Source organism: Methylobacterium tardum (assembly GCF_023546765.1).
GTDB lineage: Bacteria > Pseudomonadota > Alphaproteobacteria > Rhizobiales > Beijerinckiaceae > Methylobacterium > Methylobacterium tardum.
The window spans coordinates 1,686,648-1,744,318 of record NZ_CP097484.1 but is presented as its reverse complement, the minus strand read 5'-3'; the positions used below and the strand labels follow the sequence as shown (position 1 = coordinate 1,744,318).

Sequence of the window (57,671 nt, the reverse complement as noted above, 5' to 3'; positions counted from 1 at the left end):
GGATGTCGTGGTCGGGCCCGAGCCGGTCGGGGAGCGCCCGGTGCCGCGGTGGTCGTAGGTGACGACCCGGAACCGCCCGGTCAGGGCCGCCATCTGCGGCGCGAAGTAGCCCGCCCCGCCGCCGAGCCCCGGCGAGAGCAGGACCGGCCGCCCGTCCGCCGGGCCCGCCACCGCGTGATGGAGCGGGGTCGTCCCGGGACTCATCGGCCGAGATGCGCCACGGAGGCGATCTCCACCAGGGCGTCCGGCTTCACGAGGCCGCACTGGATGCAGTAGCGCGCCGGCTTGTCGCCCGGAAAATACGCCGCGTAGACGGCGTTGATCGCCGCGTAATCGGCCCAGTCCTTCAGGAAGACGTGGTTGAAGGTGACGTCGTCCATCGTGCCGCCCGCGGCCTCGACCACGCCCTTGATGGTCTCCAGCACGTGCCGGGCCTGGGCCGCCGCGTCGCCGACATGGACCACGTTGGCGTCCGCATCCAGCGGCAGCGTTCCCGAGACGTACAGGATCCCATCGGCCAGCGTGCCCGGCACGTAGGGGGCCAGCGGCTTCCCGGTTCCCGGCGGTATCACGACCTGCTTGGGCATGTTTTTCGGACTCTCGCGGTGGGGATGGAGGCGGCGGGGATTCTACCCGGCCGCGGCGCGGGCCTGCGCGTCCAGGGCCGCCTCGAAGGCGGAGACGTCCGAGACCCAGCCGAAGAAGGTCTCGATATTGGCGAGCGCGGAATCCTGCAGGCTCTCCGGCCCGGCCTGACGGGTGGCGTCGGCCAGCACGATGCCGAAATATTCCCGGTGGAACCCGTCCCGCAGGGTCGACTCGACGCAGACGTTGGTGGCGATGCCGGTGAAGACCAGGGTGTTCACCCCCCGGGCGCGCAGGGTGCTGTCGAGGGCGGTGTTGTAGAAGCCGCTGTAGCGCGGCTTGGCCATCACGATGTCGCCGGGCTCCGGCGTCAGGGCGTCGACCAGGGCGTAGTCCCAGGATCCCCTGGCGAGGAGCTGCGCGTTCCGCTCCGGGTTCCGGCGCATGGTCTTGAGCGCGTTGGACTTGTGCCAGTTCGGCGAGCCCGGCCCGCCGGCCTCGACGTAATCCGGGTCCCAGCCGTTCTGGAACCACAGGATCCGGATCCCGGCCCCCCGCGCCGCCGCCACCGCCCGGGCGATCCGGGCGATCACCGGCGCGGTGCCCGACACGTCGAATCCCGCGAGGTCGAGGTAGCCGCCCGCGCTCGCGTAGGCGTTCTGCATGTCCACGACGATCAGGACCGTGGCGGCCGGGTCGAGGGCGATCGGCTCGGGGCGGGCCGGCAGGACGACAGCGCCATGCCGGCCTTGGGCATCGCGGAAGCCGGCGGGCGCGGCCATCAGGCGACCTCCGCCAGCGCCGGCGCGGCGACATGCCGGCGCGCCCGCATCAGCGGCTGGATCCGCGTCCCGAACGCATCGAGACCCTTGAGGAAATCGTCGAACACCAGCAGCACGCCCTCCACCCCGTCGATGGTCATGATCTCGTCGAGCATCGCGGCCACCTGGGCGTAGCTGCCCACCAGGGTGCCCATGTTGAGGTTCACCGCCGAGGTCGGGTCGGCGAGCTGGCGCACGTTGGTGTCGCCGCCCGACTTGGTGTCGGCCGCGCCCTGCACGCCAAGCCACGCGATCGCCTCGGAATCTGCGCCCGCCTTGTAGTGCGCCCAGGTGGCCAGGGCGGCATCCTCGGTCTCGTCGGCGATGATCATGAACAGGGCGTAGCAGGTCACGCGACGCCCGCTCTGCGCGCAGGCCTCCGCGAGCTTCTCCACGACCGGCGCGAAGGCGGTCGGCGTGTTCAGCCCCTTGCCCAGGCAGAAATTGTAGTCGGCATAGCGCGCCGTGAAGGCCAGCCCGGCGCCGCTCTGGCCGGCGCAGATGATCTTCACCGGCGCCTGCGGCCGCGGGCTCAGGCGGCAATCGTTCATCTGGAAGAACGTGCCCTTGAGGTCGCTGGACCCGGTCTCCCACAGCTCGCGCAAAACCTGAGTGTACTCGGCCAAGTACTCGTAACGCTTGGCGAAATATGCGTCGCCCGGCCACAAGCCCATCTGGTCGTATTCCGGCTTCTGCCAACCGGTGATGAGGTTCACGCCGAAGCGCCCGTCGGAGATCGAGTCGATCGTCGCGGCCATGCGGGCAACGATCGCGGGCGGCAGGCACAGGGTCGCCGCGGTGGCGAACAGCTTGATCCGGGTGGTGACGGCGGCGAGCCCCGCCATCAGCGTGAAGGATTCGAGATTGTGGTCCCAGAACTCGGTCTTGCCGCCGAAGCCGCGCAGCTTGATCATCGACAGGGCGAAATCGAGCCCGTAGCCCTCGGCCTTCAGGGTGACCGCCTTGTTGAGCGCGAAGCTCGGGCGGTATTGCGGGGCGTTCTCCGACAGGAGCCAGCCGTTGTTGCCGATCGGGATGAACACCCCGACGCTCATGGGGCGGGCGTCTCGGGCAGCGGCGTCGTCCGCGTGGATCTCCGTCATCGTCCTGCGCTCCGCCTGGCCGGTTCCCCCCGGAATCGAGTCGGCCCGCGGAGGCTTGCAAAACCCGGGCAGAGGGTCAAACCCGCGGCACGGATTCGGCGCGAAAATGCCCATCATTCCAGCGGCTTGCACAAACGGAACGCGGGCCGTGCCCAACCGGTGCGCGCGGCCGAGCTGCAGAATTGGCCCAGTCGAGACGCGTTTTCGTGCGGTCCCTCTGCCCGGGAGGTCGCAGGCCGATTGTCCTCGCCGGACCGGGGACCATTTCCAGGGCACGATGATAGAATTCGGATCCGTCCAGCCGGAGTGACCGTCGATGCGCGCGTGGCCCGCCCTCCTCCTCCTCGTCCTCGCGGGACCGGCGGCGGCCGATGACAGCGCCCGCGCGGCCGCCCGGGCAGTCATCGCCCGGCAGGAGCAGGCGCTGAGCCGCGACGACGCGCAGACTGCCTACGACCAGGCCGCCCCGGCGATCCGCGCGCTGTTCCCGAACGCCGACCTGTTCATCGGCATGGTCCGGAACCAGTACCGCCCGGTCTACCGCCACCGCAGCTTCGTGTTTGGCGATGCGCGGGACACAGAGGCGGCGGGCGTGGTCCAGTTGGTGGCGATCCAGGACGAGTACGGCGTCGACTGGACCGCCGAGTACAGCCTCGTCCGGGACGCGGACGGCCAGTGGCGGATCACCGGCTGCCGCCTGATCAAGGCGCCGGGTACGAGCGCCTGAAGGCCCGCCGCCTGCCCGGCGGCGGGCCCGGCCTCACCGGGGCTCCGACTTCAGCGTCGTTAGCTTGTCGAGCATCTGCAGGGTGATGTCGGCGCAGGCCTTCGTCGGGTCGTCGTCGGCGCATTTCACGTCGATGCGGGCATCGCCGCGCTCAAGGATGAAATGCGCGCCCTTCGGCGGCGGGGGAGGCGGCGGGCCATCGGGGCCGCGCTGCGGACCTCCGGGTGGCGGGGGCGGCGCGTCGGCATCCGGGCCGCGGCGGGGGCCGCCCGGGGGAGGCGGCGGGGGCGGTGCGCCGGCCTCGGGGCCGGGCCGCGGACCGCCGGGGGCGGAGGCGGCGTCTGCGCGAAGGCGACGGTGCCGGACAGCAGCGCCGCGACGCCGGCGAGGGCGATGATTCGGGTCATGTCGGCTCTCCTGAGGCTCGATCCACCCCGCCGGCTCGGGTGCCGTGGGGCCGGTCAGGCTCTACGGCGCACCCGCGAAACCGGCCCTGAACCGGCCCGTTCAGCCCCGGTTAAAGGCCCGGCCCGCTGCCCGCGCAGATCGGTCGCGCGGCCCGGGCTTTCGACAGGACCGCCGGCATCGTGTAGAGGGGGCGCCTTCCCCTCGGAGGACCCTGTGCTCCACGTCTCGACTCGCGGCGAGGCCGCGCCGCTCTCGTTCTCGGATGCGCTCCTGGCGGGCCTCGCCCGCGACGGCGGGCTCTACGTGCCGCAGACCTGGCCGCAGATCGGCCGTCCGGAGATCGCCGCCCTGGCGGGCCGGCCCTACGCGGAGGCCGCCAAGCGGGTGCTGCGCCCGCTGATCGACGGCGACATCGCCGGCCCGGACCTCGACCGGATGATCGACGGGGCCTACGCGACGTTCCGCCACCCGGCGGTCTGCCCGCTGACCCAGCTCGACGACAACCTGTTCCTGCTGGAACTCTTCCACGGGCCGACGCTCGCCTTCAAGGACGTGGCGATGCAGCTGCTCGGGCGGCTGATGGACCATGTCCTGACCCAGCGCGGCGCCCGCGCCACCATCGTGGGCGCGACGTCGGGCGATACCGGCTCGGCGGCGGTCGAGGCCTTCGGCGGTCTCGACCGGGTCGACGTGTTCATCCTCTACCCGCACGGGCGGGTCTCGGAGGTGCAGCGGCGGCAGATGACCTCGGTGCCGGCGCAGAACGTCCACGCGCTCGCGATCGACGGCACCTTCGACGATTGCCAGAACCTGGTCAAAGCCCTGTTCCAGCACGCCGATTTCGCCGACGCGGTGCGGCTCTCGGGCGTCAACTCGATCAACTGGGCCCGGGTCGCGGCGCAGGCGGTCTACTACTTCACCAGCGCGGTGGCGTTGGGCTCCCCCCACCGCCCGGTCTCCTTCGCGGTGCCGACCGGCAATTTCGGCGACGTGCTCGCCGGCTGGGTCGCCAAGCAGATGGGCCTGCCGGTCCAGAGGCTGATGATTGGCACCAATGCCAACGACATCCTGGTGCGCACCCTGGAGCACGGCGCCTACGAGCTGCGCGGCGTGGTGCCCACCACCTCGCCCTCCATGGACATCCAGATCTCGTCGAACTTCGAGCGGCTCCTGTTCGAGGCCCTGGGGCGCGATGCCTCGTCCCTGTCGCGGCTGATGGCCGGGCTGAAGCAGTCCGGCGGGTTCTCGCTGAGCCCCGAGGTGCTGGCGGCGGTGCGCTCGGAATTCGACGCCGTGGCGGTGCCGGAGCCCGACGTCATGGCGGAGATCGCCCTGACCCAGGCCGCCACCGGCGTGGTGCTCGATCCACACAGCGCCATCGGCGTGCGGGCCGGGCGGCGGCTGCTGGAGCAGGATCCGACGACCCCGGTGGTGGCGCTCGCCACCGCGCATCCGGCGAAGTTCCCGGATGCGGTCGCCAAGGCCACGGGCGGCCTGCGCCCGCCCCTGCCCCCACACCTCGCCGACCTGATGGACCGGCCCGAGCGCCTGACCCGGGTGACCAACGACCAGGCCACCGTGGAGGCGCTGATTCGCGAGCGCGCCCGCATCACGAGGGGTGCGTGAGCCCGCGATGAACCAGCACTTCTCCACGCACGCGGCCTCGCCTTCCTTACGCACGACGCAGCTGCCGAACGGCGTCACGGTGGTGACCGAGCCGATGCCGGGCGTGGCCACCGCCAGCCTCGGCGTCTGGGTCGGCGCCGGCTCGCGCAACGAGCGCGCCGACGAGGTGGGCCTGTCCCACCTCATCGAGCACATGGCGTTCAAGGGGACGCGGACGCGCTCGGCGCAGAAGATCGCCGAGGAGATCGAGAATGTCGGCGGCGAGATCAACGCCGCCACCTCCACGGAAGGCACGAGCTACACCGCCCGCGTGCTCGGCGAGGATGCCGGCCTCGCCCTCGACGTGATCGGCGACATCCTCACCGACTCGGTGTTCGACGCGGGCGAGCTTGCCCGGGAGAAGGGCGTCATCCTGCAGGAATACGCTGCCGTCGAGGACACCCCCGACGACGTGGTCTACGACGCCTTCACGGAGGCCGCCTTCCCGGACCAGCCGGTCGGCCGGCCGATCCTGGGGAGGCCCGAGACGATCCGGAGCTTCGGCGAGGCCGGCATCCGCGCCTATCTTGACCGGGAATACACGCCGGACCGCATCGTCGTGGCCGGGGCCGGCGCCGTGGCCCACGAGGCGATCGTGGCGGCGGCCGAGCGCCATTTCGGCGCCCTCCCCGCCAAGGCCGCGCCTGCGGCGGTGCCGGGGGTCTACGGCGGCGGCGAGCGGCGGATGCCGCGCAAGCTCGAGCAGGCCAACGTGGTGATCGGCCTGCCGGGCCTGTCGTTCCGGGACGAGGGCTACTACGCCCTCCACATGTTCGCGCAGGTTCTGGGCGGCGGCCTGACCTCGCGGCTCTGGCAGGAGGTGCGCGAGACCCGCGGCCTCGCCTACGAGATCCAGGCCTTCCACTGGCCGTTCTCCGATTGCGGCCTGTTCGGCATCGGCGCCGGCACCGCGGGGGCGGACCTGCCCGAACTCGTCGACGTGACGCTCGCCGCCACCGCCCGGGCGGCCCGCGACCTCGACGCCATCGAGATCGCCCGGGCCAAAGCGCAGCTGAAGGTGTCGCTGCTCTCGGCGCTGGAGACGCCGGGCGGGCGGATCGAGCGCAACGCCCGCCAGATCCTGGCCTGGGGCCGGGTGATTCCCGCCGGGGAGGTGATCGACAAGGTCGACGCCGTCACGGTCGAGGACGTCCGCGCCGCGGCGGCCGCGATGCTGCGGGGGACGCCGACGCTGGCGGCGATCGGCCCGATCCGCAAGCTGCCGAGCCTCGACAGAGTCGCGGGCGCGCTCCGGGCGGCCTGAGACGGCCGCGCCGACTTCGCTGCCCTCGCGATGACCGAGAGGGCGGTGGAATGGCTGCCCCTGCCCCACCCAACTTGATTTGGCCGCAAAGGGGCGCGATCCGCGGGCGGTGGACCGGCCCCGGAGCGCGCTTGCCCCGGGTCGGGCCCACGCCTATCGATCGAGGCCGCACGGGCGGCCGATGCCGCTTCTCGTACGGCCGGAAGTCACGATACCCTTGCGCATCCTCGCCCTCCTCCTGACCCTGGTCGGCGGCCTCGTCGGTTCCCTCGCGCTGGGTGGGCCGGCCCGGGCCGTAGAGGCGGTGCGCGTCACCCTCGACGCGCCGGTGATCGATCTGACCACCGCGATCGAACGCTACCGCTCGGACGGCGACCTGATCCAGATCTCCACGGCGCCCGGCAAGGACGGCATCGTCCGCCGCATCGTCGTCAAGGCGCGCGACGCCGGCGCCCGGCCCGACTGGATCGTGTTCGCGCTCACCAACGACACCGATGAGCAGATCGACCGTATCCTGGTCGCGCCGCATTTCCGGCTGGTCGATTCCGGGGTGATCTGGCCCGATCTCGGCGGCTCGCGCATCGCCGCCATCACGGCGAGCCAGGGCATCCGCCCGGAACGCGACGAGAACCCGGAAGCCGACCAGTTCACCATCACGCTCGATCCCGGCACGACGGTCACCTACGTGGCCGAGCTGCGCGGCTCCAACGTCCCCCAGCTCCATCTCTGGGACCAGGACGCCTACCGGCGGAAGGCCGCCGGCCTGACCCTCTACAAGGGCATCATCATCGGCATCAGCGGCCTGCTGGCGCTGTTCCTGACCATCGTGTTCGTGGTCAAGGGCGCGATCATCTTCCCCGCCGCCGCGGCGCTGGCGTGGTCGGTGCTCGCCTATGCCTGCATCGATTTCGGCTTCCTGCAGCGGGTCTTCCCGGTCACGGAACTGGCCGAGCGGGTCTACCGCGCCTCCGCCGAGGCGGTGCTCGGGGCGACGCTGTTGGTCTTCCTGTTCGCCTATCTCAACCTCGCCCGCTGGCATGTACGCTACAGCCACGTGGCGTTCTTCTGGCTCGCCTTCCTGGCGGGCCTCGTGGGGCTCGCGGTGTTCGACCCGCCGGTTGCGGCGGGTGTGGCGCGGATCTCAATCGCCGCGGTGGCTGGGATCGGCCTGCTGCTGATCCTCTACCTCGCCGCCCATAACGGCTACGACCGCGCGATCCTGCTGGTGCCAACCTGGCTGCTGCTGGTGGTCTGGGTGACGGCGGCGGGCTTCGCGGTCACCGGCCAGATCGGCAGCGACCTCGTGCAGCCGGCGCTGATCGGCGGCCTCGTGCTGATCGTGATGCTGATCGGCTTCACGGTGCTCCAGCACGCCTTCGCGGGGGGCGGCCTCAGTCACGCCCTGGTCTCCGACACGGAGCGGCGGGCGCTGGCGCTCACCGGCGCGGGCGACGTGGTGTTCGACTGGGACGTGCCGGCCGACCGGGTCTTCGTCGGTCCGGAGATCGAGGGCCAGCTCGGCCTCGCCCGCGGGACCCTGGAGGGGCCGGCGACCAACTGGCTCGGGGCGCTGCACCCGTTCGACGTGGAGCGCTACTCGGCGGCCCTCGACACGGTGATCGAGGAGCGGCGCGGCCGCATCGTCCACGATTTCCGCCTGCGCTCGGCCGCCGGCAGCTTCTTCTGGTACCGGCTGAAGGCGCGGCCGGTGATCGGCGCCGACGGCGAGGTGATCCGGGTGGTCGGCACCATCGCGGACGTCACCGAGATCAAGACCGCGGAGGAGCGCCTGCTCCACGACGCCGTCCACGACAGCCTCACCGGCCTGCCCAACCGGGAATTGTTCGGCGACCGTCTCGACGCGGCTCTGGCCTTCGCCGGCCAGGACCCGCGCCTCAAGCCCACCGTGATCGCGCTCGACGTCGACCGGTTCAAGGGCATCAACGACGCGATCGGCCTGTCGGCGGGCGATTCGATCCTGCTGACCCTCTCGCGCCGGCTCGGCCGCCTGCTGCGGCCGCAGGATACCCTCGCCCGGGTCGCCGGCGACGAGTTCGCCGTCATCCTGCTCTCCGAGCGCGACCCCGACCGGATCCTGGCCTTCGCCGAGATGATCCGCCGGGCGATCGCGACCCCGATCACCTACGCGGACCGGGAGATCTTCCTCACCGTCTCGATCGGCCTCGCCCTCCACGAGGCGGGGGCCAACCTCAAGCGCGACGAGGTGTTCAAGAGCGCCGAGATCGCCATGATCCAGGCCAAGCGCAACGGCGGCGACCGGATCGAGGTGTTCCGGGCCCATATGCGCACCGACCGCTCGGACCGGATGATGCTGGAGAGCGACCTGCGCAAGGCGATCGAGCGCAACGAGATGCGCGTCCTGTTCCTGCCGGTGGTGCGGCTCGAGGACCGCACCGTGGCGGGCTTCGAGACGGTGCTGCGCTGGGACCACCCGAAGCTCGGGCGCATCCCCGCCTCGACCTTCCTGCCGCTTGCCGAGGAGAGCGGCTTCATCGTCAATCTCGGCATCTTCGCCCTGGAGCGCACCGCCCTCGAACTCGCGGCGTGGCAGCGCTCCCTGGAGGTCGAGCCGCCGATCTTCGCGGCCTGCAACCTGTCCTCGCGCCAGCTCCTGCGCCACGACCTCCTGCACGACGTGAAGACCGTGCTGGCCCGTTCCGGGGCCCTGCCCGGCTCGCTCAAGCTGGAATTCAGCGAGAGCCTCGTGATGGAGAACCCGGAATACGCGGCCCAGATGCTGGCGCGGATCCACGACCTCGGCGCCGGCCTGTGCCTGTCGGATTTCGGCACCGGCTACTCGGCGCTCTCCTATCTCCAGCGCTTCCCGTTCGACACGATCAAGGTCGACGCGACCTTCGTGCGCCAGATCGGCACCGGCCAGACCGCGATCCTGCGCTCGATCGTCCGCATGGCGAGCGAATTGAACCTCGCCATCGTGGCGGAGGGCTGCGAATCGGAAGCCGACGCCCAGGCGCTGGCCGGGCTCGGCTGCGAATACGCGCTGGGTCCCGCCTTCGGCGAGCCCATGACCCTGCTGCAGGCCCGGCAGATCGTCGGAGCGGCCCCGGAAGCGGCCTGAGGTTCGTTCCGGACCGGAGAATCAGGTATACTGCCGACCAAAGATTAACCCGGCGGCAGGGGATGCGATGACGCCCGAACAGATCAAGCGCGTGCAGGACAGCTTCGCGAAGGTGCGGCCGATCGCCGGGACGGCGGCCGATCTGTTCTACGGGCGCCTGTTCGAGATCGCCCCACAGGTCCGCGCGCTCTTCCCCGAGGACATGGCCGAGCAGAAGCAGAAGCTGATGGCCATGCTGGGACTGGCGGTGGCGAATCTCGCCCATCCGGGGACCGTGGTCCCGGCGCTCCAGGACCTCGGGCGCAAGCACGTGGCCTACGGCACGCAGGCGGCCCATTACGAGCCGGTGGGCGCCGCCCTGCTGTGGACCCTGGAGCAGGGCCTGGGCCCGGATTTCACCCCGGAGGTGCGGGAGGCCTGGACCGAGACCTACGCGCTCGTCGCCCGGGTGATGCAGCAGGCAGCCGCGGAAGCGGCGTGAGACGCGATCGGTTTAAGGCCCCCTTAACCATGTCCGATCAAGCTCCTGTTGACGGATGGGCCTTTCAGCGCCCGCGCAGGGGATGGGTCGGATGGCCGAGGCGGCACGGCGTTATCAGCAGGCAGGCAGCTCTGACCTCGTGCGCCGCCTGATGGCCCGGCCGGTGCGGCTAGAGCAGCAGGCCCGGACCCGGCTGCCCTTGCCCGGCCGCGGGGCGCGCCCCTCCGACGAGGCCGTCGAGGATTATGCCGACGACCTCTTGGCCGACGCCGACGCGGCCGACGAGATCGCCCGGCTCGAGACCGAGCTGCAGGTGATGAAGGCCGTGCTCCGCGCCCAGCGGCAGGAGGTCGAGGCGCTGCGGGCGCAGCGCCAGCTCCTCACGGATTCCGCCCCGACCGACGATGTCCGCGCGACCCGGGAGCGCTGGGCGGCCCTCGTCGACACGCTCCTGATCCGCGCCCGCTGATCCGTCACCAGGGCATGCGGGGGAGAGCCATGGGGGCGCGCTGCTCGCTCGTCGTCAACGGCCGGTCGGTGCGCGTCTCGACCGGCGATACGCCGCTGGAGGCGGCGCTCGCCGAGGGCATGATCGCGCCGCTCCCGCCGCTGCACGGCACGCTGCTCGCCGGCCAGGGGGCCGTGGCGCCCTCCGGCCGCCGGCCGCCCGCCCGCCGCGCCCGTGCCGAAGCCCTGCGGCCCGCCCTGCCCGGCGCCCCGATCCCGGGCCAGGAGGAGGCTGCGGCGGCGCCCGTCACCCTCCGCAGGGGCACGGTCACCGAGATCCGCCGGCTCAGCCCCGGCATCGTCGAGGTCGTGGCGACCCTGACCAAGCGCCCGACCGGCGAGCCCGGCCACCAGGCCCTCGTGACCTTCGCGGGCATGCCCGCCATGACCCTGTCCCCGACCCTGCGGGTCGACGGTGCGGCCGAGATCAACGAGGCGGTGTTCCACATCCCCCGCGACCCTGAGGGCGACCCAGTCGACGCGATCCGGCTCGACCAGCCCGTACGGCTGAAGGGTCCCGTGGGCCGGGGGCAGTACCGCCCCGGGGGCGGACGCCTCGTGCTGGTGGCGGCCGGCGCCGGCTTCGGCCCGATCTGGGCGATCGCCCGGGCGGCCCGCTACGTCGAGCCCGCCCGCGAGGTGGCGCTGGCGGTCGGCGCCCGCGACGCCCTCGACCTCTACATGCGCGAGAGCCTGGACTGGCTGCGCCGCACCGGCGTCGCCCGGATCGTGCTCTGCGCCGATCGCGGGCGCCAGCGGCCGCCGGACGTGCGCTCCGGCCCGCTCACCGCCCACCTGCCGAGCCTGCGCGCCACCGACGTCGTCCACGTGGCCGGTGACGTCTCGACAGTGGGCGCCGTGCAGGTGCTCGCCGCCTCGGTGGGGGCGCGCTGCTACCCGATCGTGCTCGACTGACGGTCACGACGGCGCACGGCCTGCCGGCAGTTCCGCCTCGACGCGGGCGGGATCGGCTGATACCCGCGCCCGGACATCCACCCCGACCGTGAGCCGAGCGGATCCCGCGTCCCGATGTTCCGCGTTCTCTGTCTCGGCTACAGCGTCACGGAACTGCCGGGCTATGTCGAGCGGGCCAATGCCCTGGCCGAAGCCGAGGGGCGGCCGGTCACGTACCTGCGCTGCGGCTGGGGCGGCCACTCGCTGCCCACCCTCGCCTGCCTGATCGACGAGATCCTGGACGCGACGCCCTGCGACCACGTCCTCCTCGAACTGTTCACCGGCAACGTCCGCTACTTCGACGGCGCGACGATGCGGGCCTATCTCGACGACATCCTCGCGGCGACCGCCCGGCGCGGCCTGCCCGTCGCCTTCCTCAATCTCCACCAGGGCGGCGTCGATTACCGGGCCGAGCCCGTCGCCGGCCTGCTCGCGGAGTACCGCGCCCTCTACGGGATCCCGTCCCTCGACATCGCCGCCCCGGTGGCGGCGGCGGGGGCGGGGGACATCACCTATCTCCTGAAGGACGGCACACACGTCACGCCGGCCGGGGCCGAGCTCTACGGCACCCTGGTCTACAGCTTCCTGCGCGCACCGCCCCCGGGCCGCGCCTATATCGACCGGTTCCGCTGGCTGCCCGGCCGGTTCGAAGCCCTGCCCCTGCGCACCCTCCCCGGCCTGACCTGCGGGTTCGAATTGCGGCGCAACGGCATCCCGCTGCACTTCCTGGAGGTTCCGGAGGAGGGCCGCGCGGAGATCCCGCTCGGGCGCCCCCGGGACGTGATCGGCCTGCTCGTGACCTACGGGCCGCAGATGGGCACGCTGACGGTCGAGGATCCGGCGACCGGACGGGCGCGCGCGATCCTCGCCTACGACGCGTTCTCCTATTACACGCGCTCGGTCTTCCGCAGCGTCAGGTTCCCGGCGGCCCGGTCCCTCCGGGTCGCGCAGTCGGCGGACCTGCCGGACATCGCCCTGCGCAAGGGCGAGCCCGACCGGGGGCCGCGGCTCGGGCGCGTGTCGCACGTGTTCTGCCGGCGCAGGCTCGGGCTCGCCGCGCGCGCCGCGCTCCTGCGCCACCGGCTCCGGCGCGCTCTGCGCCGCGCGGGGCTGCGGCTCAGGGGGCGCTGACGGGGGCGGGCCCCCGCGCGCCCCGGGACGCTCAGCCCAGCCGGACCCGCCAGATCTCCTCGGCGTATTCGCGCATCGCCCGGTCGGAGGAGAACCACGCCATCCGGGCGGTGTTGCGGATCGCCTTCGCCCACCAGCCGCGCGGATCGCGCCACGCGGCGTCGATCGACCGCTGGACCCGCCAGTAATCGCCGAAATCGGCGGTCAGCAGGTACTGGTCGTGCTGGCGCAGGTCGTCGGTGAGCGGCCGGAACCGGCCCGGCTCCTCCGGCGAGAACCGCCCCGAGGCGATCATGTCGAGGGCCGCGGCGAGACGCGGGGAGGCCTGGATCGCCTTGGCCGCGTAGTCGGGCTCGGCCGGCGGGCGCGGACCCCATCGGCCTCGAGTCCGAAGATGAAGATGTTGTCCGCCCCGACATGGTCGCGGATCTCGATGTTGGCGCCGTCGAGGGTGCCCACCGTGAGCGCGCCGTTGAGGGCGAACTTCATGTTGCCGGTGCCCGAGGCCTCCATGCCGGCGGTGGAGATCTGCTCGGACAGGTCCGCGGCCGGGATGATCGCCTCGGCGAGGCTCACCGAGTAGTTCGGCAGGAACACCACCTTCAGCCGGCCCGCGACCTCGGGATCGTCGTTGACCGCCTTGGCGACGTCGCAGGCGAGCTTGATGATCAGCTTGGCCCGGACGTAGCTCGGTGCCGCCTTGCCGGCGAAGATCTTCACCCGGGGCGTCCAGTCCCGGTGCGGCTCGGCCTTGATCGCCTGGTAGAGCGCCACGGTCTCGATCACGTTGAGGAGCTGGCGCTTGTACTCGTGGATGCGCTTGACCTGGACGTCGAACAGCGCGTCCGGATCGACATCGATGCCGGTGCGCTCGGCGATGAGGGCGGCGAGCGCCTCCTTGCGCTCCCGGCGCACCGCCGCGTAGCACGCTACGAAGGCCGGATCCTGCGCGTGGGCCTCGAGGCCCCGGAGCAGCTCGGGATCGTCGAGCACGCCCGCCCCCACCGTCTCCACGGCGAGCCGGGTGAGGCCGGGATTGGCGTTGTGGAACCAGCGGCGGAAGGTGATGCCGTTGGTCTTGTTGACGATCTTGTCGGGATCCAGCGCGTGCAGGTCGGAGAAGACCGTGGAGCGCATCAGGTCGGTGTGCAGGGCCGAGACGCCGTTGACCCGGCGCGCGCCGTGGAAGGCGAGATGCCCCATCCGCACCCGCCGTCCGTGTGACTCGTCGATCAGCGAGATCGAGGCCAGGTAGGCGGCGTCCTGACGGCCGTGCTTGGCCTGCTCCTCCAGGTGCATCCAGTTGATCAGGTAGATGATCTGCATGTGGCGCGGCAGCAGCCGCTCCATCAGCTCCACCGGCCAGGTCTCCAGCGCCTCGGGCAGGAGGGTGTGGTTCGTGTAGTGCAGGGTGTGGGTGGCGACGTGCCACGCATCCTCCCAGGAGAGGCCGTAGACGTCCAGCAGGACGCGCATCAACTCCGGCACCGCGATCGCCGGATGCGTGTCGTTGAGCTGGATCGCCGCGTGGTCGGGCAGGGACCGGACGTCGCCGCGCTCGGCCACGTGGCGGGCCACCAGATCCTGGATGGAGGCCGCGGTGAAGAAGTATTCCTGGCGCAGGCGTAGCTCCTGGCCCTCGGCCGAGGAATCGCTCGGATAGAGCACCCGCGAGATCGCCTCGGCGCGCATCCGCGCCGCGACCGCCCCGACATGGTCGCCGCCGTTGAAGCGGGCGAGGTCGATCGGCTCGCCGGCCTCGGCCTTCCACAGGCGCAGGCCGTTGACGTGGCGCCCGCGCCAGCCGACCACCGGCACGTCGTGGGCCACCGCCCGCACGGTCTCGGCCGGCTGCCAGTGGCGCCGGATCACCCCCTCCTCCGGCGAGGACAGCGTGACGGTGCCGCCGAAGCCGATCGTATAGGTCGCCTCGGGCCGGGCGAATTCCCAGGGGTTGCCCTCGGCCAGCCAAGTCTCCGGCGCCTCGCGCTGCCAGCCGTCCTCGAAGGACTGGCGGAACAGGCCGTGGTCGTAGCGGATGCCGTAGCCCATGGCCGGGATGCCGATGCTGGCCATGCTCTCCATGAAGCAGGCGGCGAGCCGCCCGAGGCCGCCATTGCCGAGCGCCGCGTCGGGTTCGGCATCCTGCACCGCGTCGAGATCGACGCCGAGTTCCCGCAGCGCCGCCCGAGTGGTCTCGGTGAGGCCGAGATTGTTCAGCGCGTCCGACATCAGCCGGCCGATCAGGAATTCCAGCGACAGGTAGTAGACGCGCTTGTTCGGCACGCCGCGCTCCGAGGCCAGCGCCGCCGCCACGACACGCTCGCGCAGGGCCAGCGCGGTCGCGGCGAACCAGTCGCGCGGGCGGGCGGTCTCGGGCGTGCGGCCCAGCGCGAAGGTGAGCTTGGCGCGGATCGCCTCGCGCAGATCGACCACGGCATCGCCGCTTGCGGAGAGCGCCGGGACGGTCCAAGGAGCAGGCGCCGGCGCCTCCGAAGCGCGCTCGTCGCGCGAGGCGTCCTGTGGCGCGGGTCGGATCAGAACATCGTTCAACACGTGCGGGTCCCCCAAAAGTCAGTCCCCGGATTCTGGCGCCGGGGGGATCGTGGGCGGATTATCTCTCTTGATGGATTGCCGCCGCATGAACGGCCGGCGATCCGTGCCCCGAAGCGTCCGACTGTGCGGTCGGCTTCCGGCGAAGTCGTGGCAGCGCCGCCCCGGCGGAGCGCACGGGCACGCAGCCGCACATATGGCGCGCCGTCGTGACATTCCAGTCACACGCGCCGGATAGGCCCGGGCCGCATCTGCCGCCGGTCGCGGGCGCGCGGCTCTGCCGTTAACTCTGGGCCGACAACGCGAGAGGCGCAGCATGACCGACACCGTCTGGTGGAAGCGCGGGACCGTCTACCAAGTCTACCCCCGTTCCTTTCAGGACACGAATGGCGACGGTGTCGGCGATCTGCCGGGGATCACGGCGCGCCTGGATTACCTGGCCTGGCTCGGGGTCGACGCCGTGTGGATCTCGCCGGTCTACCCCTCGCCCATGGCGGATTTCGGCTACGACGTGGCCGATTACTGCGGGATCGACCCGCTGTTCGGCACGCTGGCCGATTTCGACGCGCTGATCGCCGAGGCTCACCGGCGCAAGCTGAAGGTGATCCTCGACTTCGTGCCGAACCATTCCTCGATCGCGCATCCGTGGTTCGCGGAGAGCCGGTCGTCGCGCACGAGCCCGAAGCGGGACTGGTACATCTGGCGCGATCCCGGCCCCGATGGCGGTCCGCCCAACAACTGGCTGTCGAATTTCGGCGGCCCGGCCTGGACCTTCGACGCGACCACCGGCCAGTACTACTACCACGCCTTCCTGGCCGAGCAGCCGGACCTGAACTGGCGCAACCCTGCGGTGCGGGCGGCCATGCACGACGTGCTCCGCTTCTGGCTGGAGCGCGGGGTCGACGGGTTCCGGGTCGACGTGATCTGGCACCTGATGAAGGATGCGGGTTTCCGCGACAACCCGGCCAATCCCGACTACGTGCCGGGCGCGCCCGAGATCAACCGCTTCACCCAGGTCTACTCCGCCGACCGCCCGGAGGTGTTCGACGTGATCGCCGGGATGCGGGATGTGCTGCGCGGTTACGGCGAGCGGGTGCTGATCGGCGAGATCTACCTGCCGGTGGAGCGGCTGGTCGCCTATTACGGTCCGGACCTGACGGGTGCCGACCTGCCGTTCAATTTCCAGCTGATCCAGACCCCGTGGCGGGCCGAGACCGTGGCCGACCTCGTGGCGCAGTACGAGGCGGCCCTGCCCGAGGGCGGCTGGCCGAACTGGGTGCTCGGCAACCACGACCAGCCGCGCATCGCCGCCCGCGTCGGGGCCGATCAGGCCCGCATCGCCGCGATGCTGCTCCTGACCCTGCGGGGCACGCCAACCCTCTATTACGGCGACGAGATCGGGCTCGGCCACGTGCCGATCCCGCCGGAGCGCGCCCGCGACCCGTGGGAGCACAACGAGCCCGGGCACGGCCGCGATCCGGAGCGCACGCCGATGCAGTGGGACGACAGCCCGCAGGCGGGCTTCTCCACGGCCGAGCCCTGGCTGCCGCTGGCGGAGGACTGGGCGACCCGCAACGTCGAGAGCCAGCGCTCGGACCCGGGCTCGATGCTCACCCTGCACCGGCGGCTGCTCGGCCTGCGCCGCGGCCACCCGGCGCTCGCCGTGGGCGGCTATCGGGCGGTGCCGCTGGGGATCGCCGAGGTGTTCGCCTACGAGCGCTTCGCCGACGGGGCCGTCCTGCGCGTGCTCCTGAATTTCGGCGCGGCGTCGCAGGATCTGCCGCTTCCCGAGGGCGGCTGGACCGTGCTGCTCTCGACCCGTGCCGGGCGCGGGGGCGAGACGGCCGGCCTGGCCCTGGCGCTGGGCGCCGCCGAGGGGGTGATCCTGCGCCGCGACGGGTGAGCGGAGCCCGCTCCCGGCTTCAGCACCCGTCAGACCGGACACCGAATCAGTGTCCGGTGCGCGCCGCCCATCTGCCGGGAATCGGCGGTCAGGCCCCGTCCGGCGTGTCCGGTGGGCGACTTCCCCGGCTGAAGAGGCGCCTTCAAGAGCCGAATACCGCCGCTCCGTCGCGATTTTCTGCTGCGATGCGACATAGGTAAGTGACGCTTAATGCCCACGGTGGCGTATTTTGTGCGTCGCAGCGGAACCGTCGCGGCAGAGGAGCATTAGCCGTGGTTGAGATCGCGACAGCCGTGCCTGGCCGATCGTCTGCCAGACCGGGGCATTCCGCCCGGCCAGGATCAATGCTGATGCTCGATGCGCGCCGTGGTGGTTCCTTCGCCGATTGGTCGTCCGGCGAAGAGGACGGCGGCGTTCCCGTATCGGTTCCGGCCCGTCCCGCCTCCCTGCGCCGCCGCATCCTCTACGCAACGCCCGAGATGGCGGATTTCGTGAAGACCGGCGGTCTCGGCGAGGTCTCGGCCGCCCTGCCCCGGGCCCTGGTACCGCATTACGACATCCGCGTGCTGATCCCCGGTTACCGGCAGGTCCGCGCGGCGTTCCCCGAGATCCCGGTCATCGCCCGCCTTGAGGGCTTCGCGGGCGTCCCGGCCTGCGACCTCGGCCTCGCCGAGACGGTTGACGGCCTGCGGATCTATGTCCTGCTCAGCCCCGACCTCTACGAGCGCGACGGCACGCCCTACGGCGACCAGCAGGGTGATTTCGGCGACAACGACCTGCGCTTCGCCCGCCTCAGCCTCGCGGCGGCCGAACTCACCGCCGGCATCGATCCCGACTGGGCGGCCGACCTCCTGCACCTCAACGACTGGCAGGCGGCCCTGGCCCCGGCTTACCTCGCCTGGCGCGGCCGGCGGGTTCCGAGCGTGCTGACGATTCACAACCTCGCCTATCAGGGCCTGTTTCCCCGAGATGCCCTGCCCCGCCTCGGCGTGCCGGAATCGGCCTTCCAGGTCGACGGCGCCGAGTTCTACGGGCAGCTCTCCTTCCTGAAGGCCGGCATCTTCTACGCCTCGCAGGTCACCACGGTGAGCGAGACCTACGCACGGGAGATCCAGACCGCCGAGATGGGCTGCGGCCTCGACGGGCTGCTGCGGACCCGCGCCGGCCAGGGCCGGCTCGCCGGCATCCTCAACGGCATCGACGAGACCTGGGACCCGAGCACCGACCCGCACCTCGCCACGCGCTTCGAGATCGGCGACTGGAAGGGCAAGCGCGCCAATGCCGAGGCGGTGCGCCAGCAATTCGGGCTGGCCGTCTCCCGCGGGCCGCTCTTCGCCATCGTGTCGCGGCTCGTCCACCAGAAGGGCATCGACCTGAGCCTGCAGGCGGCCGAGGCCATCGTGGCCGAGGGCGGCCAGCTCGTGGTGATCGGCCAGGGCGAGGGCCGGTTCGAGCAGGCGCTCCGCGGCCTCGCCAAGCGCCATCCGGAGGCGGTCGGGGTCCATGTCGGCTTCGAGGAGGCGCAGGCCCGGCGGATGTTCGCCGGCAGCGACTTCCTGCTGATGCCCTCGCGCTTCGAGCCCTGCGGGCTGGCCCAGATGTACGCGCAGCGCTTCGGCTCCCTGCCGATCGTGCGCCGGACCGGGGGCCTGGCCGACACGGTCGAGGACGGGGTGACGGGTTTCACCTTCGGGGAGGCCTCGGCAGCGTCCTTCGGCGGGGCGGTCCGCCGGGCGCTGGAAGCCTTCGGCCAGAAGAAGCGCCTCAACGCCATGCGGCGGCGCGCCATGTCGGCCCGGTTCGGCTGGGACCAGGCCGCCGACAATTATGCCGGCCTCTACGGACGGGCGATCGGCAACAGCATCGCGCTGCGCTGGCGGGCCGCGTAGGAATTTTTCGCGGCCTTCCCCTCTGCGGGGCGGGTAAGCCCGTTCGGGTTCAGATCGTCTCTGCCAACGGCGCGGGAGCTTCCTCTCGCGCCGCTTCACTGCGCGCCGTCGTTCCGGGGCGCCGCAGGCGAGCCCGGACCCGCCGTCGGTGCAGACCTTGACGTGTCGGCGGGTCTGGATCCCGGGCTCCGCTGCGCGGCCCCGGGATGACGCGGTGACGCCTGGGCGGAGGCGAAAGTCTCCTCACCCCTCCAGCAGGAAGATCATCGTGGCGAGCGGCGGCAGGGTCAGCGACAGGCTCTGCTTCTGGCCGTGGCTCGCCTGATCGTCGGTATGGCGGCCCCCCTGGTTGCCCAGGTTGGACCCACCATACACCCCGGCATCCGAGTTGAACGCCTCGCGATAAAAACCCGCCTGCGGCACGCCGATCCGGTAGCCCTCGCGCGGCACCGGCGTGAAGTTCGACACCACGATGGCGACCTCGCCGGGCTTCGCGCCCTTGCGGGCCCAGGCGATCACGCTGTTGTCCTGGTCGTCCGCCACCAGCCACTGGAAGCCGGTATGCTCGACGTCGCGGCTGTAGAGGGCCGGCGTCGAGACGTAGAGCCGGTTCAGGTCGCGCACCACGCTCTGCACGCCCTTGTGCAGCGGGTCGTCGAGGTGGTGCCAATCCAGGCTGTGGTCGTGGTTCCACTCCCGCTCCTGACCGAACTCGCCGCCCATGAACAGCAGCTTCTTGCCGGGATGCCCCCACATGAAGCCGTAATAGGCCCGGAGATTCGCGAATTTCTGCCAGCGGTCGCCCGGCATCTTGCCGAGCAGCGAGCCCTTCCCGTGCACGACCTCGTCGTGGGAGAGCGGCAGGATGAAATTCTCCGAGAAGGCGTAGAGCAGCCCGAAGGTCAGGTTGTGGTGGTGGTAGCGGCGGTGGATCGGATCCTCCTGCATGAAATGCAGGGTGTCGTGCATCCAGCCCATGTTCCACTTGAAGCCGAAGCCCAGGCCGCCCGTGTAGGTCGGGTGCGAGACGCCCGGCCAGGAGGTCGATTCCTCCGCCACCGTGATCGTCCCCGGGGCGTGGCTGTAGGTCGCCTCGTTGGTCTTGCGCAGGAAGTCGATGGCGTCGAGGTTCTCGTTGCCGCCGTAGCGGTTCGGGATCCACTCGCCCTGGCGGCGGGAATAGTCGAGGTAGAGCATCGACGCCACGGCATCCACCCGCAGGCCGTCGAGGTGGTAGTGCTCCAGCCAGAACCGGGCGTTGGCGGCCAGGAAGGTCGCGACCTCGGTCCGCCCGAAATTGTAGATGTAGGTGCCCCAGTCCTGGTGGAAGCCCTGGCGCGGGTCGGCGTGCTCGTAGAGGTGCGTGCCGTCGAACAGGCCGAGCCCGTGGGCGTCGAGCGGGAAGTGGCCCGGCACCCAGTCGAGCAGCACGCCGATGCCGGCCTCGTGGGCGGCGTCCACGAAGGCGGCGAAGTCCTCCGGCGTGCCGAAGCGGCTGGTCGGCGCGAACAGCGAGACCGGCTGGTAGCCCCAGGACCCGTCGAACGGGAACTCGGTGATCGGCAGCATCTCGATATGGGTGAAGCCCATATCCTTGACGTAGGGGATCAGCCGCTCGGCGAGCTCCCGGTAGGTGAGATAGCGGTTGCCCTCCTCGGGCACCCGCGCCCAGGAGCCGAGATGAACCTCGTAGACCGAGATCGCCGCGTGGCGCGGATCCTTGGCGCCGCGGGTGCTCATCCAGCCGGAATCGCGCCAGTCGAACTCGCCCGACCCGTGGGTGACCGAGGCGGTCTCCGGCGGGTGCTGGGCCGCGAAGGCGACCGGGTCGGCCTTGAGCGGGACCAGGGACCCGTCGGGGCCGCGGATCTCGAACTTGTAGCGCACGCCGGCCTTGAGGCCCGGCACGAACAATTCCCAGATGCCGCCGTCCTGCCAGAGGCGCATCGGGTGGCGGCGCCCGTCCCAGTCGTTGAAGTCGCCGACCACGCTGACCTTGCGGGCGTTCGGGGCCCAGACCGCGAAGCGGAAGCCGTCGATGCCGTCGAGCTGCCCCGACTGGGCGCCGAGCATCCGGTAGACCAGGTTGGTGCCGACCTCGCGCAGGGAGGCGACGTCGTACTGCTCGATCGACGAGCCGAAGCCGTAGGGGTCGTAGCGGCGGCGCTTGGTGCCGTCCCAGGACTCGACCTCGATCTCGTAGAGCGGCCGGTGCTCGCCCGCGATCCGGGCGACGTAGAAGCCGTCCGGGTGACGCTTCTCGAACGGCACGGTGCGCCCGTCCATCACCAGGGCGGCGGCCCGGGCCTCGGGCAGCACGGCGCGCACCTCCCAGGCATTCGGCCCGACCCGATGGGGCCCGAGCACCGCGAACGGATCGCCGTGGTTGGCGGCCATCAGCGCGGCGATCGCGTCCGGGTGGACGCTCGGCGGCTGCCCGGCGGTGCCGGAGCCCGGGACATCCGCATGCCGCGCCGTCCCCGCTTCCGGTTCGGCCCGCGTTGCGAAGGTCTCGTCGATCGCCGTCATGCAGTTGCTCCGGGCTCGTGTCCGTCCGTGTCCAGAATGGTGAGAACCCCATGGGCAGGGATTTCGATCCAGTCCGGTCGGTTATTGGCCTCGTAATCGACTTCGTAGAGGGCCTTGGTCAGCAGGCAGAGGCGCAGCAGCCGTGCCCGCGTGTCCGGGTCGGTCACGGCCGCCCGGGACCCGTCCACGGCCGACTGGTAGCCGGTCAGGAACGCCGCCTCGATCATGCGCCGCCACGCGGCGGCGGCGCCCCGCGCCCGCTCCTCGCTGTCGCCGAACCGGGCGGCGATCTCGCGGGTCACCGTCTCGGCCCCGTACGCGAAGGAGCGCATCAGCCCGGCCACGTCGCGCAGCGGCATCGACTTGGCCCGGCGCTCGTCGGCCGGACGCGAGGGCTCGCCCTCGAAGTCGGCGATGATCAGGTCGCTCTCGGCGACCAGCACCTGTCCGAGGTGGTAGTCGCCGTGGATGCGGGTCTTGTGGGCGCCGACCGGCGGCTCGGCGGTCAGCGCCGCGATCAAGGCCTCGACCTCGCTCGCGCGCCCCGCCAGCGCCGCGCAGGCCGGCTTGCCGGCATCGAGGCCGCGCTCGGCCAGGCCCTTCAACGCCCGGAAGGCGCGCTCGGCCTGGTAGCGGGCGTCGCGCGCCAGCACCGCGAGATCGTCCGCGGTGAAGGGCTCGGCCGCGAAGGCCGGATCGTCGGTCTCGATGGCGAGGGCCGCGTGCAGCTCGGCGGTGCGCCGCCCGAGCAGGTCGGCCCAGGGCCCGTGGGCCTGGAACGCCTCCGCGGGGGTCGCGGCCTCGCTCTCGGGGGTGAGCACCACGGTCTCGAAGTCCCGGCGCAGGCCCTCCAGCATCAGCGTCCAGGCGTCGCCCTGGTTCATGACGAACTTCTGCAGCACCGCCAGCGCCGTGCGGGTGCCGTCCTCGGCCACGTGCTCCAGCGTGCCGAGCAGGGCCGGGGTGTTGGCGAAGCCCGCCTGCTCGGTGAGGAAGCGCCCGACCTCGATCTCGGGATGGATGCCCGGCTGCAGGCGGCGCAGCAGCTTGAGCATCATCTTCGAGCCGACAGCGATCGAGGTGTTGCTCTGCTCGGCCGAGAGCCGGCGGATATCGGCCACGTCGACCGTGACCTCCGGGTCGAAGGCCGAGGTGGTGGCAAAGACTAGCCGCCCGCTCTCCGTGGGCAGCTCGGTGCCCCGCCGCATGTCCTCGATCAGGCTGGCCGCGAAGCTGTTGGAACCGGCCGCGCCGTAGAGCAGGCCGGTGCGCGGGCCGCGCCGGACCCGGGCGACCGCGAAGGGCAGGAGCGCCTCGTCCTCGCGGCCCTCCTCGACGCCGACCGGCACGAAGTAGTCCTGGGTCTCGCCGTTGGCGAGCTGAACCTGCAGCCTCGGCAGCAGGAAGCGCGCGCTCCCGTCCCCGTCCTTCAGGGCGGCGCAGTCGATGACCTTCACGGCCCGGATCCGCGAGCCCTTGGCGCCGAACCAGCGCCGGCTCATCAGGAACGACGGCACCACGGTGCGCTCGAAGGCGACGCGCTCGCGGCCCGACATCAGGCTCTCGATGCCGCCGGTGAGCACCAGGGTGAACAGCTCCGGCGGCTCCTGTTGCGGGCCGACCACGCCGGAGCGCGCGGCGCTCAAGCTGAACCAGTAGAAGCCGTAGGACGGCAGGGTCAGCAGGTAGGGCAGGTCGCCGATCGGCGGGAATTCGGTGCCGCCGGTCAATTCGATCGGCACCGCGGTGCGCAATTCCGACAGGTCGAGCTGCACCGCCTGGGGCGCGCGCGACAGGTTCGCGACGCACAGGATCCGCTCGTCCTCGTGCTCGCGGATCCAGGCCAGGACCTTGCGGTTCGAGGGATACAGGAACTGGATCGTGCCGCGGCCGAGGGCGACGCTGTTGTTGCGGATCGCGATCATGCGCCGCGTCCAGTTGAGCAGGCTGGTCTGCGCCTGGGTCTGCGCCTCGACGTTGATCGCGTCGAAGCCATAGATCGGGTCCTGGATCGCCGGCAGGAACAGCTTCTGGGGATTGGCCCGGGAGAAGCCGCCGTTGCGGTCGGGCGTCCATTGCATCGGCGTGCGCACGCCGTCGCGGTCGCCGAGATAGATGTTGTCGCCCATCCCGATCTCGTCGCCGTAATAGAGCACCGGCGTGCCGGGCATCGACAGGACGAGGGACTTCATCAGCTCGATCTTGCGCCGGTCGTTCTCGAGCAGCGGCGCGAGGCGGCGGCGGATGCCGAGATTGATCCGGGCCCGCCGCTCAGCGGCGTAGAACGACCAGAGGTAGTCACGCTCCTCGGCCGTGACCATCTCGAGCGTCAGCTCGTCGTGGTTGCGCAGGAAGATCGCCCACTGGCAGCCTTCCGGGATCTCCGGGGTCTGGCGCATGATGTCGGTGATCGGGTGCCGGTCCTCCCGGGCGATCGCCATGTACATCCGCGGCATCAGCGGGAAGTGGAACGCCATGTGGCATTCGTCGCCGTCGCCGAAATACTGCGCGGTCTCCTCCGGCCACTGGTTGGCCTCGGCCAGCAGCATCCGGTCGGGGTAGCTGGCATCCAGCGCGGCGCGGATCTTCTTGATGACGTCGTGCGTCTCCTGAAGGTTCTCGCAATTCGTGCCGTCGCGCTCGATCAGGTAGGGGATCGCGTCGAGCCGCAGCCCGTCGACGCCCATGTCGAGCCAGTAGCGCATGGTCGCGATGACCGCTTCCAGCACCTTCGGGTTGTCGAAGTTCAGGTCCGGCTGGTGGCTGTAGAACCGGTGCCAGAAATACTGCTTGGCGACCGGGTCCCAGGTCCAGTTCGAGGCCTCGGTGTCGAGGAAGATGATCCGCGTGTCCCGGTACGGCTCGTCGGTATCCGACCAGACGTAGAAGTCGCGCTCGGGCGAGCCGGGGGGTGCCTCCCGGGCGGCCTGGAACCAGGGGTGCTGGTCCGAGGTGTGGTTGATCACGAGTTCGGTGATCACCCGCAGGCCGCGCTCGTGCGCCGCCGCCACGAAGGCCTTGAAATCCTCCATGGTCCCGTAGGACGGGTTGATGCCCTCGTAATCGGCGATGTCGTAGCCGTCGTCGCGGAGCGGCGAGGGGTAGAACGGCATCAGCCAGATCGCCGTGACGCCGAGGTCGCGCACGTAGTCGAGGCGCTGGGTCAGGCCCTCGAAATCGCCGATCCCGTCGTTGTTCGAATCGAAGAACGACTTGACGTGGATCTGGTAGATGATGGCGTCACGGTACCATTGCGGGTCGCTGCGATCGATCATCGCGTCGCTGCCTCATCGGTCGAAGGGACTGGGACCGGCGGTCGGGACCGGCCGGGGCGCGGGCGGTCGGCCGCGCGGGGCAATGGTCGGCGACGGGCGGGCCCGTCGCCGGGGTCAGGAGTCATGGTCGAGTGCCACGGGCGGCCTCAGCCCGCAACCCGCCGCGGCGCCCGCAGGCGCCAGATGACGCAGGATCGCTCGGCCGGATCGAGGGCGATGCGGTGGGACTTGCCCCGCAGCTCGAACCGGTAGCCCTGGAGCAGATCCTCGACCTCCACGGCGCCGTCGTCGGGCAGGCCCAGCAGCCAGAGCGGCACCTCGTAGGTGCATTCCTGGCGGTTCTTCGGGTCGAGGTTGACCATGATGAAGACGCAGTTGTCCAGCTCCGGCGTCGTCTTCGCGTAGGCGATGATGTTGTCGTTCCAGGCGCCCGTGAAGGTGACGTTGCGGAAATCCCAGAGGGCGGGATTCTCGCGCCGGATCGCGTTGAGCTTGACGATGTGCTCGCGGATGTTGCCGGGCCGGTCGTAGTCCCAGGCCTTCAGCTCGTATTTCTCGGAGTTCAGGTACTCCTCCTTGCCGGGATACGGCGCGGCCTCGCACAGCTCGAAGCCATTGTAGATGCCGTAGACCGACGACAGCGTCGCGGCGAGCGTGCCGCGGATGACGAAGCCCGCGCGGCCGCTGGTCTGGAGGAAGTACGGGTTGATGTCGGGCGTATTGGCGAAGAAGTTCGGGCGGTAGTACTCGCCCATCTCGCCGGCCAGCTCGAGGGCGTAGTCGGTGAGTTCCTGCTTGGTGTTGCGCCACGTGAAGTAGGTGTAGCTCTGCTGGTAGCCGGCCTTGGCGAGCTTCTTCATCATCTTCGGCCGGGTGAAGGCCTCGGCGAGGAAGATCGCGTCCGGGTAGCGGCCGTTGACCTCGCCGATCACCCATTCCCAGAACGGGATCGGCTTGGTGTGCGGGTTGTCGACCCGGAAGATGCGCACGCCCCGCGCGCACCAGCCGAGCAGGATGTCGCGCAGCTCGATCCAGAGCGAGGGCAGGGCGCCGCCGTAGAAGTGGACGTTCGAGATGTCCTCGTACTTCTTCGGCGGGTTCTCGGCGAATTTCAGCGTGCCGTCGGGGCGCCACTCGAACCATTCCGGGTGGTTCTTGATCCAGGGATGGTCCGGCGAGCACTGGATCGCGAAGTCGAGGGCGATCTCCATCCCGTAGGCGTGGCTCGCCGCGACCAGCCGCTCGAAATCCGCGAGCGTGCCGAGGTCGGGATGCACGGCCTCGTGGCCGCCCTCCTCCGCGCCGACCGCGTAGACCGAGCCGACGTCGCCGGGCTCCGCCTTGAGGGTGTTGTTCTTCCCCTTGCGGTTGGTGCGGCCCACGGGGTGGATCGGCGTGAAGTAGAGGACGTCGAAGCCGAGCTCGCGGATCTCGGGCAGGCGCCGGATCACGTCGCCGAAGGTGCCGTGGCGGTTGACATCCATCGACTGGGAGCGCGGGAAGATCTCGTACCAGGCGGAGAACCGGGCCGCGAGGCGGTCGGCGATCACCGGCAGGGTCACCGGATAGCGGGTCAGGTTCACCCGCTCGGCGTTCCGGCGCACGAGGCTCGCCGCGTCGGGCGCGAGGATCCGGTCGAGCTGGGCGGCCGAGCCGGTCTCCTCGGCGGCGAGCGCCGCCACCAGCGCGGCGAGCCGGTCGGCGTCGCGGCCGCCGCGGGTCCGGGCGAGGGAGGCGGCGGTCCCGACCAGAGCCACGCCCTCGATCGTCTCCAGGCGGACGTCGACGCCGGCGGCGCGCTTCTTCAGGGTGTCGCGCACCCAGGACGAGAACGCGTCGCGCCACGCGATCAGGGTGAACTCGTAGCGGGCGTTCCGCTCCAGGGGGAAGTGCCCGGCCCAGCGGTCGTTGTCGGCGAAGACCATCGGGTCCTCGCGCCACGCCTCGGTGCCGGCGACCCGCGACAGGATCGCGGCGTCGATGATCTCGTGGCCGTCGGAGAAGATGTCGGCCTCGACCCGCAGGGACTCGCCGACGATCCGCTTCACCGGCGAGCGGCCGCCGTCGATCTCAGGGCTGACCGCCTCGATCACCACCCGCCCCTCCCCGTCCGGGGTGCCGCGCGCGGGAAGCCGGGCGACCTGCTGGGCGCTGGCCGCGAGGATGCGGAGCTCGCCCGGCATCAGGTCGATGGCGCTGCCGGGATGGAACGCGATCGGCTCGGCCTCCGGGGTCCGGTCGACGAAGGCGCCGAGCATCCCGCCGGTGCGGGTGATGAGCGCGCCGGCCTCCACCGGCACCGGTCTTTCGGTCGGGTTGTAGAGCACGATCAGCCCGTGCTGCGCCGAGGCCGGGTGCCCGGTGTCGAAGCGGGCGAGCGCCACCAGATCGCTGTCGGGCGACGAGATCCGGATCTGCGCACCCTCGACATTGGCGGCCGGCAGCTCCGCCCGCAGGGCGTTGATCGCCCGCACGAAGCCCGAGATGTCGATGCCGGTCTCGTTCTCGCGGTCGCACGGCGTGGTCTCGACCACGTGCAGCGCCCGGCGATAGCCCCACTCGTAGCCGATCGGCATCAGGACGCCGGCCGAGAAGAATGCGGCGAGCGCGTAGCGCGTGCGCAGATGCTGCGTCACCGCCTCCGGGCCGCCGCCGATCTCCGCGGCGAGGCGCTTCATGTCGTGGTTTTCCGGGAAGGCGATGGACGGCGCCAGCACCCGCAGGCGCTCGTACTGCTCGAGTGCCCAGGGCTTCTTCAGGTCCCACCACGCGAAGGAGTTGAACAGGTAGTCGAAGCCGGCGCCGGCCGTGGCCCGGGCCTCCTCGAAGGTGCAGCCGAGGGTCTCGGCGGCGAACAGGCAGGCGGGATCGCGCCCCTTGGCCTCCCCGATCAGGACGCGCCAGGTCTCCGGCGGCACCTTGTAGGCGGCGTCACAGCGGAAGCCCGCGACGCCGAGCCCCTGCAGATGCGCCACATAGGCGCCCCAGATCCGGGTCAGCTCGTCCCGGGCGGCGGGGGTGTGGTAGTCGAGTTCGGCCAGATCGCCCCAGACGGTGCGGATCGACGGGTCGTCCGGATCGACGGCGGCCGGGTGCATGATCGAGCCGTCGGGCTCCTTCATGAACAGGTCGGGCCGCTCGGTGGCGAGCCGCGCGTTGTCGGCGGTGTGGTTGATCACGAGGTCGGTCATCACCGACAGGCCCAAAGCCTCGGCGGCGGCGCAGAAGCGGCGGATCTGCTCGTCGTCGGGCGTGCCGTCAGGATCGCGGAACCGCTCGTCGAGGCGCTCGGGATCGGCGACCGCGTAGAGGCTCCGCGAGCCGCCGGTCTGGTGGAACGGGTTCAGGTAGATCCAGTCGAAGCCGAGCGCGGCGATCCGCGGCAGCTCGGCGGTCCAGTCCGCGACGCGCCCGACCAGGAGCGGGAACAGGTTGTAGATCCGCGGCCCCGCGGCACGGGGCGCCAGCGTGGCCGGCAGGACGGCCTCGGCCCCGGACGTCGCAGCGGCTTTGGTCGGTGCGTTCATGCTGGCTTCTGGCTCCCGTTCCTGTGTCGTAACGCCCGAACCGCGCGGGTGTGCCGCGTGATCCGGCCTGTCTTGTCTCAGCAGACTTGCGTGACAGGGCTGCGGAGGCGGCACGCGAAGAAGCGCTCGGACTGCCGTCGTCCTTGCGAGCGGAGCGAAGCCATCCAGCAGCGCCACGCTGATCCAGGGCGTGCGGCCCTGGGTCGCTTCGCTGCGCGCGCAATGACGGCGCGGTCACGGCTCCCGCCGTAGCACCGCGTAGGGCAGGTCGCGCAGGAGATCGCCGAGATCGGCCCCCTCCCCGCCACTCTCGACGATTCGCCCCGAGACGAGGTGCCGCCAGCGGGTCCCCGTCCCGAGATCGACCCGGGTGCCCGCGAAGGCTTCGCCGGACCAGCCCGCCTCGCCGACCAGACCCGCGAAGAGACGCGGCACTGCGACGAACAGGTCGCCGCCCTCCTGGCTGGGATCGGTCCGCCGGTAGGCGATGACGTGGTCGGCCCGGGAACCCGTCGCGTCCACGGGCTCGTAGGCGGCGCTGGCGTAGAAGTCCGGCCGCTCGGCCCGCTCGGCGAGCAGCCGCGTCAGCGTCGCCTGCTTGACCCGCCCGTCCGGCCAGTGGCCCAGCAGCTCCGCGGGCGCCCCGCCCTCTTCCAGCATCCGCTCCAGGGCCGGGTAATCCACCGGGCGGCGGTTGTCGGGATCGGCGAAGGAGAAATCCCAGATCTCCGTGCCCTGGTAGGTGTCGGGCAGGCCCGGCAGGGTGCATTTCAGGACCGTCCGGCCGAGGCTCGCCAGCATGCCGAGATGGGCGAGCCGCCGGGCGAAGGGCCGGAGTTCGCTTAAGAAATCCGAGCCCAGGGCGATCAGCGCCGTGAACAGCTTCTTGACCGCGCCCTCGTAGACCTCGTCGACGTTGACCCAGCTCGACCGGCGCTTGCCCTCCCGCATGGCCTTCTCGCCGTAGGCGATCAGCCGGTTGCGGAAATCCTCGATCGCCCCGGCCTCGTCCCGCTCCAGAAGCTCCAGCGGCCAGGCGCCCAGGATCGCCTGGAAGAACATCCACTGGTCGTTGGCGTCCGGGGCCGGCTCGCCGTCGATTCGGGCGAGGTGCGGGCCGGCGACCCGCTGCCACAGGTCCCAGGCCTTGGCCCATTCCTCGGGGATCTCCGAGAGGGCGAGCAGCCGCGTGCGGGCATCCTCGCCCCGCTTGGTGTCGTGGGTCGCGGTGGTGATCATGGCGCTCGGCCAGTCCCGGGCGCGGGCGATCTGCAGGTCGTGGAAGTGCTCCGCGTCGATCCCGTACTCGCCCGGATCGCCGCCGACCTCGTTGAGGCCGAGGAGACAGGCGTAGCGGTAGAACAGCGTGTCCTCCAGGCTCTTGGCCATGACCGGGCCGGTGAGCTGCTGGAACCGGCGGCGGAAGCGCAGCACCACCCGCGGATCCGGTCGACCCGGCCCCGCCGTCTCGACCCGCCCGAGCAGGACGTCGGCGGCGAAGTCGTGGACCGAGCGGTCGGGCAGGCTCGACCAGCGCTTGGCCTTGGCGACGGCGCCCTCGATCAGGCGGGCATCCTCGGGCTCGACCTCGCCCTCCTCCAGATCCGACGGCAGGTAGCTCCGGTAGGTCGGGAAGCGCGCGATGATCTCGATCAGCGCCCGGCGCAGCGCGTTGACGGTGAAGTCGCGGGTGCGCCGGTCGGCGTCGGCGACCTCCTTCAGATCGGTGGTCAGCACCTCCAGCTCGCTCGCGAAGCTGATCTCGAGGATCTCGGCCTTGGCGGCGCGGAGCTGGAAGCCGTAGGGCTCGTCGAACCCCGTGGCCCAGGTGTAGAGCCGCTCGATTTTCCCGCGCCGGGACTTGTCGACCAGGATCCCGTCGAGCTGGTTGAGCACGTCGTAGCCTGTGGTCCCGGCCACCGGCCAGGGCCGCAGCCGCTCGCCCGGCTCCAGGATCTTCTCGGCGACGACGTAGAAGCCCGGTCCGACAGCCGCCTGGAGCGCCCTTGCGTAGCCCAGCGGGTCGGCGAGGCCGTCGATATGGTCGATGCGCAACCCGTCGATCCGGCCCTCGCGGACATGCCGGAACACGGTCTCGTGGGAGCGGTGGAAGATGTCCGACAGCTCGACCCGCAGGCCGGCGAGCGAGTTCACGTCGAAGAAGCGGCGGTAGTTGATGTCGCTCGACGCCACCCGCCAGTGGGCCAGCCGGTAGGCCTGCGACTCCAGCAGCCGGTGCAACGGCCCGAAGCTGTCCGGGCGGCCCTTGAAGCCGTTGAGCAGCGCCAGCGTGCTGGCGGTGGCCTCCTGGATCAGCGGCGACACGCCGTAGATCTCGGCGAGCCGGCGCTTCAGCCCCTCGGCCTCCTCGGGGAAGCTCTTTCTGCGGGTCTCGTCGGTGTCGATCGCCATGGCCCGCAGCCGCTCGGAGATGGCGAGCAGTTCCGCGGTGGTGTCGTCGTCCACCGCCCCGATCGCGGCGATCACCCGGTTGAGGATGGTCGGGTAGCTCAAGGGCCGGATCGGCAGCTGGTGCTCGTAGTGCCAGACGCTGAAGGCGCCCTTGTCGGGGTCGAATTTCAGCTCCAGCGTGCCCTTCTCCAGGGCCTCGCCGTAGCGGTCGCCGAGGAATGGGATCACGAGGTTGCGCCCGGCCCCGAGCCGCTGCCAGTCGATGTCGAAGGCGTCGGCGAAGGGCGACAGGGAGCCCCACTCGAGCACCGAGAGCCACCACGGATTGTCGGAGCCGCCGACGCCCATGTGGTTCGGAACGATGTCGAGCAGCAGTTTCATCCCGTGGGCATGGAGCGTCTCGGAGAGCGCGATGAAGCCCTCCTCGCCGCCGAGCTCCGGGTTGATCGCGCCGTGATCGGCGATGTCGTAGCCGTGGGTCGAGCCGGGCCGCGCCTTCTGGAGCGGCGAGGCGTAGACGTGGCTGATCCCGAGCCGGTGCAGGTAGGGGACGATCCGGCCCGCATCCGCGAAGGTGAAGTCCTTGTGGAACTGCAGCCTGTAGGTCGAGCGCGGCGGCGGCGCGGCGAGCCGCGCGGCGCCCGAGCGCGGGCCCCGCGCCTCGGCCGAGAGGGACGCCGCGAGCTTCGCCAGCGGCCCGCCGGGTGCGGCGATGTCCACCAGGTCCCGGTCGAGCTTGCGCCGCCAGTTCGGGTAGCCCTCGGTCGAGCCCGGCACGTTGGCCTGGGCGAGTTCCGAGACCACGTCCTCGTACTGGACGGCCGTGAGCATCGAGGGCGCGCGGGCGAGGTAGCGGGCGGCGGCCTCGAAGGGCGCGGAATCCGGCGGCTCGGCGGAGGGCAGCAGCTGCTCGGCCGCCAGCGCCTCGGCGAGGCGGCGGCGCTCGGCGACGCGCTCGCCCCGCTCGGTCTCGGCCCGCTCCTGGTCGTAGAGGCCGAGCGACTGGCGGGTGTCGGTGTCGACCCCGCGCCACCAGCCGACGAAGGTCGGCAGGTCGTGGGTGGTGATGGCGGTGAGCGCGTCCCGCGGGTAGGCCGAGGGCGGCTTGAACCGGCCGTCGGCCTCGCGCTCAAAGGCGAGGATCCGATAGCTCAGCACCCCGGCCCGCATCAGCGCGTCGGAGAAGCCCTCGGGCGCGGTGCCGAGGTCTTCCGCGATCACCAGGCACTTGTTGCGGTGGCTCTCCAGCCGCAGCACCGCCAGCATCGGCTCGAACGGCATGGCCACGTAGGCGCCGGCCTGGGCCCCCGCGCCCAGCGGGATCAGGAACAGGCGGGCGAGCTGGAAGGCGTGGTCGATCCGGATCGCGCCGGCGTGGCGCATGTTGGCCTGGACCAGGGCGCGGAAGGCCGCGAGCCCGTCGCGCTCCATTTCCAGCGGGTCGAAGGCCGGCAGGCCCCAGTTCTGGCCCTTCGGCGCCAGCAGGTCCGGCGGCGCGCCGATCGACACCTTGTCGGCGAAGCGCTCGGGATGGGACCAGATCTCGGAGCCGCCCCGGTCGGCGCCGACCGCGAGGTCGCGGTAGAGCCCGACCCGCATGCCGGCGCCAAGCGCCGCCGCGGAGGCCTCGGCGAGCTGCCGGTCGGCGAGGTATTGCAGCCACGCGTGGTAGCCGACCAGCTCGGCATTCTCCGCCGCGAAGGCGCGCACCGCCTCCGTGCCGGCGCGGCGATAATCCTCCGGCCAGTCGCCCAGCCAGTGGGCGCCCTGCTGCCGGAAATGCTCGGACAGCGCCTCGAACACGGCGTGCGACTCGAGATCCTCGCCGCCCTCCTGGCGGAAGCGCTCGAACCCCGCATCGGTGCCGGCCCGGGCCGGCGACTCCGCCCAGAGCGCCCGGAGCACCGGATCGAGCACGTCATGCACGCCCTGGTGATCGGCGAGGGCGGCCTCGCGCAGTGCCCGGATCGCGTCTTCGCGCTCGGCGAGCAGCGCCTCGGCCCGGGATCCGGCAAGCCCCGGCAGGCTGCGCGGGGCGATGAACAGGGTTTCCAGGAACAGGCGCGAGGAGGGCGAGTAGGGCGAGATCTTGGTCCGGTCTGATCCGAACAAAGCGTGGACCGGGCTGAGCCCCAGGAACGCCGCGCCGCGCAGGGCGGCCTCGCGGGCGGCCTCGCCGGCATCCGCGTAGGTGCCGATGCCGATATTGCTGCCCGAGCGCAGGCCGTAGAGCTGGGCGGCCATGCCCCAGTCCGAAGCCCCCTCCTCCGTGTAGGGGCGCGGGCGCCAGCAGCGCTGGGGCGCGGCGATCACCCAGGCTTCGGTGCGGGTCTGCCCGGCCTGGACGGTCAGGCGATGGTAGCCCGGGGTCAGGGGCGGCAGCTCGAAGCCCGGCTCGGACCCGTGCGGGTTGGCCCTGCCCTCCCGGGCCGTGCCGCGCTCGTCCACGAGGCGCCAGACCAGGGTATGGGGCGCGCCATCCTGCGGGCGCACCGGGATGCGGGCCGCCCGGCGGGCCTCCACGGGCAGGAGCGGCGGGATCAGGCCGCGGCGCAGGCGCTCGACCTCGGCGAGGCTTCCGGCGATCGCCGCCTCGTCCTCGACCGCGAAGCCCAGGGAAGCGAGCAGGCCGCGGCGCACCTCCAGCGGCGTCTCGACGGGCTTGCCGAAGGCATCGGTGTAGCCGGCGGCGACGCCGACGAGGTCGGCGAGTTTTTCGAGGGGGCTCACGCGCGAGGCTCCGTCAGGAAGACGCCGGTCCACGACGGCAACTCACGTCCGGCCCCGTCCGGGGCGTTGGTCCAGACCACGCGGCCGCCGCCCGGATCCAGCGCGAAGGGGGCGTCGCCGACATTGGCGACGAAGCGCAGGGTGCCGGTGCCGAAGCGCCACGTGCAGTCGACCACATCGGCCCGCGGCAGGGTGGCGGCGGCGCCGTCGTAGCCGGACTTCGCCAGGGGCACGACCACGTTGCGGCGCAGCCCCAGGAGCCGGGTCGTGTCGGCCAGAACCTCGCGGTGGGGCGAGCGTTCCCGCTCGGACCAGTCGAGCTTCGAGGCCTCGAAGGTCTCCCGTTCCGTGGGATCGGGGATCTTCGAGGTGTCGTCCGCGAACGCCGCGAAGCTCTTGAATTCCCGGCGGCGGCCATCGCGCACCGCCTTGTTCAGCTCCTCGTCCGGCGCGAAGTCGACGAAGAACAGGAACGGCGCCGAGGCCGACCATTCCTCGCCCATCCAGAGCATCGGGATCTGCGGCGCCAGCAGGAAGCCGGCCCGGGCGAGGTCTAGCTTCTTCGGATCGGCCAGATGGTTGAGGCGCTCGCCCAAGGCGCGGTTGCCGACCTGATCGTGGTTCTGCAGGAAGGTCACGAAGGCCGAGGGCGGCAGGTGCCCGGAGGGCTCGCCGCGCGGGTGGTTGTCGAGCGTGGCAAAGGGCTCGCCCTGATAGGCAAAGCCCTCCGCGAGGCAGCGGGCGAGGTGTTCGACCGGGTTGTCGGCAAAGCTCTTATAGTAGCCGGCATCCTCGCCGGTGAGCAGGACGTGCCAGCAATGGTGCAGGTCGTCGGCCCACTGGGCGTCGTGCATCTTCGGGCGCCCGGCGGCGTCCCGTTCCAGCCAGCGGGCCTGATTGGCCTCGTTCTCCAGCATCAGGTGGATCTGCCGGTCCGGGAAGGTCTTGCGGACCGTCTCGCCGAGTTCGGCCAGGAAGTGGCGCGGCGAATCGTCGAGGATGGCGTGGACAGCGTCGAAGCGCAGGCCGTCGAAATGGTACTCTTCCAGCCAGTACAGGGCGTTCTGGATGAAGAACTGCCGCACCGTGGCGCCGCTCTCCTTGCCATCGAAGTTGATGCCCGCGCCCCACGGCGTCTGGTGCCGCTCGGTGAAGAAGGTCTTGGCGTAGGCGTGCAGGTAATTCCCGGCCGGGCCGAAATGGTTGTAGACGGCGTCGAGATAGACCATCAGGCCGAGCCCGTGGGCGGCGTCGATCAGGCGCTTGAGGTCGTCCGGGCGGCCGTAGGCGCCGTCCGGCGCGTAGGGCTGGACGCCGTCATAGCCCCAGTTGCGCGAGCCCTTGAAGTCGGCGAGCGGCAGCAGCTCGAGGGCGGTGACGCCGAGCGCCTTGAGGTCGGGCAGCCGGGCCTGCAGGCCGGCATAGGTGCCCTCCGGCGTCGCGGTGCCGACATGGCACTCGTAGATCACCGCCTCCTCGAAGGGCCGCCCGGTCCAGCCCTCGTCGGACCATTCGAAGCTCCGCGGGTCGATCACCTCGCTGAGGCCCGAGACGTCGTCGGGCTGGAAGCGGGAGGCGGGATCGGGCGCCACGAGGTCGCCGTCGATGCGGAAGCCGTAGCGGGCGCCGGGCTTCACGCCGGGCAGGGCGGTGCGCCGCCAGCCGCCGCCGGATTCGGGCAGCGGGTGGTCGATGCCGTCGGCGACGAGGTCGACGCTCTGGGCGGTGGGCGCCCAGAGGGCGAAGCGCACCCCGCCCCCGACCATCTCGGCCCCGAATTCCATGCTGTGGGCGCGCCGCATCGGGCCACATTCCTCGTCGTTGGTCGCGCGCCGGGGCACAAGCGCAGCAGGGTCATCTGTCGTGGGAGAAGGCCCCGGGCCCGATCCGGTTCCCGCAGCGCAGCTATGGCAGGCGCGGGGTGTGGCAATGGGGGGACGGATGTCCGTGCGTCTCCCGCCCCCGCACAGGGGGATGGAGAGATGCGGGAGGCCGCTCGCGCTCAATCGTCAATGGAGACGTGTGAGGCCGGTAGCCTGCGAGGAAGGGCAGACCGGGATCCGGCCGTCACCCTCATCCGTGAACGATCGTCGACGTCGTCAGCCGTCCTTGTGCCGGACGTTCAAGCTCGCGCTCTGGATCCACAGATCGCCGCAAACCGCGAAAAAAATTACGCATTCGGCCTCGGACGCCAAGGGTGCGGTCGGAGCCGATCCCGGTCTGGTCGCTCCTGTGTCAGGACGGCGCCAGCATCGAGACCATCAGGCCATGGCGCGACAGATGCACGATCCGAAAACGAGCGCCCGCCCTACCGCTCCGACACCCACCCGGTCCGGCTCCCGTTCTCCGTCCCCGCGGCGGTGAGCACCAGGACCGTGCGGCCCGGCAGCGGCACGGCGGCCCCCGCTTCGTAGGCCGGGGCGTCCGGCGGCAGCGCGCCGTCCGGCTCGCCCGCGTCGAAGACCGGCCTCCAGGGACCGCCGATCACCGGGGCGAGGTGGAACGTGAGAGGCCCTTCCCCGGCGTTGAACAGCATCAGGAGGCGGTCCCCCGGGCCGCCATCGTTGCCGATCTGCATGCCGAACACCTGGAGCCCGTCATCGGACCAGTGGCGCCCCTCCATCTCGGTGCCCTCGGGGGCAAGCCAGTGCACGTCGCGCAGGGGCTCGTCCGGGTCGATCAGCGCGCCGGTGAAGAAGCGCTTTCGCCGCAGGGCCGGCTGGGCGTGGCGCAGGGCCAGGAGGTTGGCGACGAAATCCGTGAGCCTGGGATCCGGATCGGTGCTCCAGTCCATCCAGCTCGTCGGGTTGTCCTGGGCGTAGGCGTTGTTGTTGCCGCCCTGGCTGCGGGAGCGCTCGTCGCCCATCAGCAGCATCGGCACACCCTGGGCCAGCATCACGGTGGTCAGCATGTTGCGCTTCTGGCGGGCGCGCAGGGCCAGGATCGCGGGATCGTCGGTGTCGCCCTCGACGCCGTAGTTGCGGCTGACGTTGTGGTTATGGCCGTCGCGGTTGTCCTCGCCGTTGGCTTCGTTGTGCTTCTCCTCGTACGCCACCGTGTCGGCCAGCGTGTAGCCGTCGTGGCTGGCGATGAAGTTGACGCTGGCGAGCGGCGAGCGCCCCGACGGCGCGAACACCTCGCGCGAGCCGGTCAGGCCCTGCGTGACCTTGGCGAGCGTGCCGGGATCACCCTTCCAGAAGCCCCGCGTGGCGTCGCGGAACTTATCGTTCCACTCGCTCCAGCCGCGCGGGTAGCCGCCGAGCTGGTAGCCGCCCTCCCCGATGTCCCAGGGCTCGGCCACCATCTTGACCCGGGCCAGGACCGGGTCCTGCGCCACCGCCTGGAAGAAGGCCGCCTGCGGGGTGAAGGCGAACGGGGCGCGCCCGAGGCTCGAGGCGAGGTCGAAGCGGAAGCCCGCGATGCCGTAGGCGGTGACCCAGTGGCGCAGGGAATCGAGCACCAGCTGCATCACCCGCGGGTGGCTCGCGTCGAAGGTGTTGCCGCAGCCGGTGCAATCGAGATTGCGGCGCGGATCGGCGGGGTCCAGCTTGTAGTAGCTGGCATTGTCGATGCCGCGGAACGACAGGGTCGGGCCGGTGTGGTCGCCCTCGGCGGTGTGGTTGTAGACCACGTCGAGCCATGTCTCGATCCCGGCGGCGTTCAGCTCCCGGATCGCCGCCTTCAGGCCGCCGAGGCCGCCCTCCCCCAGGTAGCGCGGGTCCGGCGCGAAGTAGCCGACGGGCTGATACCCCCAGAAATTGACCAGCCCCTTCTCGACCAGGAAGCGGTCATCCGCGAAGGCCTGGATCGGCAGCAGTTCCAGGGCGGTGACGCCGAGCTTCACGAGATGCGCGATGATCGCCGGGTGGGCGAGCGCCGCGTAGGTGCCGCGCTCCGCCTCGGGGATGTCGGGATGGGTGCGGGTCAGCGCCTTGACGTGCGCCTCGTACACCACCGTCTCGGCGAGCGGCCGGCGCACCGGAGCCAGCGCGAGGTCGGGCACCTCCGGGGCGGTGACCACGCATTTGGGCATGTAGACCGCGCTGTCGCGCCGGTCGATGCGGTCTTCCCGGCCCCGGCGGTGCCCGTAGAGCGCGTCGTGCCAGCGGATCCGGCCGCGGATCTCCCGCGCATGGGGGTCGAGCACCAGCTTCGAGGCGTTGAACCGGTGCCCGTTCGCCGGATCCCAGGGCCCGTGCACCCGGTAACCGTAGAGCTGGCCCGGCAGCACCCCGCGCAGGTAGCCGTGCCAGACGTCGTCGGTCCGGCAGGGCAGCCGGACCGTGCGGGTCTCGTGCCGCTCCCCCGGCTCGAACAGGCAGATGTCGACCGCGGTGGCGTGCTCGGAGAACAGGGCGAAGTTGACGCCGCGCCCGTCGAAATGCGCGCCGAGCGGCGCCGGCACCCCGTCGCCGACGGCGATCATGCGCAGCGTCCGGTCACACGGAGGGCGGCGGGCGGAAGCAGCGGGCGGCGCCGGCTATTCGGCGGCCGCGGCGGCGGCGGGGGGCTCGCGCTCCACCGTGCGGAAATTCTCGAGTTCCGCCAGGAAATTGCGCGCCCACCAGTCGACATCCTCGCGGGTCATGCGCTCGACCATCGGCTTCCAGCGCGCCAGCCGCTCCGCCTTCGGCATGTAGAGCGCGGCCCGGATCGCCTCGGCGACCTCGAACCGGTCGTAGGGGTTGATCAGCAGGGCCTCGGGCAATTGCCGGGCGGCACCGGCGAATTTCGACAGGACCAGCACGCCCGGATCGTCCTCGGACTGGGCGACGACGTATTCCTTGGCGACGAGGTTCATGCCGTCGCGCATCGGCGTGACGAGGCCGACCCGGGCCGCCCGGTAGAGGCCCGCGAGCACGGGCCGTGGATAGGCCTTGGTGATGTACTGGATCGGCGTCCAGGCCGGGTCGCCGAGCGAGCCGTTGATCTCGCCGACCTTCTCGTTCACGTCGCGGGCGAGTTGCTCGTATTCCGGCACCTCGCTGCGGGATTTCGGCGTGATCTGGATGTAGGTGACGTTGCCGCGCTGGTCGGGATTCGAGGCGAAGAAGCTCTCTACCGCCTCCATCCGCTCGGGCACGCCCTTGGAATAATCGAGCCGGTCGACGCCGATCAGCAGCTTGCGGGTGCGCAGGCCCGCGATGGTCTCGCGCACGACCTTGTTGGCGCTGGCCTTCTCGGCGGCCTCCTTGAAGCCCGCGACGTCGATTCCGATCGGGAAGGCGCGGATCCGGGTGCGGCGGCCGTCGACCATCAGCGAGCCGCCGCCGAGCGGGATCGCCCGCTGGGTGTCGGCGAGGTTGCGCTGCAGGTTCTGGACGTCCGCCTCGGTCTGCAGGCCGATCAGGTCGTAATCGGCGATGGCGCGCAGCAACTCGCCGCTCGCCGGCAGCGAGTTGAACACGTCGGCGGCCGGCCAGGGGATGTGGTGGAAATAGCCGATCGGGTTGTCGAGCCCGAGGCCGCGCAGCTCGGCCGCGAGCGGCAGCAGGTGGTAATCGTGCACCCAGATGATGTCGTCGGGCTCGACCAGCTTGGCGAGCGCGCGCGCGAAGGTCCGATTCACGCGGCTGTAGCCGGCGTAGTCCGAGCGCGAGAACGCGCCGAGCCCGAGCCGGTAATGCATGATCGGCCACAGGGCCCGGTTCGCGAAGCCGGCGTAATATTCCAGGTGGTCCTGCGGCGAGAGATCGACCACCGCGTACTGGACGCGGCCCCGGTCGATCAGGGTCGGCTCCTCGGAGGGCTCGTCCGTGATCGTGCCGCTCCAGCCGAACCACAGCCCCTCATAGGCCGTGAAGGCCTCCTTGACCGCGACGGCGAGGCCGCCCGCCGCCACCGCCTTGCCGCCCTCTTCCGGGACGGCGACGCGGTTCGATACGATCACAAGGCGTGCCACGCGGGTCGGCTCCGGATCAGGGGCGCGGGTCAGATCGAGGATCTCGCCGCGCCTGCATCGGGACTTCAACTATATGTCAGAACGCGCGGAGGCTCTGCGCGATCCTTTGTTGTGTCTTGGGGCGACCCAAGCTGGGGCGACCCAAGCCGGGGCGACCCAGGCCGGGGCGACCCAGGCCGAGGCAACCCAAGCGTGAAGCCGGGCGCGGGTCAAGTCGAGGTCGTGCCGTTCCCCGACAGGGCGACCGCTCCGTCCCGAACCGGACCGGCTCGCGCAAGCGTGACGGTTCTGCCGGACGCTGCCTGAACGCAGACTGAGCGGTGCTGCGGACCGCCGGTGCGCGATGCGGTTCGGAGCGTCGCGTCCACCGGAACCGGTGTCACCCCAATCGGTTACTCAGCCATCGCGGGGGCCGCGGTCGCCGCGAGCGGCGCCGACCCTGCGTCGCGAGGAGTGTTTTCGAGATGGCCGGCAACGAGTTCCCGCAGGATACGCCCAAGGACACGCTCGCGGATCCGCTCCGCGAGACGTCGCACGCGACGGCGCATGAGGCGCCGCACGGGTCGGCGGATGAGCGCGCGCAGTGGCGCGCCCTGCAGGGCGATGTCGAGGGGCTGGCCGACGTGGCGGCGGAGCGCGGGCGCGGGCTCCTCGACGCGGCACGGCTGCAGGCGCAGTCCTATGTCGAGCAGCGCAAGAGCGACGCGGCACAGTCGGTCCACGATCTCGCCCAGACGATCCGCAATTCCGGCCGCGACCTCGGCGACAAGCCGAACGTGCGCGCCTTCTTCGACAGCGCCGCCGACGGTCTGGAGCAGCTCGGCTCCTCGATCGAGCGGCGCAGCCTGGGCGACTTCTACAACGAGGCTGAATCCTTCGCCCGGCGTGCGCCGGTGGCGGTCGCGGTGGGCACCTTCGTGGCCGGCCTGATCGCCGCCCGCTTCATCAAGTCGTCGAGCCTGCCGCCGGAGGCGCCGGAAGGCGATGCCCGCGACAGCTTCCGGGCCTGACGTCATGGCCCAGGGTTCCGATCCGCGCCAAGCCGGCCCCTCTGCCGGCGCCTCCAGCATCCAGAGCCTGATCGGCGACGCCCTGCGGGAGACCAACGAACTCGCCCGCAAGGAGATCGCGCTGTTCCGCGCCGAGATGGCGGGCAACATCCGCCAGCTCATCGTGGGCCTCGCCTGCATGGTCGGCTCGGCGGTGTTCGCCGTGGTCGCCCTGCTGGTCCTGATCGGCGCCCTCGTGAAGTGGCTTGCCACGGTCGTGGGCTCCGAGTGGCTCTCGGCCCTGATCGTCGGCGGCGTGCTGCTGGTCGTCGCCGTCGGGATGGCCCTGTGGGCGCGCAGCGTTCTCTCCCTCTCGACCCTGGCCCCGACGCGCACCACGCGCCAAGTTCGCCAGGATGCCCAGGCTTTGTCGGAGCGCGTGTCCGGATGAGTACGATGAACGACCTCGAGAAGGAGATCGAGGAGAGCCGTGCCCGGCTCGACGACACGATCGACCGCATCCAGGGGCGGCTCTCGGTGCCGAACCTCGTGGACGAGATGCTGGGCAATGCCCGGCGCGTGCCGGCCCTGAACAGCACCTACGATTCGGCCCTGGAGGCGGTGCGCCGCAATCCCGTGCCGGTGCTGCTGATCGCGGCCGGTGTCGGCCTGCTGTTCAACCGGATGGCGCGCGACGCGCAGCGCCGGCGCACGGAGGTCTCGGCCGAGCGCGTGCCGACCCTGAACACCGGTGCGGCCCGCGGTTACGACCCCGATCTCCCGACGGTTCGCCCGGCCCGCGATCCGCTGGACAGGACCGAGATCTGACGCCCGGGCGAGACCCGGGACAAGACCCACGCGCCCGGCCGGACGGCCGGGCAATCCGGCGCCGAGCACGGACCGCCGAGACCGATATCTGAGGACAGCGCCATGACCGACAAGCCGGGCATCCCAACCACGCCCTCCAGCATTCCCGAGCAGCTCGCCGCCGAGGCCGCGATGCCGCATGGCTCCGGTGACAAGGGCCTACGGCCGGATCCGGCCGGGCTCGGCGATCCGGGCGCGCCCGGCACCGCGGCGGGCGACTTCACCCTGCGGCCGGACCCGCACGGCCGGCACGACCCGCTTCCCCAGGGCGCCACCCCCTCTCGGCGGGCGGCACGTCCGGCACGGCATCCGGCGGCTCGTCCTCGGCAGCGGATGCCGCGTCCGCCGCGAAGGACAGCGTCCGGGCGGCGAGCGACCGCGCCGCCGACCTCGCCGGGCAGGCGCGTCGGACCGTGTCGGACTTCGCCAACGACATCAACGACCGCCTCGGCGGTGCGGCCGATCAGGCCCGCGACCGCGCATCCGCGGCCTACGACGACGCCCGGAAACGGGCCGGCCTCCTCCACCGCCGCAACATGCGGGCGCTGGACGACCTGACGAGCCAGGGGATCGAGGGGATTCAGCGCGGCCGTACTACCGTCGAGCGGTTCGTGGACGACAACCCGCTGCTCGTCGGCGTGGTCGGCGTCGCCGCCGGCCTGCTGCTCGGCGCGCTGCTGCCGCGCACCCGCCAGGAGGACCGGAGCATCGGTCCCTGGGCCGACGAAGTGCGCGACCAGGGCCTACGCTACGCCCGCGAGGTGACCAATATCGGTCGCGAGTTCGTCCAGACCGCCCTCGATCCGGACAACCTCAACGCCGCCGCCCGCAAGGTGGCGGATCCGGACGGCCACAAGCCGCCGGAGGACGAGCGGACGCAGCACAACCTCTGATCCGCGGGCTGGAGCTTCGCTCGGTCGCGGCTCCCGGCACGGTCCTCACGCGGGAAGCGAAGTGACCCCGCGTTGCGCGACGTCGAGAGGCGTCGCGTGGCCCGGGTTGCTTCGCTCCGCGCGCAAGGACGGCGTGGCCGGATCGAAGCGTTAGTCCCGGTACAGCCCCGCATGCGCCTCGCGGAGCAGGTTCTTCTGGACCTTGCCCATTGTGTTGCGCGGCAGCTCGTCCACGAACAGGACGCGCTTGGGACACTTGAACCGGGCGAGCCGGCCCTCCAGGGCGGCCTGCACGCCGGCCTCGTCGGGGCATCCGGCACCGCCCACCACCACGGCGGTGACGGCCTCACCGAAATCCGGATGCGCCAAGCCGATCACCGCGGATTCGACCACGCCCGGCAGCGCGTCGATCTCGGTCTCGACCTCCTTCGGGTAGACGTTGAAGCCGCCTGAGATGATCAGGTCCTTGCCGCGCCCGACGATGTGGACGTAGCCCCGGGTGTCGACCTTGCCGAGATCGCCGGTGATGAAGAACCCGTCGGCCCGGAACTCGGCCGCGGTCTTCTCGGGCATGCGCCAGTAGCCCTGGAACACGTTCGGTCCCTTCACCTCGATCATGCCGACCGAGTCCGGGCCGAGCACGCGGCCGCCCTCGGGATCGACCACCCGCAGCGACACGCCCGGCAGCGGGAAGCCGACCGTGCCGGCGACCCGGTCCCCGTCATAGGGGTTCGAGGTGCTCATGTTGGTCTCGGTCATGCCGTAGCGCTCGAGGATGGCGTGACCGGTCCGGGCCTGCCACTCGCGATGCGTCTCCGCCAGAAGCGGCGCCGAGCCCGACACGAACAGCCGCATGCCCCGGGCCGCCTCGGGCGTGAGGCCCGGCTCCTTGAGGAGGCGGGTGTAGAAGGTCGGCACGCCCATCAGGACGCTGGCCCGCGGCATCAGGCTCAGGATCAGCTTCGGGTCGAGCCGGGGCAGGAACAGCATGGAGCCGCCGCTCGCCAGCACCGTGTTGGTCGCCACGAACAGGCCGTGGGTGTGGAACACCGGCAGGGCGTGGACCAGCACGTCGTCGGCCGTGAACCGCCAGAATTCGACCAGGGTCCGGGCATTTGACGCCAGATTGTCGTGGGTCAGCATGGCGCCCTTGGAGCGCCCGGTCGTGCCCGAGGTGTAGAGGATCGCCGCGAGATCCTCAGGGCCCCGGGGCACGTCGTCGAAGGCGTCGTCCTGCCGGTCCGCGGCCTCGGCGGCGCTGCCGCCGCCCGCGGCGTCGAGGGTCCAGATCTGGCGGACCTTCGCGGCGGCCTCCGCCAGCGCGTCGCGCTTGCCGGGATCGCAGACGAACACGCTGGGCTCGGCGTCACCCAGAAAGTAGCCGATCTCCGCCGGCGTGTAGGCGGTGTTGAGCGGCAGGAACACCGCCCCGGCCCGGACCGCGCCGAGATACAGGAAGATTACCTCGGGGCTCTTCTCGACCTGCACGGCCACCCGGTCGCCGGGCTGGACGCCCGCCGCCCGCAGGGAAGCCGCGTAGGCGCCGGAGCGGGCGATCAGGTCCGCGTAGCTGTATCGGCGGCCCTCTGGCGTCTCGATCACAGTCTTGGCGAGATCGGGAACGCCGTCCCGCACCAGGGAGAAGAGATGGTTCGTCATCGTGAGGCTGAGCTATCACGGGCTGCGTGTCTCGCGCACCCATAGCCGCCTGAAGGGCCTTTGGGCGAGCCCTTTCAGGCGGCCAGCCGCTGCCGCGACGACAGGAAGGCGCCGTCCGGGGTCCGCTCGGGGGCGAACAGCCCGAGACCGGTGGGCGCGGGCATGCCGACATAGATCGCCTCCATGCCGCGCCGCCCGTAGGCCTCGTGCCAGAACCCGGAGCCCTTGGAGTCCCGGGAGAAGTCCCGCCACCACGTGCGGTGCGGCTCCGACCGGGTGAAGGTCTCCAGGCTCTCCAGATCGCGCCAGTACTGGCGCATGCCGACATGCGTCAGCCCGAAGAACAGGTTCTCGTGCGCCAGCAGCCCGTCCGGTTGGCTCCGCACCGAGGCGGCGATGCCGCGGCTGAGGCCCATCAGCGCGAGCAGGCCGCGCCAGCGGGCGACCCGGAAGCCGAGATACACGACCACAAGGTCGGGATAGCCGGAGAGATCCACGGACCGGCGGACGGGCGCGCCTTGCATGCCTCAGCCTCCTGGGCTTGTATGCAGTGTAAACATGCGGCGGTCTGCGTACAGTGTCAACATCGATTTCGGACAGGACCTATCACCATGGCGACCTGCGCGCGGCGCTGGTCGCGGCGGCCCTGGATCTCCTGGAGACGGCGGGCGAGGCAGCGTTGTCGCTGCGCGCAGCGGCCCGGGCCTGCGGCGTCTCGGCCATGGCGCCCTACCGTCACTTCGCCGACAAGGAGGATCTTCTCGAGGCCGTCGCGGCCCGCGGGTTCGAGGATCTCGCCGCCTGTCTGGAGGCCGCCGACAGCGCCGCGACGGGGGCCCAGGCGCTGGCCGCGCAGGGGGCGGCCTACGTGGCCTTCGCCTGCCGGCGCCCGGCCCTGTTCCGGCTGATGTTCATGAGGCCCTGCCGGACGCCGGGCAAATCGCGGGCCTACGGGATCCTGGAGGAGCGGGCGGCGGCCCTGGCGGGCCCGGGGATGTCCGCCGAGGACCTGACGCTCGCCGCCTGGTCGCTGGTCCACGGGCTCGCCGCGCTGATCCTCGACCGCCGGGTGCCCCTGGAGGGCGCGGCCGCCGAGGCCGCCGCCCGGCGGATCACCCTGTCCTTCTCCCGGCTGACGGCGCGCGGCTGAATCAGGCCTCGGCGAGCACCACGGCCCGCGGCGGCGGCAGCTTGGCGCGCAGCTCCCGGGTCACCGCGGGGGCCGCGACCACGGTTCCGAGATTGGCGTAGGTCTCGTGGTTCCGCTCGATGGCGGCGAGGTCGTAGAGGTAGTTGACCATCAGGCCGTGCGACTGCGCGAGGCCCTTCCTGGAAGTGTCGCCCAGGAAGTTGATCCGGTCGAGGCGCGCGCCGTTGCCGAGATGGAACCGGGCCACCGGGTCGAGGGGGCGCCCGCGCTCGTTCTTGGCGCGCAGGAAATAGGCCGCCGCCGCGGGGATCAGCGCCCGGCGCACCGTCTCGGCCCGGGCCTTGTCGGCCGCCCAGTCCGGATCGTCCAGCGCCCGCAGGGTCTCGACATCCTCCGGCAGCAGGCCTTGCGGGCTGTCGGCGCGGCGCTCCCGCGCCAGCCACGCGGCGAAGCCCGGCACCGGCGACAGCGTCACGAAGGTCTTGAGCGTGGGGATCTCGCGGGTGAGATCCTCGACCACCTGCTTGATCAGGAAGTTGCCGAAGGTGACGCCGGCGAGCCCCTTCTGGCAGTTCGAGATCGAGTAGAACACCGCCGTGTTGGCCGCCTGCGGCTGCAGCGGCTTGCGCGCCTGCGACAGGATCGGGGCGATCGCCGAGGCGATCTCTCCGGTGAGCGCCACCTCCACGAAGATCAGCGGCTCGTCGGCCAGAGCCGGGTGGAAGAACGCGAAGCAGCGCCGGTCCGGCGGCTCGATCCGGGCGCGCAGGTCGTCCCAATCCGCGATGGCGTGGACCGCCTCGTACCGGATGATCTTCTCCAGGATGTGCGCCGGCGTGGTCCAGTCGATGTGGCGCAGCACCAGGAAGCCGCGGTTGAACCACGAGGCGAACAGGTGCTCGAAATCGCAATCGAGGCTGTCGACCGCATCCATCAGGGCCGGGTCGGCCTCGTCGCCGGCGCGCAGCGCCCGGCGCAGGTCGAACAGGTCCTCGCGCATCCGCACGAGGCTGAGCGTCCCACCGCGGGCGAGGTTGAGGCGGCGGATCAGCTCCTGGCTGCGCGGCTCGGCGGCCTCGTGCAGGCTGCCGAGGCGCGCACGCGACGGGGCGGCCCGGTAGGCGGCGATCGCCGCGTCGACGGCGGCGTGGTCCGCGTCGAAATCGAGGGCGATGGCTCGCAGGAAGGCGTGGCGCTCGGCCTGGCCGAAACTGGCGTAGCGGTCGAGGATCAGGCGGGCCAGGGCTACGCCGGAGGCCTCGCCGCGCCGGGAGATCAGGTCCTCGCACAGCTTGACGAGGTCGCCGGCGCTCGCCCGGGACGCGATGTCGCCGCGCCCGATGCCGATCAGGTCGCGGCCGCGCTCGCTGATGGTCTGAAGCAGGTCGCCGAAGAAGGAGATCGCCGCCATGACCCTTGCACTGACCCCCGCCGGTTCGGACCTGAAGCGCCTCCGGCCCCGCGACACCGGCTCGCCGATCGGAGGCGTGCGGAACCGGGTCCGTGAACCGCCGGCCCTCCGCGAGGAGGCCGGATCAGCCCCCGATCCTGGACGACACTCTACGGCGGCGCGCCGTCCGCGACCAGAGCTTGAGCGTCGCGGACGGCGGAAGCCCCATCCTGTCGGGACGGGATGAAGGTCCTGTGACGGGCTGTGGCTCAGAGCCGCTCGGCCACGGTGGCGAGGTCGGCCCGTTCCCGCCAGTCGCCGACGCCGTGCTGACGGGCGAAGCGGAGCTCGGCGGCGCGGCGGGCGCGCTCGGGATCGCGCGCCCGTGTGATCTCGACCGAGCCGATCGTGAACGGCACCCCGAGGATCTCCTTGGCGAAGTCGACGCGGTAGTTCGGCATCCCGTACTCCCTGCTGCGGCGGTCCCGGATCCGTCCGCACGGAACGAAACCGCCCTCTCGCTCGTCATCCGTTGCGGAACCCGGATCGGCTCGACGCCCTGGACGTGACCTGCGGCGACCGCTCGCATGCGGACGGCATCAGCCGCATCGATGGCATATGGTGCGGTGCCGCCCCGGGTGAAGGGCCTGCGGCGCGATGGAGCGTGCCGGCAGGGATGCGCCGCCGCGGCTTGCCGGGCGGCGCGCTCTGCCCGTATCGCTCGCGCCCTGCCCCATTCTCCCTGCCAGCTTCTTCCGGACACGGACCCAACCATGGCCTACCCGCGGCGGCGCGCCTGCCTGTTCCCGATCCAGCCGTGACAACGTTCCTCGACGCGAAGGCCCGGCTCGGCCTGACGCTGATCGCCGGCGGCGCCGTCGCCAACATCTACTACAACCAGCCGCTGCTCGGCCTGATCGTGGCCGAGTTCGGCGACCGCGCCGCCCTGTGGGTGCCGACCACGGCGCTGGTCGGCTACGGCCTCGGCATCGTCGGGCTCGTGCCGCTCGGCGACGCGCTGCCGCGCCGCGCCCTGATCGTGTGGCAGTGCCTCGGCCTCGCCTTGGCGCTGCTGGCCGTGGGCCTCGCCCCGAACCTCGCGAGCCTCGCGCTGGCGCACCTCGTGGTCGGCGTGCTGGCCAGCGCGGCCCAGCAGGCGGTGCCGTTCGCGGCCGAGCTCGCCCCGGATGCGAGCCGCGGCCGGGTCGTCGGCCAGGTGATGACCGGGCTGCTCACCGGCATCCTGCTCGCCCGAACGGCGAGCGGCTTCCTGGGCGCGCATCTCGGTTGGCGGCCGGTCTTCCTCGTCGCCTCTCTGCTGGCGCTCGCCATGGCGGGCATCGCGCGGGCGACCCTGCCGCACACGGTCCAGACGCACCCGCTGCGCTACCGCGCCCTGATGCTGTCGATCCTCCATCTCGCCCGTACCCAGCCGGTCCTGCGCACCGCGAGCCTGTCGCAGGCGCTGCTGTTCGCCGCCTTCAACGCCTTCTGGGCGACGCTGGCCCTGCTGGTGGAGGGGCCGCCCTTCGGGCTCTCCGCCGCCGGGGCGGGGCTGTTCGGGGTGATCGGCGTCTGCGGCGCCTTCGTGGCGCCGATCTCGGGCCGCTTCACCGACCGGCGGGGGGCGAAGCCCGTGGTGCTCGGCGGCAGCCTGCTGGTCGCCCTCTCCTTCCTGGTGCTCTGGGCCGGGGGCACGTGGTCGCTGATCGCGGTGGCGCTCGGCGTGCTGCTCATCGATATCGGCATGAACGGCGCGCTCATCGCCAACCAGACCCGGGCCTACGCGCTGGTCCCCGGCGCGCGGGGGCGCATCAACACCGTCCTGTTCACCACCCTGTTCGTGTTCGGGGCGCTCGGCGCCTATGCCGGCTCGCAGGCTTTCCTGCTGTTCGGCTGGGCGGGGGTCTGCGCGGTCGGCCTCGCCTTCTCGGCGCTGGCCGTGATCGTGGCGGCGCGCGATCCGCACCCGCCGGGCGTGCGGTCTACCTGAGCACCCGCGACAGCCGGCACCAAGCCCCCTTCCCGGCCGGCAGGCCGAACCGGAGGCGCTCCGGGCGCTCGGTGAAGCGCCGCACCGCGATCCCGGACGCCGCGAGTCGCCGGTAGAGGTCCGGCCCGTCGGGGAAGTCGGCGGTCCGGAACAGGCTCGTGCCGCCGACGATCCGGCCGCCGGCCCGGGCGATCATCCGGTCGAGGCGCGCCGCGTCCGCCGCGCGGTCCCGGGCGGCCTGCGCGCGCCACGCCGCGTCCGAGAGGGCCGCGCGCCCGATCGCCAGGGCGGGACCCGACACCGCCCAGGGGCCCAGCGCCGCGGCGATCCGGGCCGCCGTGGCGGGATCGGCGATCGCGAAGCCGAGGCGCAGGCCGGCGAGCCCGTAGGTCTTGCCGAAGGAGCGCAGCACCACGAGGCCCGGCGCCACGTCCGGTGCGGAGACGTGCGGGCACAGACTCTCCACCGGCTCCAGGTCCGCGAAGGCCTCGTCGGCGACCAGCAGGCCGCCGCGGGCACGCAGCGCCCCGGCCAGGGCGCGGCGCTCGGCGCGCGGAAGGGTCCGCCCGTCCGGGTTGTTGGGATCGACGATCACCGCCACCTGGGCGTCCCGGAGCCCCGCGACGGTCGCGACCTCGTCCACGGCGTGGCCGGCCCGCGCCCAGGCAGCGGCGTGCTCGGCATAGGTCGGGCCGAGCACCGCGACCCGGCTCGGCGCCAGGAGCCGGGGCAGGGTCTCGATCAGGATCTGCGTGCCGGGGGCGGGCACGACATGGGCCGCATCCGGCGCGCCGTAGGCCGCGGCGGCCGCCTCCCGGAGCGCCCAAACCTCCGCGGCCTCGGGCAGCCGCGTCCAGGCGCTGGCCTCCACCGGCGGCACACGATACGGGACCGGGTTGATCCCCGTCGACAGGTCCAGCCAGGGCTCCGGCGCGTCGGGATAGGCCATTCGCAGCCCGCCGAGATCGCCGCCATGCGCGATCGGGGCGACCTCACGCGCGGGAACGCTCCACACCGAATGGTCCATCTGCCCGGTACGTTCGCCGACACGCTCGCCGTCCTCGCCGTCGCCCTCGGGATCGAGGCGGCGGCCGGCTATCCCGACGCGCTCTACAGGGCGGCCGGTCACCCTGTCACCTGGATCGGCCGGCTGATCGCCGCCCTGGAGCGCGGCCTCAACCGCGGCTCCGAACGGCGCCGCCGGATCGCCGGCTGCGTCGCGCTGGCCCTCCTGCTCGCCGTGGTGGGCGCGCTGGCCTGGGCGTTCACCGCACTCGCCGGCCTCTTGGTCGGCACCCTGATCGGCCCCCTCCCCGCCGTGCTCCTCCTCGGCTTGATCTGCGCGAGCCTGCCGGCGCAGCGCAGCCTGCACCAGCACGTCGCCGCCGTGGAGCAGGCCCTGCGGACCGGCGGCCTCGAGGCCGGGCGCCGGGCCGTGGCGATGATCGTCGGGCGCGACCCCGAGCGCCTCGACGCGTCGGCCGTGTGCCGCGCCGCCATCGAGAGCCTGGCGGAGAATTTCTCCGACGGGATCGTGGCGCCGGCCTTCTGGATCGGCTGCCTCGGGCTGCCCGGGGGCGCCCTCTACAAGGCGATCAACACCGCCGACAGCATGATCGGCCACCGCACCCCGCGCTACGCCGCCTTCGGCTGGGCGGCGGCCCGGCTCGGCGATGGCGTGAACCTGCCGGCCGCGCGGCTCGCCGGCCTGCTGATCGCCGGGGCGGCGGCCCTGCGCGGCGCCGACGCCCGGGGGGCGCTTCGGGCGATGGTGCGCGATGCGCGCCATCACCGCTCGCCCAATGCCGGCTGGCCGGAAGCCGCCATGGCCGGGGCGCTGGGCCTGCGGCTCGCGGGGCCGCGGGTCTACGATGGCACCCTCGTCCCCGACGCCCATATGGGCGACGGCCGCGCCGAGGCCACGGCCGACGACATCGCCCGGGCGCTGGCGCTCTACCGGACGGCCTGCTGGCTCCAGGGCGGCCTCGTGCTGGCGCTCCTCGCGCTTTGCCTGTCGCTCACGGGCTGAGCCGTCTCTGCGAGCGGAGCGAAGCAACCCGGGGCTGCGGGACATCCGTCGGCGGGGCGCATCGGGCTTGCTTCGCGCCGCGCGCAAAGACGGTGGCATTCCCCGATCGGGCCTTGGCACGGCCCGCGCACCGGACGCATCGTGGCCGGACGAGGCTGGATGAGGGAAACGCCGATGCGCGCTGTGTTCGTGGATGCCAGCGAGACCCTGGCGGCGGTGGCCCGGCGCCTGCTGCGGCCGGACGATCCGCCCTTCGCGATCCACGCGGACCCCGGCATCACGCCGCAGGACCTGCCCGCGATCCTGGCCGGGGCGGAGATCGCGGTAATCGACCATACCGCCCTCCCCGGCGACGTAGCCGGGGCCTGCGCGGGCCTGAAGCACGTGGTGTTCCTCGGCACCGGCGCGCGCAGCTACATGGACCCGGAGGCGCTCGCGGCCGAGCGCGGCATCGCGGTCCACACCATCAAGGGCTACGGCGACACGGCGGTCGCCGAATGCGCCTTCGCGCTGATGTGGGCCTCCGCCCGGGGCCTGCCCGAGATGGACCGGGCGATGCGCGCCGGATCCTGGCTGCGCACGGAGGGCATCCAGCTCACCGGCAAGACCGTCGGCCTCGTCGGGTTCGGCGGGATCGCGGCCGAGATGGCGCGGCTCTGCCGCGGCATCGGCATGCGGGTGCTCGCCTGGAACCGCACCCCGCGGACGCATCCGGGGGTCGAGTTCGTCGCGCTCGAGCACCTGCTCGCCGAGAGCGACGTGGTCTCGCTCCACCTGCTCCTGACCGACGAGACCCGCGGCTTCCTGTCGGCCGCGCGGATCGCCGCGATGAAGCCCGGCGCGATGCTGGTCAACACCGCCCGCGGGGCGGTGCTCGACGAGGCCGCCCTGGTCGAGGCCCTGCGCGGCGGCCACGTGGCGCGGGCCGGGCTCGACGTGTTCACGGTCGAGCCGCTGCCGGCCGATCACCCGCTGGCGGCCCTGCCCAACGTCACCCTGTCGGCGCACTCCGCGTTCCGCACGCCCGAGGCCAGCGACAACCTGATCGGCGCCGCCCTCGACCATTGCCGACGGATCGCCGCCGGCTGACGGACCTCAGTGCTCGGTACCCGGCATGTTCGGGCGCGGGGTGTCGCCGTGATGGTGGATCACGCTGGAGCGTTCGGGGCTGCCCTTCGCGTCGGCGACCTGCTTGCGCGCCGCGGCGGCCAGGAACCAGACGGCGCCGAGCGTGCCGAAGGCGAGAATCAGAAGCGGGAATCCCTGGCTCATCGCGGTGCCTTCCTCAGCGGAGCCCCGCAGCCTCGCGGGTTCGCATTATTGTGCCGGAAACTCCGGCGTAAGGAAGGATAACGCACGAAACCGTCCCGTGTTCAGGCAGGCCGCGCACCCGTCGGAACCGCCCGCCGCGCCGCGTCTCGGCGCAGGGCCGAGAGCACCACGAACATCAGGCCGGCGCCCACGGCGGCAGGCCGACAGGAACAGCATCGGCACGAGATTGCTCTGCGTCTGGTCGCGGATGAACGGTACGGCGTTCTGCGCGACGAAGCCGCCGAGATTGCCCACCGAGTTGATCGCCGCGATCCCGGCGGCCGCCGAGGCGCCGCGCAGGAAGGTCCCGGGCATCGACCAGAAGACCGGCTGGGCCGCGAAGGTCCCGGCGGCCGCCACGCACAGGCAGGTAAACTTCACCGCGTTGCCCGGCAGGACAACGCTGAGCGCGAGCCCGGCCGCCCCGACCAGAGCCGGCCCGACCACGTGCCAGGTCAGCGCGTTGCCCTCCGCGCCCGTGCGGGCGGCGTGACGCGGAACCCACCACAGGGCGAAGGCCGTGGCCATCCAGGGGATGATGTTGAGGAAGCCGTTCGTCAGGTTCGAGACACCGAAGCCCTTGACCACGGTCGGCAGCCAGTAGCCGAGGCCGTAGGCGGCCAGAGGCAGCGAGACGTAGACCCCGGCGAGCATCAGCACCCGCCGGTCGAGGAGCGCCGCGAACGGGTTGCCATGGTCGACATGGCCGCCATCCTCGCGCTCGGTGCGCAGCGTGCGGGCGAGCCAGTCGCGCTGGGCCTGCGACAGCCAGGGCGCGGTCTCGGGCCCGTCGGGCAGGACGACCAGCACCACCGCGGCCATGAGGATCGCCGGCGCGCCGGTGGCCAGGAACACCCATTGCCAGCCCTGAAGGCCGAGGAGCCCGTCGAGGCCGAGCAGCGCGCCGCCGACCGCCGCGCCGACCGCGTTGGCGACCGCGCTGGCGATCATGAACCAGCCGATCATCCGCGCCCGGTGTGCTTGCGGGAACCACAGGGTCAGGGCGAACAGCACGCCGGGGAAGAAGCCGGCCTCCGCGGCGCCGAGCAGGAAGCGCAGCACGTAGAACATCGCCGTGCCCTGGGTGAAGCCGAGGAGCACCGTGACGATCCCCCAGGTGATCATGATCCGCGCGAACCAGATCCGCGCGCCGACCCGCTCCAGGAAGACGTTGGCCGGCACCTCGAACAGGAAGTAGCCGAGGAAGAACAGCGAGGCTCCGAGCCCGTAGGCGGTCTCGCTGAGGCCGAGACTGCCGACCATCTCCAGCTTGGCGTAGGAGACGTTCTGCCGGTCGATATAGGCGATCAGGTAGAGCAGGCCGAGCAGCGGCATCAGCCGCAGCGTCACGGTCCGGACGGTGCTCGCGGCGAGATCTTCCCCGACGGGGGCTGGCGTGGGCGGCATGGGGCGTTCCTCAGGGCGCGTGCGGCCCTTCGCGGCGGGACCGGCATTACACAGAGTAATCCCTGGCTCAGGCCGCGCCTATCGGGCAAGCGCCAGGAGGCGGTCGCAGTCGACATGGGCCGCGATGTGTCGCGCGAGGCCGTCCAGCGCCGCCTCGACCCCGGCCTCGTAGCCGGCGCCGTCCGAGGCCGACCCGAGGCGCGCGAGCCACGCCGCCCGCTGGGAATCATCGGCGAACAGGCCGTGCACGTAGGTCCCGGCCACGCGCCCGTCCGCCGAGACCGCCCCGTCCAGGCGCCCGTCGGCGAGGCGCAGCAGCGGCCGGGCCGCGTCGGGCCCTTCGGTCGCGCCGATATGCATCTCGTAGCCCGAGAACGGCACGGCATCGGGCAGGCTCGTGCCGGTGACCGCGGCGAGGCGCTTTAAGGGGGTCATCACGGTCTCGACGTCGAGGAGCCCGAGGCCCGGCACCGTGCGCGGCGCGCCCTCGATCCCGTGCGGATCCGCGAGCGTGCGCCCGAGCATCTGGTAGCCGCCGCACAGGCCGAGCACCCGGCCGCCCCGCCGGACATGGGCGCGCAGGTCGATGTCCCAGCCCTCCCGGCGAAAAGCCTCCAGGTCGTCGATCGTGGTTTTCGAGCCCGGCAGCAGCACGAGGGCGGCCTCGGCAGGGATCGGCGTGCCGGGCCGGACCAGGACCACGGAGATGCCGGGCTCGGCCCGCAGCGGGTCGAGATCGTCGAAATTGGCGATGCGCGGCAGCACCGGCACCGCCACCGTGACGGTTCTCGGCCCGCGCGCGTCCGAGCCCGCCGGCCCAGCACGTCCTCGGCCGGCAGGCGCGCCGCGTCGGGAAAATGCGGCACGAGGCCGAGCGCCGCCCAGCCGGTCTTCTCGGCGATCAGCCGCATGCCGTCGGCGAACAGGCTCGGATCGCCGCGAAACCGGTTGACGAGGAAGCCGGCGATCAGCGCGGCATCCTCCGGCTCGATCACGGCCTTCGTCCCGACGAGGCTCGCGATCACCCCGCCCCGGTCGATGTCGCCGACCAGCACCACCGGCGTGTCGGTGGCCCGGGCGAAGCCCATATTGGCGATGTCGCCCGCGCGCAGGTTGACCTCGGAGGCCGAGCCCGCGCCCTCGGCGAGGACCAGATCGGCCTCGTCCGCGAGCCGCGCGAAGCTCTCCAGGACGGCGCTCATCAGGCGAGGCTTCCAGGCCTGGTAGTCGCGCGCCTTCACGGTGGCGACCATCCGGCCCTGCACCACCACCTGGGAGCCGACCTCGCTCTGCGGCTTCAGCAGGACCGGGTTCATGTGCACGGAGGGTGGCACCCGGGCGGCCCGGGCCTGGAGCGCCTGCGCCCGGCCGATCTCGCCGCCGTCGGCGGTGACGGCGGCGTTGTTCGACATGTTCTGCGGCTTGAACGGCCGGACCCTCAGGCCCCGCTCGGTGAAGGCACGCGCCAGCCCCGCCACGATCAGCGACTTGCCGACATCGGAGCCGGTGCCCTGGATCATCAGGGCCTTCGCGCGCGGCGGGCTCAGAACTCGATCCCTTCCTGCGCCTTCACCCCGGCGGCGAAATGGTGCTTGACGCTGCCCATCTCGGTGACGAGGTCGGCGGCCTCGATCAGGGCCGGCTTGGCGTTGCGGCCGGTGACGACCACGTGGAGGTCCGGCCGGCGGCGCGTCAGCGCGGCCAGCACCGCGTCGAGGTCGAGATAGTCGTAGCGCAGCGCGATGTTCAACTCGTCGAGGACGAGCAGGCGGATCGCGGGATCGGCCATCAGGCCTTCGGCGACGTCCCAGGCATGGCGGCAGGCGGCGATGTCCCGGGCCTTGTCCTGGGTCTCCCAGGTGAAGCCCTCCCCGAGGGTGTGCCACACGACCCGGTCGCCGAAGGCCGCCACGGCGTGGCGCTCGCCGGTATCCCAGCCGCCCTTGATGAACTGAACCATGCCGACTCGCCAGCCGCGGCCGAGCGCCCGCAGCATCAGCCCCAGAGCCGCCGTGCTCTTGCCTTTGCCGGGGCCGGTATGGACCATGAGCAGGCCCTTCTCGAGGGTCTTGCCCGCCACCTCGGCGTCCTGAACGGCCTTGCGCTTCTCCATCTTCTCGCGGTGGCGGGCGGCATCGTCGCTCATGGGGAGACTCCTGCGTCAGGGGCTTGATCGGAGGCCTGCGGCTTCACGACCAGCGGCAGACCGGCCACGGTGAGCACGACCCGGTCGGCCTGCGCGGCGAGTTGCTGGTGGAGGCGGCCGGCGGCGTCGCGGAAGCGCCGGGCGAGGGCGTTGTCGGGGACGATTCCGAGCCCGACCTCGTTGCCGACCAGCACCAGTGGACCCCGCGCGGCGGCGCAGGCGGCGCGCAGCCGCTCGGTCGCGTCCACCACGTCGGCCTCCGCCAGGATCAGATTGGTGAGCCAGAGCGTGAGGCAATCGACCAGAACCGGCCCGTCGGACGCGGCGACCGCCTCCGGGAGGGCGAGCGGCACGTCGCGGGTGCGCCAGGCCCCGGCGCGCCGGGCGCGGTGCTGAGCGATGCGGTCGATCATCTCGTCATCGAAGGCCTGCGCGGTGGCGAGATACAGCCACGGGCCGGGGCAGGCTTCGATCAGCCCCTCCGCGTAGGCGCTCTTGCCGGACCGCGCCCCACCGAGGACGAGGGTCATGCGAGGGGTGGGCTGTGGCATATTCCTCCATCGCCGCAACCCGGCGCGCGGTCAAACCTGGTTTCTGCCGCGCATGAGCGGTTGCCGGCCGCGCCCGCTCCGACTATAGAACGCCGGCCCAACCAGTGCGCCCTTCGTCTAGCGGTCCAGGACGTCGCCCTTTCACGGCGAAAACACGGGTTCGATTCCCGTAGGGCGCGCCAATAAAATCAAGCACTTACGTTGATTTTTTGGCCCGGCGGGTGGGCTTGTCCCAGGATTTGTCTAGAATACGGGGACGTTCGTCGAGAGCGGACAAGCTGCGCTTGGGTTACCGCGGCACAGTCACCCCTCCTGAGCGCGGTCGTTTGAAATCTTCTTGGGCACCCAATCCAGCTCGGTCGCGACGTCGGCTTCGACCGTGATGCCATCACCCAATCGGTGTGCGTTCTCGGCCAGCAAGCGCCGGGCGGCCACCAGGGCGGCCTTCTTGCCTTCGCAGCGCTCTTCGATCGTATCGATCTCCTCAGCCTGCGTTCGAGCCTCGTCCCATCGCATGATCCGGACGAAGGCGTACCAGCCGCCCTTGCCTGTCCTCTGTCGAATTCGGATGTCCTTCAGGCGGTCGACCTCCGCTGCGAACGCCTCGTACAGGATCCTCTCACCGTCATAGATCCTCGCGTAGCGGCGCAACTCGTGTGCGAGACCCTTCAGCGCTGGCTCGGAGAGCTGCTCGAGCTCATAGCCGATCGTGCCGAAAGCCGTTTGGATCTTCGATAAGGCCCGCTCGCCGTCATGTGTCAGCGGGGGCACCTTCACGGCCGTGCCCTTCACGGGCCGCACTTCCTCGATCTCCGCTGCCGCCCAGGGCCAGATTACAGCGCTGATCCGGTCGAGCTCCTCGCTCGTCACAGGCCATCGATGCTTGGCCTCCCATTTCTTCCTCTCGAGCTTTGGGCGCAGATCAAGGACGGTGGCCTTCGAGCGGGCTGGCCGGTCGAAAGCCCATGAGAAATCGAACGGCTCGATGACGAGTTTACCCGCCTCATCGAACTGCCAGAAAGAGCCCTTCGCATCCAGGATTCGCGCCGGCTTCCCGTCATCATTTTCGACAATGATCTGCGCCACCCGCTGACGGGTCCCTGCGTAATCAGGCAAGGCGTCCTCACCCTGCCACAAGCCTTCGCAGACCCGTCGTGGCACGCTGCGCAGATTGCCGGCCTCCTCGAAGACGAAGTGCCGGATCGTGATCGCCATGCCGTCGCCCCTGCGGATTTACCCTGCAGCGTAGATGGGCCGATCGAATGCCAGCAAGCGGCAAGAGGCCGGACGAGAGTGGATGATCGCGATCAGCGTGGATCACTTCCGAGTTCACCGTCACTGTCGCTACCTCGGAATGATGGGAGCTGCGAGATGTGCCCCTCGAACGCGCCGAGGGAACGCTCGGCATCCTCTCCATCGGTATCGACACTTTGGTCGTCCAAGAGCGTGACGATCCGCTGAACGACGTCGAGTGCGAGCTCTGCCAGCTGCTCGAACTCCTCACGTGGGATGGCCTTGGCCGCGATCCGACGGTTGGTTGGAAACGGGACGACGTTGCTCATGCTCAGCCCCAGGCCTTCACGGCTTCTATTAGGAGGTCGCGATTCCGGATGACTCCCTCGCATAGAAGCTCATCCTTGATGCGCACGCTCAGCGCGATGTCGCGCTCCCAATCAGCCTGAGGCTTTCGCAGGTGCATCTCATCGGCAATCCGATCCCGGATGTATGCCGCGCGCGTGCCCTCGGCATCAGCGAGGCAGCCGGCCGGCGTGTGGGTGTGCGAGTTCGGCCTGCGGTGATCGATGCAGTAGGCGAGCTCC

At 71.3% G+C, this 57,671-nt stretch carries 40 protein-coding genes, 1 tRNA gene and 4 pseudogenes (2 of these 45 cut by a window edge); 19 read left to right on the top strand and 26 right to left on the bottom strand.

Annotation, left to right across the window (positions count from 1 at the left end; all coding sequences use genetic code 11):
* From rutD to rutA, 4 genes and pseudogenes are all read right to left on the bottom strand, one after another.
* A pseudogene (gene rutD, locus M6G65_RS08175) lies at window positions 1-204 on the bottom strand (pyrimidine utilization protein D) (it extends 587 nt beyond the left edge of the window).
* Window positions 201-587 carry a pyrimidine utilization protein C gene (rutC, locus tag M6G65_RS08170; protein ID WP_192709534.1) on the bottom strand — a complete coding sequence of 129 codons (387 nt, stop codon included), beginning with the start codon at window positions 585-587 and terminating at the stop codon, window positions 201-203. Before rutC ends, rutD begins: the two are co-directional and overlap by 4 nt.
* 42 nt (window positions 588-629) lie before the next feature.
* On the bottom strand, window positions 630-1,367 hold the full coding sequence (gene rutB, locus M6G65_RS08165; protein ID WP_238196451.1) for a pyrimidine utilization protein B: 738 nt from the start codon (window positions 1,365-1,367) through the stop codon (window positions 630-632).
* Window positions 1,367-2,461, bottom strand: coding sequence for a pyrimidine utilization protein A (rutA, locus tag M6G65_RS08160; RefSeq protein WP_238196460.1), 1,095 nt, complete (start codon window positions 2,459-2,461; stop codon window positions 1,367-1,369). The genes rutB and rutA overlap by 1 nt, the downstream gene beginning before the upstream one ends.
* 364 nt (window positions 2,462-2,825) lie before the next feature.
* Here rutA and M6G65_RS08155 point away from each other — a divergent pair, with 364 nt between their 5' ends.
* Window positions 2,826-3,236, top strand: a complete 411-nt coding sequence (locus M6G65_RS08155; protein WP_238196450.1) for a DUF4864 domain-containing protein — start codon at window positions 2,826-2,828, stop codon at window positions 3,234-3,236.
* Between the two features lie 125 nt (window positions 3,237-3,361).
* On the opposite strand, the gene M6G65_RS08150 is transcribed toward M6G65_RS08155, so the two are convergent.
* On the bottom strand, window positions 3,362-3,643 hold the full coding sequence (locus M6G65_RS08150; protein ID WP_250103810.1) for a hypothetical protein: 282 nt from the start codon (window positions 3,641-3,643) through the stop codon (window positions 3,362-3,364).
* Between the two features lie 214 nt (window positions 3,644-3,857).
* On the opposite strand from M6G65_RS08150, the gene thrC reads away from it, so the two are divergent.
* The 7 genes from thrC to M6G65_RS08115 all read left to right on the top strand — a co-directional run bounded on the left by thrC (window position 3,858) and on the right by M6G65_RS08115 (window position 12,746).
* Complete coding sequence (gene thrC, locus M6G65_RS08145; protein ID WP_238196448.1) at window positions 3,858-5,270, top strand: threonine synthase; 1,413 nt, start codon at window positions 3,858-3,860, stop codon at window positions 5,268-5,270.
* A 7-nt stretch (window positions 5,271-5,277) separates the two neighbouring features.
* Window positions 5,278-6,573, top strand: a complete 1,296-nt coding sequence (locus M6G65_RS08140; protein ID WP_250103809.1) for a M16 family metallopeptidase — start codon at window positions 5,278-5,280, stop codon at window positions 6,571-6,573.
* 181 nt (window positions 6,574-6,754) lie between these two features.
* Window positions 6,755-9,673, top strand: a complete 2,919-nt coding sequence (locus tag M6G65_RS08135; protein ID WP_238196446.1) for an EAL domain-containing protein — start codon at window positions 6,755-6,757, stop codon at window positions 9,671-9,673.
* 67 nt (window positions 9,674-9,740) lie between these two features.
* Window positions 9,741-10,154 (top strand): globin family protein, encoded by a 414-nt coding sequence (locus tag M6G65_RS08130; protein ID WP_238196445.1) that lies wholly within the window; start codon window positions 9,741-9,743, stop codon window positions 10,152-10,154.
* Between the two features lie 91 nt (window positions 10,155-10,245).
* Entirely contained in the window at window positions 10,246-10,623 is a 378-nt protein-coding gene (locus M6G65_RS08125) for a hypothetical protein (protein WP_238196444.1), read from the top strand.
* 29 nt (window positions 10,624-10,652) lie between these two features.
* Window positions 10,653-11,576 (top strand): ferredoxin reductase domain-containing protein, encoded by a 924-nt coding sequence (locus tag M6G65_RS08120; RefSeq protein ID WP_238196443.1) that lies wholly within the window; start codon window positions 10,653-10,655, stop codon window positions 11,574-11,576.
* A gap of 114 nt (window positions 11,577-11,690) precedes the next feature.
* Window positions 11,691-12,746 (top strand): SGNH/GDSL hydrolase family protein, encoded by a 1,056-nt coding sequence (locus M6G65_RS08115; protein ID WP_238196442.1) that lies wholly within the window; start codon window positions 11,691-11,693, stop codon window positions 12,744-12,746.
* Window positions 12,747-12,777: 31 nt separating this feature from the next.
* On the opposite strand, the pseudogene M6G65_RS08110 reads toward M6G65_RS08115, so the two are convergent.
* Window positions 12,778-15,302 (bottom strand): annotated as a pseudogene (locus tag M6G65_RS08110) (glycogen/starch/alpha-glucan phosphorylase).
* Between the two features lie 313 nt (window positions 15,303-15,615).
* On the opposite strand from M6G65_RS08110, the gene M6G65_RS08105 reads away from it, so the two are divergent.
* Window positions 15,616-17,202, top strand: coding sequence for an alpha-amylase family glycosyl hydrolase (locus M6G65_RS08105; RefSeq protein WP_238196440.1), 1,587 nt, complete (start codon window positions 15,616-15,618; stop codon window positions 17,200-17,202).
* Window positions 17,203-17,552: 350 nt separating this feature from the next.
* Window positions 17,553-19,091, top strand: coding sequence for a glycogen synthase GlgA (gene glgA / locus M6G65_RS08100; protein ID WP_250103808.1), 1,539 nt, complete (start codon window positions 17,553-17,555; stop codon window positions 19,089-19,091).
* 243 nt (window positions 19,092-19,334) lie between these two features.
* Here glgA and glgB read toward each other — a convergent pair whose 3' ends face one another.
* The 7 genes from glgB to M6G65_RS08065 all read right to left on the bottom strand — a co-directional run bounded on the left by glgB (window position 19,335) and on the right by M6G65_RS08065 (window position 39,466).
* Complete coding sequence (gene glgB, locus M6G65_RS08095) at window positions 19,335-21,620, bottom strand: 1,4-alpha-glucan branching protein GlgB (RefSeq protein WP_238196438.1); 2,286 nt, start codon at window positions 21,618-21,620, stop codon at window positions 19,335-19,337.
* The gene (gene treS / locus M6G65_RS08090; protein WP_250103807.1) at window positions 21,617-24,895 is read right to left on the bottom strand and encodes a maltose alpha-D-glucosyltransferase; all 3,279 of its coding nucleotides are present in this window, start codon (window positions 24,893-24,895) and stop codon (window positions 21,617-21,619) included. Before treS ends, glgB begins: the two co-directional genes overlap by 4 nt.
* 146 nt (window positions 24,896-25,041) lie before the next feature.
* Window positions 25,042-28,422 carry a maltotransferase domain-containing protein gene (locus M6G65_RS08085; RefSeq protein ID WP_250103806.1) on the bottom strand — a complete coding sequence of 1,127 codons (3,381 nt, stop codon included), beginning with the start codon at window positions 28,420-28,422 and terminating at the stop codon, window positions 25,042-25,044.
* Between the two features lie 234 nt (window positions 28,423-28,656).
* A complete protein-coding gene (locus M6G65_RS08080) occupies window positions 28,657-33,564 on the bottom strand; it encodes a malto-oligosyltrehalose synthase (protein ID WP_250103805.1) in 4,908 nt (1,635 codons plus the stop codon).
* Entirely contained in the window at window positions 33,561-35,366 is a 1,806-nt protein-coding gene (treZ, locus tag M6G65_RS08075) for a malto-oligosyltrehalose trehalohydrolase (RefSeq protein WP_250103804.1), read from the bottom strand. Before treZ ends, M6G65_RS08080 begins: the two co-directional genes overlap by 4 nt.
* A gap of 506 nt (window positions 35,367-35,872) precedes the next feature.
* Window positions 35,873-37,990: a glycogen debranching protein GlgX gene (gene glgX / locus M6G65_RS08070; RefSeq protein WP_250103803.1), complete on the bottom strand. Its 2,118-nt coding sequence runs from the start codon at window positions 37,988-37,990 to the stop codon at window positions 35,873-35,875.
* 54 nt (window positions 37,991-38,044) lie between these two features.
* Window positions 38,045-39,466, bottom strand: a complete 1,422-nt coding sequence (locus tag M6G65_RS08065) for an alpha,alpha-trehalose-phosphate synthase (UDP-forming) (protein WP_250103802.1) — start codon at window positions 39,464-39,466, stop codon at window positions 38,045-38,047.
* Between the two features lie 464 nt (window positions 39,467-39,930).
* Between M6G65_RS08065 and M6G65_RS08060 the strand changes: the two genes are divergently transcribed.
* The 4 genes from M6G65_RS08060 (at window position 39,931) to M6G65_RS08045 (ending at window position 42,215) form a co-directional block, all read left to right on the top strand.
* On the top strand, window positions 39,931-40,476 hold the full coding sequence (locus M6G65_RS08060; protein WP_238196431.1) for a hypothetical protein: 546 nt from the start codon (window positions 39,931-39,933) through the stop codon (window positions 40,474-40,476).
* Window positions 40,477-40,480: 4 nt separating this feature from the next.
* Window positions 40,481-40,906: a phage holin family protein gene (locus tag M6G65_RS08055; protein WP_238196430.1), complete on the top strand. Its 426-nt coding sequence runs from the start codon at window positions 40,481-40,483 to the stop codon at window positions 40,904-40,906.
* A 5-nt stretch (window positions 40,907-40,911) separates the two neighbouring features.
* Window positions 40,912-41,283: a DUF3618 domain-containing protein gene (locus tag M6G65_RS08050; protein WP_192709414.1), complete on the top strand. Its 372-nt coding sequence runs from the start codon at window positions 40,912-40,914 to the stop codon at window positions 41,281-41,283.
* A 452-nt stretch (window positions 41,284-41,735) separates the two neighbouring features.
* Window positions 41,736-42,215, top strand: coding sequence for a hypothetical protein (locus tag M6G65_RS08045; protein WP_250103801.1), 480 nt, complete (start codon window positions 41,736-41,738; stop codon window positions 42,213-42,215).
* Window positions 42,216-42,365: 150 nt separating this feature from the next.
* Here the strand turns inward: M6G65_RS08045 and M6G65_RS08040 are convergent, their stop codons facing one another.
* Together M6G65_RS08040 and M6G65_RS08035 are read right to left on the bottom strand one after the other, a co-directional pair.
* Window positions 42,366-43,874 (bottom strand): malonate--CoA ligase, encoded by a 1,509-nt coding sequence (locus M6G65_RS08040; RefSeq protein ID WP_238196428.1) that lies wholly within the window; start codon window positions 43,872-43,874, stop codon window positions 42,366-42,368.
* Window positions 43,875-43,948: 74 nt separating this feature from the next.
* Complete coding sequence (locus M6G65_RS08035) at window positions 43,949-44,398, bottom strand: monooxygenase family protein (protein WP_238196427.1); 450 nt, start codon at window positions 44,396-44,398, stop codon at window positions 43,949-43,951.
* A gap of 53 nt (window positions 44,399-44,451) precedes the next feature.
* Here M6G65_RS08035 and M6G65_RS08030 point away from each other — a divergent pair, with 53 nt between their 5' ends.
* Window positions 44,452-45,024, top strand: coding sequence for a TetR/AcrR family transcriptional regulator (locus tag M6G65_RS08030; protein ID WP_238196426.1), 573 nt, complete (start codon window positions 44,452-44,454; stop codon window positions 45,022-45,024).
* A gap of 1 nt (window position 45,025) precedes the next feature.
* On the opposite strand, the gene M6G65_RS08025 is transcribed toward M6G65_RS08030, so the two are convergent.
* Entirely contained in the window at window positions 45,026-46,435 is a 1,410-nt protein-coding gene (locus M6G65_RS08025; protein WP_238196425.1) for a malonyl-CoA decarboxylase, read from the bottom strand.
* 248 nt (window positions 46,436-46,683) lie between these two features.
* On the bottom strand, window positions 46,684-46,875 hold the full coding sequence (locus tag M6G65_RS08020) for a hypothetical protein (protein WP_192709409.1): 192 nt from the start codon (window positions 46,873-46,875) through the stop codon (window positions 46,684-46,686).
* A 356-nt stretch (window positions 46,876-47,231) separates the two neighbouring features.
* Between M6G65_RS08020 and M6G65_RS08015 the strand changes: the two genes are divergently transcribed.
* The gene (locus M6G65_RS08015; protein WP_238196424.1) at window positions 47,232-48,407 is read left to right on the top strand and encodes an MFS transporter; all 1,176 of its coding nucleotides are present in this window, start codon (window positions 47,232-47,234) and stop codon (window positions 48,405-48,407) included.
* Here M6G65_RS08015 and cobD read toward each other — a convergent pair.
* Window positions 48,400-49,434, bottom strand: coding sequence for a threonine-phosphate decarboxylase CobD (gene cobD, locus M6G65_RS08010; RefSeq protein WP_238196423.1), 1,035 nt, complete (start codon window positions 49,432-49,434; stop codon window positions 48,400-48,402). The genes M6G65_RS08015 and cobD overlap by 8 nt on opposite strands.
* Here cobD and cbiB point away from each other — a divergent pair.
* The gene (gene cbiB, locus M6G65_RS08005) at window positions 49,426-50,436 is read left to right on the top strand and encodes an adenosylcobinamide-phosphate synthase CbiB (RefSeq protein ID WP_250103800.1); all 1,011 of its coding nucleotides are present in this window, start codon (window positions 49,426-49,428) and stop codon (window positions 50,434-50,436) included. The genes cobD and cbiB overlap by 9 nt on opposite strands.
* 174 nt (window positions 50,437-50,610) lie before the next feature.
* On the top strand, window positions 50,611-51,525 hold the full coding sequence (locus M6G65_RS08000; RefSeq protein ID WP_238196421.1) for an NAD(P)-dependent oxidoreductase: 915 nt from the start codon (window positions 50,611-50,613) through the stop codon (window positions 51,523-51,525).
* 6 nt (window positions 51,526-51,531) lie between these two features.
* Here the strand turns inward: M6G65_RS08000 and M6G65_RS07995 are convergent, their stop codons facing one another.
* The 5 genes and pseudogenes from M6G65_RS07995 to cobU all read right to left on the bottom strand — a co-directional run bounded on the left by M6G65_RS07995 (window position 51,532) and on the right by cobU (window position 55,851).
* Window positions 51,532-51,708, bottom strand: coding sequence for a hypothetical protein (locus M6G65_RS07995; RefSeq protein ID WP_192709404.1), 177 nt, complete (start codon window positions 51,706-51,708; stop codon window positions 51,532-51,534).
* Window positions 51,709-51,809: 101 nt separating this feature from the next.
* A pseudogene (locus tag M6G65_RS07990) lies at window positions 51,810-53,154 on the bottom strand (MFS transporter).
* Between the two features lie 78 nt (window positions 53,155-53,232).
* Window positions 53,233-54,674 (bottom strand): annotated as a pseudogene (locus tag M6G65_RS07985) (cobyric acid synthase).
* Window positions 54,675-54,697: 23 nt separating this feature from the next.
* Window positions 54,698-55,300: a cob(I)yrinic acid a,c-diamide adenosyltransferase gene (cobO, locus tag M6G65_RS07980; protein ID WP_238196418.1), complete on the bottom strand. Its 603-nt coding sequence runs from the start codon at window positions 55,298-55,300 to the stop codon at window positions 54,698-54,700.
* Window positions 55,297-55,851 (bottom strand): bifunctional adenosylcobinamide kinase/adenosylcobinamide-phosphate guanylyltransferase, encoded by a 555-nt coding sequence (gene cobU / locus M6G65_RS07975; RefSeq protein WP_238196417.1) that lies wholly within the window; start codon window positions 55,849-55,851, stop codon window positions 55,297-55,299. The genes cobO and cobU overlap by 4 nt, the downstream gene beginning before the upstream one ends.
* A gap of 106 nt (window positions 55,852-55,957) precedes the next feature.
* Here cobU and M6G65_RS07970 point away from each other — a divergent pair.
* A tRNA-Glu gene (locus M6G65_RS07970) sits at window positions 55,958-56,033 on the top strand.
* A 121-nt stretch (window positions 56,034-56,154) separates the two neighbouring features.
* On the opposite strand, the gene M6G65_RS07965 is transcribed toward M6G65_RS07970, so the two are convergent.
* The 3 genes from M6G65_RS07965 to M6G65_RS07955 all read right to left on the bottom strand — a co-directional run.
* A complete protein-coding gene (locus tag M6G65_RS07965; protein WP_238196416.1) occupies window positions 56,155-57,066 on the bottom strand; it encodes a hypothetical protein in 912 nt (303 codons plus the stop codon).
* A 92-nt stretch (window positions 57,067-57,158) separates the two neighbouring features.
* The gene (locus tag M6G65_RS07960; RefSeq protein ID WP_238196415.1) at window positions 57,159-57,413 is read right to left on the bottom strand and encodes a hypothetical protein; all 255 of its coding nucleotides are present in this window, start codon (window positions 57,411-57,413) and stop codon (window positions 57,159-57,161) included.
* A gap of 2 nt (window positions 57,414-57,415) precedes the next feature.
* Window positions 57,416-57,671, bottom strand: the end of a protein-coding gene (locus tag M6G65_RS07955; protein ID WP_238196414.1) for a hypothetical protein. It continues 854 nt past the right edge of the window; 256 of the gene's 1,110 nt are visible here — the last part of the coding sequence; its start codon lies beyond the right edge, outside the window; its stop codon occupies window positions 57,416-57,418.

What these genes read in the sequence shown, in the direction of transcription:
- treS (WP_250103807.1), bottom strand. Translation starts at nt 24,895, where the DNA reads ATGATCGATCGCAGCGACCCGCAATGGTACCGTGACGCCATCATCTAC.
- M6G65_RS08130 (WP_238196445.1), top strand. Translation starts at nt 9,741, where the DNA reads ATGACGCCCGAACAGATCAAGCGCGTGCAGGACAGCTTCGCGAAGGTG.
- M6G65_RS08120 (WP_238196443.1), top strand. Translation starts at nt 10,653, where the DNA reads ATGGGGGCGCGCTGCTCGCTCGTCGTCAACGGCCGGTCGGTGCGCGTC.
- M6G65_RS08025 (WP_238196425.1), bottom strand. Translation starts at nt 46,435, where the DNA reads ATGGCGGCGATCTCCTTCTTCGGCGACCTGCTTCAGACCATCAGCGAG.
- M6G65_RS07995 (WP_192709404.1), bottom strand. Translation starts at nt 51,708, where the DNA reads ATGAGCCAGGGATTCCCGCTTCTGATTCTCGCCTTCGGCACGCTCGGC.
- M6G65_RS08000 (WP_238196421.1), top strand. Translation starts at nt 50,611, where the DNA reads ATGCGCGCTGTGTTCGTGGATGCCAGCGAGACCCTGGCGGCGGTGGCC.
- M6G65_RS08115 (WP_238196442.1), top strand. Translation starts at nt 11,691, where the DNA reads ATGTTCCGCGTTCTCTGTCTCGGCTACAGCGTCACGGAACTGCCGGGC.
- rutA (WP_238196460.1), bottom strand. Translation starts at nt 2,461, where the DNA reads ATGAGCGTCGGGGTGTTCATCCCGATCGGCAACAACGGCTGGCTCCTG.
- M6G65_RS07960 (WP_238196415.1), bottom strand. Translation starts at nt 57,413, where the DNA reads ATGAGCAACGTCGTCCCGTTTCCAACCAACCGTCGGATCGCGGCCAAG.
- rutB (WP_238196451.1), bottom strand. Translation starts at nt 1,367, where the DNA reads ATGGCCGCGCCCGCCGGCTTCCGCGATGCCCAAGGCCGGCATGGCGCT.
- M6G65_RS08150 (WP_250103810.1), bottom strand. Translation starts at nt 3,643, where the DNA reads ATGACCCGAATCATCGCCCTCGCCGGCGTCGCGGCGCTGCTGTCCGGC.
- cobO (WP_238196418.1), bottom strand. Translation starts at nt 55,300, where the DNA reads ATGAGCGACGATGCCGCCCGCCACCGCGAGAAGATGGAGAAGCGCAAG.
- M6G65_RS08055 (WP_238196430.1), top strand. Translation starts at nt 40,481, where the DNA reads ATGGCCCAGGGTTCCGATCCGCGCCAAGCCGGCCCCTCTGCCGGCGCC.
- M6G65_RS08105 (WP_238196440.1), top strand. Translation starts at nt 15,616, where the DNA reads ATGACCGACACCGTCTGGTGGAAGCGCGGGACCGTCTACCAAGTCTAC.
- rutC (WP_192709534.1), bottom strand. Translation starts at nt 587, where the DNA reads ATGCCCAAGCAGGTCGTGATACCGCCGGGAACCGGGAAGCCGCTGGCC.
- M6G65_RS07965 (WP_238196416.1), bottom strand. Translation starts at nt 57,066, where the DNA reads ATGGCGATCACGATCCGGCACTTCGTCTTCGAGGAGGCCGGCAATCTG.
- M6G65_RS08050 (WP_192709414.1), top strand. Translation starts at nt 40,912, where the DNA reads ATGAACGACCTCGAGAAGGAGATCGAGGAGAGCCGTGCCCGGCTCGAC.
- M6G65_RS08085 (WP_250103806.1), bottom strand. Translation starts at nt 28,422, where the DNA reads ATGAACGCACCGACCAAAGCCGCTGCGACGTCCGGGGCCGAGGCCGTC.
- M6G65_RS08155 (WP_238196450.1), top strand. Translation starts at nt 2,826, where the DNA reads ATGCGCGCGTGGCCCGCCCTCCTCCTCCTCGTCCTCGCGGGACCGGCG.
- M6G65_RS08135 (WP_238196446.1), top strand. Translation starts at nt 6,755, where the DNA reads ATGCCGCTTCTCGTACGGCCGGAAGTCACGATACCCTTGCGCATCCTC.
- cobD (WP_238196423.1), bottom strand. Translation starts at nt 49,434, where the DNA reads ATGGACCATTCGGTGTGGAGCGTTCCCGCGCGTGAGGTCGCCCCGATC.
- M6G65_RS08020 (WP_192709409.1), bottom strand. Translation starts at nt 46,875, where the DNA reads ATGCCGAACTACCGCGTCGACTTCGCCAAGGAGATCCTCGGGGTGCCG.
- glgB (WP_238196438.1), bottom strand. Translation starts at nt 21,620, where the DNA reads ATGACGGCGATCGACGAGACCTTCGCAACGCGGGCCGAACCGGAAGCG.
- treZ (WP_250103804.1), bottom strand. Translation starts at nt 35,366, where the DNA reads ATGCGGCGCGCCCACAGCATGGAATTCGGGGCCGAGATGGTCGGGGGC.
- M6G65_RS08040 (WP_238196428.1), bottom strand. Translation starts at nt 43,874, where the DNA reads ATGACGAACCATCTCTTCTCCCTGGTGCGGGACGGCGTTCCCGATCTC.
- cobU (WP_238196417.1), bottom strand. Translation starts at nt 55,851, where the DNA reads ATGCCACAGCCCACCCCTCGCATGACCCTCGTCCTCGGTGGGGCGCGG.
- M6G65_RS08035 (WP_238196427.1), bottom strand. Translation starts at nt 44,398, where the DNA reads ATGCAAGGCGCGCCCGTCCGCCGGTCCGTGGATCTCTCCGGCTATCCC.
- glgA (WP_250103808.1), top strand. Translation starts at nt 17,553, where the DNA reads ATGCTCGATGCGCGCCGTGGTGGTTCCTTCGCCGATTGGTCGTCCGGC.
- glgX (WP_250103803.1), bottom strand. Translation starts at nt 37,990, where the DNA reads ATGATCGCCGTCGGCGACGGGGTGCCGGCGCCGCTCGGCGCGCATTTC.
- M6G65_RS08060 (WP_238196431.1), top strand. Translation starts at nt 39,931, where the DNA reads ATGGCCGGCAACGAGTTCCCGCAGGATACGCCCAAGGACACGCTCGCG.
- M6G65_RS08125 (WP_238196444.1), top strand. Translation starts at nt 10,246, where the DNA reads ATGGCCGAGGCGGCACGGCGTTATCAGCAGGCAGGCAGCTCTGACCTC.
- M6G65_RS08140 (WP_250103809.1), top strand. Translation starts at nt 5,278, where the DNA reads ATGAACCAGCACTTCTCCACGCACGCGGCCTCGCCTTCCTTACGCACG.
- cbiB (WP_250103800.1), top strand. Translation starts at nt 49,426, where the DNA reads ATGGTCCATCTGCCCGGTACGTTCGCCGACACGCTCGCCGTCCTCGCC.